This window comes from Lysinibacillus sp. NPDC093688, assembly GCF_050280145.1.
GTDB lineage: Bacteria > Bacillota > Bacilli > Bacillales_A > Planococcaceae > Lysinibacillus > Lysinibacillus xylanilyticus_B.
Window position 1 is genome coordinate 1 of record NZ_JBNNUX010000015.1, and the last position, 57,671, is coordinate 57,671.

Below are 57,671 nucleotides of genomic sequence, written 5' to 3' on the forward strand. Positions count from 1 at the left end.
CAGAGAACACAACTTTAAGTGCTTTTGTTCCTAGAGATTTTACTTCTTTAACAGCTGGAATTTCGTTGTCAACTGCTTTAAATTCTACATTTTTCGCTGTGATAGTTAAAGTACCAGCTTTTACATTAGAAACGCTAACTGCATCAACTTTATTGTTGTCTAATTTATGTTCTAATGTAAGAACAACTGTTTTTTCATCATCTAAAAGTTTTACAGATTTAATTACTTTACCTGATTTTAAAGAGTAGTTTGCTTTATCAGTTGCTGTTTCTTTATCAACTTTACCGTCAAACGCTACTACTACTTCTTTAAGGTTAGTTGCAGATACAGATTTAACTGCTGTAGCTGTAGTTACAACGTAAGTAACTTTTGCTTTGTATTCTACATCTTTGATTTTGAAAGTAACTTCTGTTTCTTTGTTAGCTTCTAAAGCTTTTTCTAAAGTAACAGTTTCTTTAGTACCATCAGTTAAAGTTACGTTTAAAGTTTTAGCGTCAACTACTTCGATTTTGTCGATTTTTACAGTTGTATCTGCAAGCTCAAGAGCGCGAGAGAATACTACTGCAAATTCTTGACGAGTGATTGAAGCATTTGGGTTTAGGTTTGTTTTACCATTTACTTCAGTACCTTTGATAATGCCGTTTGAAACAGCGATTTCAAGGTAAGATTTAGCCCATGGTTTAACAGTTGAAGCGTCAGCGAAATCTTTAAGATCTGCTTCACCTTCTAATTCGAAAGCTTCTACAAGAATTTTAGCTGCTTCTGAACGAGTTAAGTTTTTGTTTGGTGCGAATTCAGTTGCACTTACACCTTCAAAAATTCCGTATTCTACAGTAGCTGCGATTGCATCATAGTACCAAGCGTCTTTTTTAACGTCTTTGAAATCTACAGTGCCTTCAGCTTCTAATTCTAAAGCACCTGTGAAGATTTTAGCTGCTTCTGCACGAGTGATTGAGTTAGTTGGGTTGAAGTTTCCTTTTTCATCACCAGAGATTACTCCAGCGTCCACTAAAGCTTGAACTGCTTCTTTAGCGTAAGGTGCTACTTTATCGAAATCCTTGATTGTTGCTGCAGATGCTGCAGGAACGATTGCTGCTGCAACAAGTGCTGCTGTTGCTGATGCCGCGAAAAACTTACGGCCTTTGTTTTGCTTTGCCATTATTGTATTCCTCCCTAACATTTCCTTTAAATTGGTATTATTCTCACGAAAACTATAGTACTGCTTAGCCTAAATGTATGTATTATAGCTTCCTTGAATAATAAAAAAACCTACAAGCAAATTTTCTTAGTAATTTCACTAGAAAAAGAGTATTAGAATACCATTCTAGTAAATTTATTCACTTTCCACAATAATATAACACTATCTTTCTCTAAATTCAAGCATTATGGCATAAATTTAGATATAGAAGATTTTTTTACCGGTTATATTATGGTATCCACTATAACCCAATATTATTGCCTTATTTAGGTTGGTAACATATAGAACCATTTCCTATTATACCTGACTCTCAACATTATCCAAGCATTTTCTGGAATAGATACGAAATTGTCAAATATTAAAGACTTCCGTAAATAATTAGTCATAATTGTAAAGAAACAGAAATATATAACGCGATTTCCAAAGGAGGAATGTAATTTCCTTCATTATTATTACTATAAAAATTCATCTGTTCCCATGTTGTAACAATAGATTCCCTTTTTTTATGCTACACTTTTGATAGTTTGATAGGATCTTATCAACTATTGAAAGGAGCTTAAAAAATGAAAGGCAAACTCTCTATTTTCGGGGCCATGCTTATCGCGATGTTCTATTTAGCACCTACAAATGTAGCTGCAGAAGATATTTCTAAGCACTGGGCCTACTATGAAATGAACTATCTTATTACACATAACTTAATGAAGGGTGATGATTCAGGCAATTATCGCCCGAATGATTCCGTCACTCGTGCTGAATTCACAGCATTTCTTGTAAGAGCACTTGACTTACCAGAAGTAGCTACGAAACCTAACTTCTCGGATGTACGTGAAGGAGATTGGTATTACGATGTCATAAAGCAGGCGAGTCACTATCAATTAGTCAAAGGCAATGCAAATGGAAAGTTTAATCCAAATGATAAAATTGATCGTCAGCAAATGGCTGCCATGCTAAAAAGAGCACTCGATTACCAAAACATCAAGACGACTGCCTCCCCTCTTAAGTTTAATGACAATGCTAGTATCGCAAAATGGGCATATGCCGATGTTCAAGAAGTCGTGTCGTTAGGGCTGATTGTTGGTAAGCCGAACAATACATTTGCGCCACTAGCCCGAGCAACACGTGCTGAGTCAGCTACTGTACTTTATCGATTGATACATTTAGATGCACCTGAAGTTGGTGGGAAGCAATATACTACTACCAACTACTCACAGGACTACAAGGCGGTAGTAGATAAACAGGCGAAAAACAATCCAAAAGTAGATGGTTCTGGCATTTTCACAGCTAGCGAGGCACTAGTGTCATACTATGTACACCCTAAAAGTTTTATTCAAGATACCCCGTCCTATTATCAATTTTTAAAATTATCGACGGCTGTTACGAATCTAAATGCAAAAACGATCAACGAAAAAGTTCTTTATAATAAAGGAAATTTAATCGGTACAGCAGACGCCTTTATTCAGGCAGGTGTTGATCATAATATTAATGCCATCTATTTGTTATCACATGCATTGCATGAAACAGGCAATGGCGCTTCAGCACTGGCAAACGGTATTGAAGTTGGTCTCGATAAGGACGGTAAAGCAGTAATGGTCACGACTGAAAATCGAAACAGCTTGACTGATATTAAGAAAACATACAATGTTTATGGCATTGGCGCTATTGATGCAAACGCCAATAAATATGGAGCTGAACGAGCTTATACAAATGGATGGTTCACAATCAAGGATGCGATTATTGGTGGGGCACAATTTGTGAAAGATCAATATATTAGTAAAGGGCAGGACACATTGTATAAAATGCGTTGGAATCCTGAAAACCCAACGGTCCATCAGTATGCAACACATGTTATGTGGGCAGTGCTCCAAGCGCAAAAGATTTATGACATGTATGAATTAACTGGGGCCAATACTACGACTAACTTAGTATTTGACGTTCCTGTCTATCAAAATCAGTCTTCCCCTGCTTCGTTACCTACTCCTGCAAAGCAATATGCGGTCGATACAGCTTTAGCTGGGGCCACTGGACAGGCTACGGTTGACGACCTAAATATGAGAACTTATCCGAATACAGCGGATGCTTCTTCCATCATCACGAAATTACCTAAGGATACATCGTTCACTGTGATAGGTGAAAATGGCGGTTGGTACAAAGTCAAAGTGAATGGACAAGAAGGATGGCTATTTAAAGATTATGTAAGTCTGAAAAATGGATTACAGATTGTCGATATGAACATCACTCTAAATGTAAGAAGCGAGCCATCTACTACGTCTTCTATTTTAGGCACCGTAAAACCAAAGAGCTTTATCATTGGTGTTGTAGATGCTAATGGTGAGTTTGTAAAAAACGGCAACTGGTATAAGGTGATCTTTAATGGTAAAACAGGATGGGTTTATGGTGATTATATTGTAAATAATAAGTCACTGGATTCAGAATAGCTTTATAAAGAAGGAGAGTGCGAATCATTTAATTCGCACTCTTTCTTTATGTACATCAATTATTCAAATCCAGGAAAAGTTTAAATTCCCCCATGATGATACGCTTATTTTTCTATAATATTTATATGCTACATATATAATAGAAGAAACTCAAATAGTAAGGATTATATTACCATTTTATCATATTATTTTTACTGTCTTTTGAAAGGTACTTTAGTAGATTCATCACTGTAAAATTGAAAATGTGTTTTGGTAATATGTGATATCGTGCAAAAAGTTGATTGGAGTGGAGACTGGGTGACTCCTCGGGGATTAGCGTTTCAGATGAGACCCTGCAGCGAAGCGAAGCGGCTCATCGAACGCCCCCAGGAAAGCGCCCAGCCGGAACGGAAATCAACCCTCAGTTATGGTGGTGAACCTACTATAAGACAAATATGCTGTAGCAATTCCAGTCCGCTGCCCTTCCCCTTTTTCTTCACAATCCTCCCCATATCATTCCACCGAAAATTTCCTGTCAATATTGCTTTTATGGTATGATATATTGCAGATCAATTATGCCTTGGCATAATTGCGTCCGGAATCGGCTTTGTACTTAGGCCTGCACGATGCAGGTCAGTTAGCCGTTATCGCATGGATGCGATGATTTTAGGCTAACATCCCCTAAGAACTCCTTTCCGATTCCGTGACATCCGCCGGAGGCTTTAGGCCAACACAATGTTGGTCACTCAGTCGTTGCCACAGGACGGGGCGTTCTTAGACTGAGTTCCTCTATTTCAGCGGGTGTCCAAACACCCGCTGAAAGAAGTGAAAAAGGAAATAAAGAAAGGTTTGAACACTATATGAAGCATGTAACGATTATGGGCGTACCCTTTTTACATAGTAATCAGCAAGAGTTTGTTGATATACTCGTCAATCGTATTGAACATGAAGAAAAGACATTCGTCATTACAGCAAATCCCGAAGTCGTGATGCAGGCAAATGAAAACCCTACTGTCATGAATTATCTGAAGCAAGCTACTTACATTTGTGCAGATGGTATTGGTGTTGTGAAAGCTGCACAAATACTTGGTGATCCGCTTCCGGAGCGTGTCACTGGTTACGATACGATGGTACGACTTTTAGAAGTGGGCAATACAAAGCGCTTTAAAATCTATCTGTTAGGCGCGCAAAATGAAACGCTTGAAAAGACTATGCAAAATATTAATCAAACATATCCAAATGTGGACATAGTAGGCTATCATGATGGATTTTTTGATTGGAACAAGAATGATATTACAAATGAAATTGCTGCATTAAAGCCTGATCTTGTATTTGTTGCCTTAGGTGTGCCAAGACAAGAAAAATGGATTTCCGAAAATCTGGATCAATTTAGCAAAGGTGTATTTATAGGTGTTGGTGGTTCCTTTGATGTCATTGCAGGAACAGTCAAACGAGCTCCTATGATCTGGCAAAAATTAAATCTCGAATGGCTCTACCGACTGCTTCGTCAGCCAAGTCGTTTTGGAAGAATGCTTGTCCTTCCTCGATTTGCTTTAAAGGTTTTCGCATTAAAATTTAAAGGTCAGGGAGCACCAAAATGAGCCAGTCCACATTTGTCAAAAGCACTCTTGTCCTAACAGTTGCTATGTTGCTTTCTAAAGTCATCGGTAGTATTTTCAGAATTCCGCTACAAAATATAGCGGGCGATGAGGTACTAGGTATATTCAGTTTAGTGTATCCAGTCTATATGGTGGCACTCTATTTATCGGTTGCTGGAATTCCTATTGCCATTTCGAAGCTAATTGCGGAGGCCAATGCAAAAAAAGATACAGATAAAGTGAAGAAAATTTATGTCACAGCAAGCATCCTAGCGATATGCTTTGGCGTCTTAAGTTTTGCAATCATTTTTGGCTTTTCAACTGAAATCGCAAATGCTTTAGGGGGCCCGTCAACAAAAATCGCGTTAATTGTTGTTGCTCTTACATTGCTCGTTGCTCCTTATATGGCTGTCTATCGAGGATTTTTCCAAGGCTATGGGGATATGCGTCCGACTGCGATTTCTCAGGTAATTGAACAGTTAGTGCGTGTTGCTCTAATTTTAATTGTTGCCTATTTCCTAGTTGCAATGGATTATTCCAATGATATTGTTGCTGGGGGTATTATGGCAGGCTCTGTACTTGGGGCTGTTGCATCCCTCTTCTATTTACGCGTTAAATATTTCCGTTCATCTGTAAAAGTAACCAGCAAGGAGAAATATAAATATAACGATTTCTCATTCTATGGTAAGACAATTTTAAAAATATCGATTCCGATTGCCATCGGTTCTGTCACAATGGCACTCTTTAACTTTGTTGACTCCTTTACAGTAACGTACGGCTTAAGAAGTGCTGGAGCTGACTCAAGTGAAATTAGTTTCCTTTATGGGATTTATGGTCGAGGATTAACGCTTGTTCAAATTACAACTGTTTTTGCGTCCTCTATCATATTACCACTTGTTCCACTGATTACGACAAAAATAGCCGAACGTAAATTAGATGAAACACGTGGGATTATTGAGCAAACACACCGTATTACTCATCTTATTTCCTGGCCGGCTGCTTTAGGGTTACTAGCATTAACCTTACCTTTAAACCTCGCTCTTTTTACAGACTTAGAGGGAAGCTTAATGTTAGCGATTATTAACCTTAGCTCTGTATTTACATCCCTTACACTACTTGGTACAGGTATTTTACAAGGGATGAATGCTGCCAAAACAGGCGCCATCATCATTATTAGTGGCGTTGTACTAAAGATATTTTCAAACATCTTCTTTATCCAAGCCTTCGGATTAGATGGGGCTGCCTATGCAACATTATTTGTTTACTTTGTTTTATTTATTGTAAATTCTATTTTTATTTATCGTGCAATCCGTTTCACTGTATTTGGGAAAGATACGATCAAAATCATCCTATCTTCTATCCTAATGGGAGCTGCTGTCGGATTGCCTACACTATGGTTTGATATTGAAAAGTGGTCAAGACTATGGGCAATGGGTTATCTAGCTGTTGCAATTGGTATTGGATGTGTTATTTATTTCCTATTGTTATGGCTAATGAAGGCCATTGATAAACAAGATTTAAAGAAAATCCCGATTATCGGAAAAAAGTTTTCATAAATAAGAGAGGTAGAAAATTTATGTCGAAACAGAAATGGCTTTGGGGAATTGTCATCCTATTGCTCGTCGTGTCTTCACCTGGAATCATGATGAGATGGAATGCTGAGCAATCGAATGATGCCTATGAAATAGTGATTCCTTATGATGAAATTCAAGTAGTAAACAAGGAAAGCGATTTAACAATGGATAAAATCCTTTCCTCTTTAAAAGATGCAGGGCTTACAACGGTTAGCCTTGAGCCGTTAACATTAAAGGAAATGGAACATCAAAGCCTGGTTTCCATTTACAATGAAAATGAATTAGCGGCACAACTACGTTTCACGCCTTATAAAGATGCTATTGATAGCAGTAAGAGTGGATACTATATTAGCGTTCCTGAAAACGCGAGCTATCAACAGCTCATTAAAGACAGCATTAAGCCAGAAGAAGTACAAATAGGAGATGAGTCTTTCTATTTTCTTCCGAGCTCAAACCATCGTTATGATTTAAAAACACCAATTGGTTACGATAAGCCTGCAATAGAGATGATCAACAAGCATGATCTGTCCCTCATTTTTAAAGTAGAAAATGCAGACAATAAAGCGGCCAACGAAAAAATCGTTAAGCAATTGCTTGAATTAAAAGATTCATCAGCTGGCCGTTTACTTGGTTCAGGGACTGAAGCAATCGGATTTGGACAAAAATCAGGCAATGTATTCGTTGAAAAGCTAAGTGAGGCAGGCTACTATTTCTACACAATTGAAAGCAATCCCCTTAAGGGTGAAGACAAAATTGCCAAAAGTACAGATTATAATATGATTCGCTTGCACAGCATCAATGTCAACAGAGAGACAAAGCTAAAGCCTGCTGTAAGCATTGATCGTACAACACGCGCGGTGAAAGAGCGAAATATTCGATCTATCTTCTATCATATTAAAATAAGAGGTAATGCTGAGAAAAATTTGGCTGAAACAATTGATTATTTAACGGGTGTTCAAAAACAGATGCCAAATCATTTCAAGTCTGGCACGCCACAACTATTTGATGTTGTTGCAGTCCCAACATGGGTAACGGCACTTGTCTTATTAGCAGGTATCGTATTTACTTTCCTTATCTCAGAACTAGTGAAATGGATGCCACTTCGTATAGCAGCAGTTTTATTTATGAGTGCTTTAGCTATCGCGTACTTCCTTCTGAAAAGTACCCTTTTCTTACAAGCATTCGCGTTAATTATTGCAGTTATGGCCCCAACGTATGCAGTCATTAAAGCAGCTAAGGGCTCTAAGAATATTGCTTCGATCTTACTACAATATTTGAAAGCAGTTGGTATTAGCATCATCGGCATCGTTATTGTCATCGGGTTATTAAATGGCAATGCATTTATGACAGGCTTTGAAGCATTTAAAGGCGTTAAGCTCGTTTATGTTGTTCCAATCGCAGGTGTATTAGTATTTGTGCTACTAGAACTCAACCGTCTAGTTGATCAAAATCTAAAGAAAACACTTTCAAATACCGTTACTTTATTAAATAAAGATTTAAAATATTGGCATGTTTTACTGCTAATCGTCGTTGCAGGTATAGGTTTATTCTATATTAGTCGAACAGGTAACGCTGGTTCCGTTAGTAATGCAGAATTGGCATTTAGACAATGGCTTGAAAATATCCTATATGTTCGACCAAGAACGAAAGAATTTTTAATTGGGTTCCCATTCTTTGTTTTAGCGCTATATGTGATGGGCATTAATCGAAAATGGGGCAGTATCCTTCTAGTACCAGGCGTTATTGGATTCTTGTCTATCGTTAATACCTTTACACATTTACACATCCCTGTTGCTGTGTCGGCATTACGTACACTTTATAGCGTTTCACTTGGTTTTGTCGTAGGACTAGTATTTATCTTTATCTTCAAGATAGGTTACCGACTTATTTCTAAAGCAGTCGCGAGGTGGTCATAATGCATGTTGTATTGTCTGGCTACTACGGATTCGATAATGTTGGCGATGATGCGATCCTGCTTTCCATTATCCAAGCTCTAAAAAAATGTCAACATGATATAGACATTACGGTATTATCGAATAATCCAGCGGCCACTGAAAAAACATATGGTGTGAAGGCCGTGAATCGTTGGAAAATGAACGAAATCAGACAAGTACTAAAATCAGCAGATGGGCTCATCAGTGGTGGCGGTAGCCTCATGCAAGACCAAACAGGAATGAAGACGATTCCTTACTATGCGGGCGTTATTCAAATAGCAAAGTGGTTAAAAAAACCTGTATTTGTTTACGCTCAAGGCATGGGTCCAATCAATCATCCTGTAAGTAAATTTATTGTTCGCAAAGCCTTTAATAAGGTAGAAATAACAGTGCGAGATAAAGCCTCACAATCTCTTTTAACAGAGATTGGTGTCAAAAACGAGGCTTTAGTGGTGCCCGATCCGGTAATTGGACTTAACGGCAGCACCTTCCATACTGAATGGTTAGCAGATGCGTCCTTATCAGCAAACACTTATATTGCTATAAGTGTTCGTGATTGGCCATCAACAGTAGATTACAAGCAAAAAATAGCGAACAGCCTCGATCAATTAGTACGTCATGGAGAACAGATTGTCTTCTTGCCAATGCATGGTGAGCATGATGCAAAGTCTTCACAAGAAGTAGCAGCACTTATGCAAGAAAAAAGTATCATTGCCCCTGCTGATTTATCGATTGAAGAAAAAATTGCAGTAATTGGTCAATCTAAATTGCTAATTGGGATGAGATTGCACTCACTAATTTTCTCAGCCATCTACTCTACCCCATTTATTGCGATTTCTTACGATCCAAAAATCGATGCATTTGCTGAAATCATGGATCAACCCATTATTGGACATGTTGAAGTAGATAATTGGAACGGGACATTATTGTTCGAACAAACAATAAACGTAATTGAACAATTACCGACCATCCAAGAAAACATGCACCAAAAAGTCCAAGCGTTCCAAGTTGCCGCAGAGACGACAGCAAAATTAGCATTAGAGGCTTTCACAAAAGCATAGAAGTTACGAAAAATGATGAATTTCAATAAAAATTGAAATTCATCATTTTTTTTGGAACTCTAACAATTTTAAAATGGATTGTGCCTGCTGCATATGCATCGCTAGTACATACTGACTTGCCTGCATTAGAATTTGGGCCTTCACCATATTCATCATTTCTTTGGCGATATCTGCATCACGAATGCGAGACTCCGCATCTTGTAAGTTTTCTGCTGTGTTTACGGTCGCGTTATAAGCATGCTCTAGACGATTTTGGTAAGCACCTAGTCTTGAGCGCTCGCTTGATACACACTTTAAAGCCTCGTCCATTGTAGAGATGGCTTTATCGGCATCCTCACGAGTTGCAATAGATGTCTTATCGTCCAAGCCAAGTGCTTCAGCACCCATATTGTTCATCAACAGCTCGATGCTTTGACCCGAGTTGGCACCTGCTTGAATTTTAATACCGTTCGTAGCATATTCCCCATTTAGCAATGTCTTAGTATTGAACTCCGTGTCCTTCGAGATGCGCTGAATTTCTTTTTTTAATTCCTGAAATTCCAAATCGAGTTTCTCCCGATCACTATCCGTTAATGTATCGTTGGCTGCCTCGACTGCGAGCTCGCGCATGCGCTGAATCATACCATGTGTTTCATTCAATGCTCCCTCAGCTGTTTGAACAAGTGAAATACCATCCTGGATATTCTTTGCGGCCATGTTCAAACCGCGAATTTGCGCACGCATTTTTTCAGAAATCGCAAGTCCCGCTGGATCATCAGCGGCACTATTAATGCGGTAGCCAGAAGAAATTCGAAGCATTGCCTTACTCATTGCCCCGTAATGTCTATTCATATTATTTAAAATTGACATCCCCGTCGCTGACCACTTTCCAAGCATCATTTCACCACCCCCTATTGTTATGTATATCGGTCTATTTTACATTCTTTTAAATTTAATTTGGTAATAGTTTCAAATTTAGTAAGCCCTATATAGTAATGATTTCTAATCCATTTTCATAATTTCTACTTTAGACTCATTTCAATTTCACCTTGGCAAAATTGTGCCCGCACTATACATTCCATTCAACATCCGTAACATTCGTCAGAGGTTTTAAGGCAACAGTACTTATGTGTAAAAGCATAGCGACAAGATGTTTTTTGTGCGAAAGCGCAGTGCTAACGTAGCGACAGCAACAGCAACAGCATGATGTTGTTCTCTAAGGCGTTCTGAAGTTCTTAGCCTGAGTTCCCCTATTTCAGTAGGAACCACATCCTCCTTTATCTCATCCCCTTCAGAAATGAAAGTATTCTGTAACTGTCGTTTCACTTTCACTACAAAACATTTGCTGAATGAAGATAAAAACACCCATTTCTCATATATGGAAAGGGTGCTTAAATAAAATACCGTGTATTCAATTTTCGAAACCTCCGAGTTGATGGTTCTTTTGTTGTAGTAGTTCAAAAAAGAGATCTTTATTATGATCTAGTAATGCCTGGTCGATTAAATAATCAATGTTTTTCTGCTCCAATTCTGTAATGAGCTGATCTACTTCGCCAACAGTCACTGAAGATACAAGTGGTAACTGAGGCTTTGGAGTAGCGCTTTCAAGAATCGGTGCTAGATGCTCATGAACATTTGTAATTAATAATAATTGATATAATGGCAGTCGGATAAAACGATTCCCTTTCTGGAAAACAAACACCTCAGATATATTTTCAATTTGCTGTGTATTCAAATTGATAATCATCTCTTTACCTTCAATGGGAATGAAATGGAAAATCTCATTTTCTTTTAATATAGAGAAATATTGATAAGCAAACACGAGACGTAGTTTGTCTCCAGTAATTTTCGTGTAAAAAGGCTTCATATATTGAACTTGCATCATCCTTCATCCCTCCCTATATATCTGATTATTCAGATTTTAACATAAATAAATTATCTTGTTAACTATCTTTTCCTTGATTTTTTTCTTTCAAATCATTCGGCTTATCATGGACGCAATTTAATCGTATAATGGAAGGACAGTCTTTTTTTCTTTATACTTACATGCTCACTAGCTATACATTTTGAAAGGAGTGAGGTTATGGCATTGTCTATTGCCCAATTAGCTAAGGAACACCAAGAATTTATCCTTGCCAAATTACAGGAAGCTGAACAGGCGTTACATCCTTCCTCTACTGAAGACGAAGAGCTAGTGCGTCGTGCTGTTTTCTCAGTGCGGAACAAATCAGTTGTCTTTGAACGTTTTAATGGAGCAAGTTCTATATTATATGCAAGCGTACAGGATGTCAGACCTGCTTCTGTAGAAATTGATTTTGCCAAAGAGGAGATGAGCTGTAACTGTCCTCAGCTAAAATGGTGTAGACATCAAGTTGGCGCATTGCTTGCCCTCTATCAGTATTTTGATTCTGTGCAAAATTGGTCAAGCGCTTGGCGTGCGCAAAAATCAGTGCAATTAAAATCATTAGCAGATGAACGCAGTCCAGAAAGCTGGCAATTGATGGTCAATGAAGTTATGAAACGTTTATTACCACCTGGGCGTATTTTAGAAGGGTATGGCCTTTCTGCTATACGGACAGATGCAATGGAGCGACTTCAACGGCATATGCCCTTCGAGCGTGAGTGGCAGCCATTGTATAAGCTTTTTATGGAGCTATCGATCTTTAATACAATATGGCGTCATTTAAATGAGACAAAAGGACATTCGTTGGATTCTCCTTATATGAAATATTTTATTGATCAAAGTGTCCAATCATTCGAAAGTATTTTGACAGAGCTAACGGGCCGATCACGACTTTTTGCCACTGACCCATTCTATGATGCAATTCAGGAATTAGTTAGGGAGTTTTTATTGGAACGACAAGGATTGTTTGCTGATCGACTACAAATTTATATGTTGCTTTGGGCAGTGCTTTTTTATGAAAAGCCGCGACGCGAACAGGAATTAGCACTTATAAATAACCTTGAGAATCCTTCATCTGAGATTTCCTTGCAGTCATTACAACTGCTATTTTATGTACTGCTACAAAAAGAAAGTTTATTACAGGAAAGAATTGCCCATATTGATGTACAACATATGCAGGACCTTTTTGAGCTGGCTACCTTTGCAAAACGTGCTAGCGAATCACTTGCACAGACCATTATTTTACGTGCGATGCTACCATTTACCGAAGTCTTTTTACAGCAAACTGTGCCAGTTGTAAAGCGAGCTCAATACGTACGGCAATTCCAGCTTTTATACGAAGACATACAGCTTACAGAGGAAGAGGAAGCTACATTATATAGTGCATTTGGTGTTTACGGGCTTCAACCGTTTTCGTTCTTTCTTATTAAAAAAGGACGTTATCGTGATTGGGCAGCCCTTCATCAACTAAACCTTTCTTCCCTTTCCTATTTAGAAATGTGTGGACTAAAGGATGTGCTTCAGGTTGCTCCTGCAACAGTATTGCCCTTATATCATCTATATGCCATGACTGAAATTACACAAAAATCACGTATGAACTATAAGCAGGCTGTACGAATTTGGAAAAGTATGCGCAGTGCAGCAAAGCGTGCTGGTAAAACGGCTTATTTCGAAACATATATGCAAACCATTCGTGCAGAGTATAAACGACTCCGTGCATTACAGGAAGAAATTGAGAAAGGAAACTTAGTATGATGACTATAAATGCTCCTTCCCCGTTTTCAAAAAAACTACAGCTTCGTATTCATGCAGCACAGGAAGGATATTTTACGTTACAGGGATTTACTGCTGACGGTGCAGCAATGGACGCAGACTCACTCATTTCTTCATTATTTTTCAACTATGAAGCGAATGTCTATGGTATATTAACCAATCGATCAGAGCTTACGATTGAGGTTTCAACCTCTGAGCTCCTTGATATTTTTTCACAGCGTTATCTACATCCTTTTATTAAATGGCAAGGTGTAAACGCAGAAAGTCAGGTGTTACTAGAAAAAGCGTCGGCTTTACAAACGTATTGGCAGGAGCCATCGCTCTGGTCACACGCAGTTATTGCAGATGATTTTTCCTCGCTAACATTTCCTCTAGACGATGTAGAAACAGCTTTATTAGAAACGGCCGTGCAGCAAAAACTGACACAAGCAGGTCTTATGCTGTCTGATTTACCAAAGCTAGTGCCATTTTTCTTGCGTGGTGGCTGGCCATTAGAGCAGGAACGACAAGCAGGTGCAGTGACTGTCTCCCTACGCTTAAGTGAACCTGAGGAAGATTCAGATGTTTGGCTTTTAGAAACAGTACTTAGCACGGCTACAGCCAAGAACTACTGGACGCCTGCTATGCGAAAGCAGTCACTACCAATCGCTGACGCTCTACCAGCAAAATGGCAAATGTATGCTGAAGCTATTGAACAACAACAAGGACAAATTGTAGATCTTCTTTCTAATGAAGATGTAAGTAACGATATTTTCATCCGTATTATGCTTGAGGATTTACAAGTTCGAACATTTTTACGTGAAGATTTAGCAAGATTACAGGCACTTGGCTTTGACGTTGTATTACCAGCTTGGCTTAAGGATCTAAAACAGTCAAAAATGCGTGTTCGTGTAAGTACTGGCAATGTATCGACGAAGAAGGTTGCTGGACTAGATGATATTTTAACGTTCAAATGGCAATTTTCTATGAATGGACAGTCCATTTCACCTGAGCAATTTAAAAAGCTTGTGGAGGAGAAACGCGAATTCATTCGTATAGGTACTGAATGGTTTCGAGTCGATGCAAACTGGATGCAAGAAATGCGTACATTGATGCAGCAAGCAGAAGATGAAAGCTGGACTGTTCGTGAATTGCTATTTCGTGAGCTACCAGAGGATTTATCCTTACCTCTTGAAGAAGAGGATGCCGATGATGAAATGCGAGATGACCCGATTTTTGCATTTGAATTGCAACAATCGCTTAAATCCTATATGGAGCAGCTTCAAGAGAAAAAGGGACTTCCGACAGTACCAGTTTCTACATCTTTGCAGGCTGAATTACGACCTTATCAGCATGAGGGCTTCGAATGGCTTGTCTTCATGCGCGAACAAGGCTTTGGTGCGTGTCTAGCGGATGATATGGGTCTTGGTAAAACGGTTCAGCTTATTTCATATTTGCTTTATCTTTATGAAACAATTGAGGACACAAAGCCAGCCATCATTATTTGTCCTACTTCAGTGTTAGGCAACTGGCAAAAGGAACTTGCGCGTTTTGCTCCTTCCTTGATTGTGCATACGCATTATCAGGCGAATCGAGCAAAAGAGGATGCTTTTAAACAGCTAGTAGAAAGAGAAAAACCACATGTGATTTTATCTACCTACGGCACCGTATCTCAGGATGCTGAGTTTTTACAGGAAGTAGAATGGGCAACTGTTGTACTTGATGAAGCTCAAAATATTAAAAATATGCAAACGCTCCAATCAAGAGCTATCCGTAAATTAAATGGTATGCATCATATTGCTTTAACAGGTACACCGGTGGAAAACCGTTTATCGGAGCTTTGGGCAATTTTTGACTTTATCCATAAAGGCTATTTAGGTAGCTTCGGTCGCTTTAACGAAGAATTTATTTTACCGGTAGAACGAGATGAGTCTGAGTCACATAAACAGAAGCTACGTACAAAAATTCAACCGTTTTTACTTCGTCGTACAAAACGAGACCCACACTTACAACTTAACTTACCAGATAAGCAAGAGTCTCATGATTATTGCCCATTAACAACTGAGCAAGCCTCTCTATATGAAGGATATATATTAGAGACACTCGATCAGCTAGAGCAATTAACAGGCTTTCAAAAAAAGGGACGCGTCTTAAAAATGCTCAGTAAGTTAAAGCAATTATGTAATCATCCTGCCTTGTATTTAAAAGAACCTTTCGAGGATGCAGAATCAATGCTGACTCGTTCTACGAAATTAGAACGTATCGTGCAAATGGCTACAGAAATTGTGGACAACGGCGAGCAATGCCTCATTTTCACACAATATATCGGAATGGGACAATTACTACAGCATTGTTTTAGTGAACTATATAATATTGATGCACCGTTCTTAACAGGTGCAATGCCTAAGCAGCAGCGTGACCGCTTAGTAGAGGCTTTTCAGGCAGGAGATTTCCCAATATTTATCCTTTCCTTAAAAGCAGGTGGAACAGGGCTAAATTTAACAGCTGCAAATCATGTATTACACGCAGATCGCTGGTGGAATCCAGCCGTTGAAAATCAAGCGACAGACCGTGCATATCGAATTGGTCAAACACAATTTGTGCAAGTGCATAAGTTTGTTACTATTGGTACCATCGAAGAGAAAATCGATAAAATGCTAGCTCAGAAATCTGCATTATCAGAAGAACTAATTCAATCAAGCAAGTGGTTAACTGAGTTAGAAGATGATGAACTTCGTGATTTAATGAAGCTCGATTTTTAAAGATATATATATGCGCCAAGAGCAAAACGTTCTTGGCGCTCTTTTTTTCAGCGGATATTGCCTGTTACTTCTTCCCTACTTACTTCATATTCATATTTAGTTGTGTTTAAAAGGCTCACTGCTGTGCGGTCTTCAGCAATGAACTACGTTATGGAAGGTATACATCATTCCTCTCTAAATTGATTACGGTGCAAGTATAGAAGGAAAATGGCGGATCAGACAACTTGCACTTGCCCCGTATGTACCATTTAGGACTGCGATACTACTGGTAATTGTACTTCTACCTCAGGTAGTACAAAATCCGTTAAGCCGTCCTGCTCATCAGGTGGCTTTGGTAACACAATAGCCCCATCACGATCCCTTGGCTTTAGTTGATAAAATCGGACATCTTCTACGACTACTTCTGTTATAAAAACCTTTGTGCTGTTTTCATTTAAAAATGATCTTGATTGAATACGACCATTTGCCCCAATTAATGAGCCTTTTCCGCAATATTTGACGATATGCTCTGCAAGCCTTCCCCAAACTGAACAAAGAATAAAGTCAGCATCCACTTCCCCACGACTGTTTTTGTAATTGCGATTAATGGCTAGAGAAAAATGTGTTTGCACGCGATTTTCAGATAAGTGTCGTAACACTGGATCCTTTGTTAACCTTCCGACCAGTCCGACTTGGTTCATTGATTCACCTCCTTTGTTTTTGATTGCTCTCATCATACAAAAATTAATTCAGCATTGGCAAAAGTCGATTTTTATCATTTCCTTCAGTTTTTAATCATAAATTGGGTATATTGAGACTTTTACTTTTCAATTATTGAATGTTTTTTCGGGCTGAATGCTTTTCACTGTAGTAGCAAATGCTAATTGTTGAAATATGCAATTTCGCTGTTTTTATTGATTGTGCAAACAACAGCATGGCCCCTTCCATAAACAGGGCTAATTGAATATGTTATACTAAAAAGGATGACCGACTTAGGAGGATATTACATAATGAAAACATTTAAGATGCTTTCCTTTGACCTTGTTACAAAAGACGGCATGCAACCTTTCCCTTTAGTCGATGGTATTATTATTAACCAGGAAAATAGCCATCAATCTTGGATTCTTGAACTGTTTATGGACCGACAATATCGTTCAACTTTTGATGAACTTCTAGCGAATGCTACTGTCTTTAATGTACGTGCAGTTATTTCATTTCCAGATAATGAGCCTGCTCCTTTCCAGGTTGCCGTACATACAGTTCAAGAAATTGGCGAGCACGTCTCTGTCCTGTTAAAAGGAAAGCTCAAGATAAAACGCTCGAAATATGCCGAACAATTGCTTGCCGAGTTGCTAGCTGAGGGTGTTACTTTAGATAAGTTATTGGACCGCTTCTCACACGATATGAAAGAACGACCAAAACTAAAAAATGATTGAACTAGATTTAACGATGCAAACATCTGCATCGTTATTTTTTATTGGACAGGTATAGATTTTAAGGTACAATACGATGTAAAAATTATAGGAGGTAACTATACTTGTCTATTGCTATTAGGAAAAAGCCTGTAAAATTACTGTGGCTTGAGGCTTTAAAGAGGCGATTGTTCGATGAGGACCTAGATTTTGGCTATTATCATGAGCAATTTCGACGATTTGATGCCGGCTTTGCTGGTGAAAGGAGAGTTGACCGTGAATGGCTTGAATTAATATGTCCCAATACTTTTTTAGTATTACATAATTTAATTCTGATGAATTCGGCGCAGCATTCACATCAACTCGATACTCTCTTCATGTGCCGTCATTTTATGCTAGTGGTTGAAATAAAAAATATTAACGGACGTCTTGATTTTGACGAAATTACTCATCAGTGTATTCGAACGAAGCCAGATGGAACTGTTGAAGGTTTTCCGAATGCCATTACTCAGACCCAACGACATATGCAATTTCTTAAAGTTATTTGCCAAAACTATTCTCTCCCCATAGAGGGCGCAGTTGTTATTTCTAACCCCTCCGCTATCATTGCAAGTCATCCAAACTCAATTCCGATTTTCCATGTTTCAGGACTTCAAAAACATCTTCATTCCCTTTTTCAAAAATATACACAAACTATTTTAAGCGATGAACAGCTAACTCAAATTGCTCAACAACTCCTTAGTCGACATCAGCCATCGAAACTTCCGGCTTCTCTTGATTCCTCAAGATTTCGCCAAGGCGTACTTTGCCCGAAATGCCAATACAAATCTCAAATGCATTATGCTCGAGGGATTTGGAAATGTTCATACTGTCACAATGTGAGCGAAGAAATTTTTGCTGAAGCCCTACAAGATTATCGATACTTAGTTAGACCAACCATTACCAATAAGCAGTTACGTGAATTTTTCTATATCCATTCCAGTGATGCTGCCAATCGTTTACTTAGAAAATTTCAATTTCCTTATACAGGTTCTTATAAAAATCGCGTTTACCAATTACCTGAAGATTTAGTGGAATATATGAAGCCATTTTTCTGTTCTTCTTAAGGGTGCTTGTGCGCGGGAGATTTATCTCCTTTGTGCGCGAGGGCTTACTTCTCCTCCGCTTTGTGGGATTTGCTTCCCTTTTGCGGGTATTCGCTCCTCTTCCGCGGGTATTCGCTCTCCTTCCGCGGGTATTCACTCCTCTTCCGCGGGTATTTCTCCTTCCGCGGGTATTCACTCCTCTTCCGCGGGTATTCACTCCCCTTCCGCGGGTATTCACTCCCCTTCCGCGGGTATTCGCTCTCCTTCCGCGGGTATTTCCACCTTTCGCGGGTATTCACTCCTCTTCCGCGGGTATTTCCCCCTTCCGCGGGTATTCACTCCCCTTCCGCGGGTATTCACTCCTCTTCCGCGGGTATTCGCTCTCCTTCCGCGGGTATTCACTCCTCTTCCGCGGGTATTCGCTCCTCTTCCGCGGGTATTCGCTCTCCTTCCGCGGGTATTCACTCCTCTTCCGCGGGTATTCGCTCTCCTTCCGCGGGTATTCGCTCTCCTTCCGCGGGTATTTCCACCTTCCGCGGGTATTCGCTCTCCTTCCGCGGGTATTCACTCCCCTTCCGCGGGTATTTGATCCTCTTCCGCGGGTATTCACTCCTCTTCCTCGGGTATTCGCTCTCCTTCCGCGGGTATTTCCACCTTCCGCGGGTATTCACTCCTCTTCCTCGGGTATTCACTCCTCTTCCGCGGGTATTCGCTCCTCTTCCGCGGGTATTCTCTCCTCTTCCGCGGGTATTCGCTCTCCTTCCGCGGGTATTCACTCCTCTTCCGCGGGTATTTCCCCCTACCGCGGGTATTCGCTCTCCTTCCGCGGGTATTCACTCCTCTTCCGCGGGTATTCGCTCTCCTTCCGCGGGTATTTCCACCTTCCGCGGGTATTCACTCTCCTTCCGCGGGTATTTCCTCCTTCCGCGGGTATTCGCTCACCTTCCGCGGGTATTCACTCCTCTTCCGCGGGTATTCGCTCACCTTCCGCGGGTATTCACTCCTCTTCCGCGGGTATTCGCTCTCCTTCCGCGGGTATTCGCTCTCCTTCCGCGGGTATTTCCACCTTCCGCGGGTATTCACTCCTCTTCCGCGGGTATTCACTCCTCTTCCGCGGGTATTCTCTCCTCTTCCGCGGGTATTCGCTCTCCTTCCGCGGGTATTCGCTCTCCTTCCGCGGGTATTCACTCCTCTTCCGCGGATATTCGCTTACCTTCCGCGGGTATTAAAAAAAGAGTGTTCCATTAGCTGGAAACACTCTTTTTTAAATTATCGTGTAACTTTCTCTTCAACGATCTTTTCTTTAACTACGCCATTAGCATTTGGAACAGTGTTTGTACCATTTAAATCAGCATTTGTTCCTGGTGTTGTTCTAGTTCCTGGTACTGTAGTTGTTCCTGGTACTGTCGTTGTACCTGGTGTTGTAGTACCTGGTGTTGTAGCTTCTGGAAGCATAGTGTTACGGTTAACACCATTAACGTCACGATTGTAAACGTCATTTCTTTCTTCCACTTTTTCAACACCTCGGCGAACGTCGTGTTTAACGTTCTCCACTGGTCTTGTTTCAACCGCTTTGTTTCCCCAGTTACAACCTCCAAGGAATAAAGCAGCAAGAATAATTGCCAAAAATGACATTCTCCACATATGAAAAAACCTCCTTCCCTCGGTGCTATGTCATCAAATACAATGTCTGCATTTGTGATCCTACATAGATTGCCCGGGAAAGGAGGGAACTATCCGATTTTTTTACAAACTATTTTTGTTTTTCTTTTAACAATTGTTCAATGTATGCTGCTTCTGCTTTACAGTCGTAGCTATAACTTGTACCTAGCTCTTTTTGCAAAGCCTCAATTGCTTCAATTTGCTTATCTGTTGGTTCTTCATTTAAAATTTTTGCAATTACATCGTCGATTTTCTGCGCCATCTCTTCATGGAATTCAGTACTCATCAAAACATCTGCTGGGATTTTTTCGATCCATGCGGCATTTTCTTGAAAATAAGCTTGCCAGCTAGTCATGAAGTCTTCCATAGAAAAACGCTCCTCTTTCCAATCAATACTTGCTAAGTATGATTCAAAAGATGTTGAAATCGAACGCGTAATGCTAATTTTAACACCTGAAGACAATTCCTTATACATCTATATAATCCTCCTACGTTTTAAAAACAAAACTACATGTATTCATTCACAATCACATATAGCGCCATTACATTTTTATAAAATACCGTGATTTCTTTATCTGCATTCCCTATAGAACTATTAAAAGATTAACAGTAAAGACAATTTTCGATATAATTATTTTAAATCTTTTAGCTTATAATTGCAAATTACACCTGTTTTGGTTGTGCAGGTCCAATAGCGAATAGAATATCCGCTTCACATACTAGTTCCCCATCGACTGTCGCCACAGCGTGACCTTTGCCCATTACTCCACGTAGCTTCACGAACTCTACTTCTAATCGAAGTTGATCTCCCGGTACTACTTGGCGCTTGAAACGGCAATTATCAATACCTGTCAAAAAAGCTAGACGACCTTTGAATTCATCTGCGTTTAATAATGCTACGCCACCAACTTGTGCTAGCGCCTCTACAATTAAAACCCCAGGCATTACTGGATAGCCAGGGAAATGCCCATTAAAAAAGTCCTCGTTCATAGAGACATTTTTTAAACCGACTGCTCGCTTGCCTTCTTCTAATTCAACAATACGATCAACGAATAAAAAAGGATAACGATGTGGTAAAATTGCTTGAATTTGCTCCGCTGTTAACATTTCTTTTCCCCCTTAGATGAACATAAATAATTATGTAAAACAAAGTATGGTAAAGAATAATATTATTCTTTACCATTCATAATATCAAATATATGCTGCCATGTTTCTGGTTTGAAAACGTCCATGGCTTTACCTTGTCCAATTACACTATAGCCAATCATTGCACCTAAAACTGCGGCAACAACAACTAAGATGATAATAAGTACAACGCGTAGCCAAATCGGAATCAGCCGTATTTGCACCCATCGAACCTCTCGTTGCTCTCCATTTGAGCCGTGTTCCATCTCTTCTGGTGGCGTATCGGTTTCTTTTGTTTGCATAGAACCTCGACTTGAATCGTTTGTCATAGATTGTACTCCTCTTCATTCCTTACTAAACAGTAATAACGGATTTACTATCGAATACCATTAATGAGCCCAAGCATTTGGTCTGCTAAAGTGACAGCTCTTGCATTGAATTGATAAGAACGCTGTGTCTGAATTAAATCCGTCATTTCCTTTGAAAGATTTACATTCGACATTTCTAAAGCACCGCTCTGCATACCAATTTGCTGACGATTTGCTCCTCGTAATTCAGTGACAACTTCAGCTTGCGTATATCCTAGCTGAGCCAGGTTATTCGGCAATCCAACATAAGAGCCAGAAATTTCCTCCATGAGCTGTGGCTTTTGGAACTCTGTCACCGCTACTTCAGTACGTCTAATATCTCCATTTGGATATGATGCCTCTAATACGCCCCCATCACTGATCCCGAAGCTTGTTACATTTTCCGGTAATGTAATAGCTTGTCCTGCTGCGTTTGCCAATGGATATCCATCTGCAGTTACAACCATTGCTGTTCCATTATTTAATGGTGATAAATAAAAGTCACCTTGACGAGTATACACTGTTTTTGTGCCATTTTCACCATCTGGCATTAAAATATTGAAATATTGTTTTGGTTTTGTAAAAGCTAAATCAAGGTCTCGATTTGTTGTTTGTAGAGAGCCTTGCTTTTGATTAGATTGGATTTGTCCAAGCATTGCACCTGAACCATAGCGGATGCCAACAGGTGATTGTCGAACAGCACGATCTTGTTTGTCATTGTTAAATTGCTGATAAAGCAATTCATTAAATGTAGTTTCTTTTGATTTAAAGCCCTGTGTATTGCTATTGGCAATGTTATTACTAATTGTATCTAGTTTATTTTGTAATTGCCCCATTGTGTTTGTTGCAGTCATCATGGTACGTAACATGATCAAACGCCTCCTGTTCGCCTATTATACTTTCCCGATTTCATTAGCAGCCTTTTCCATACTGCGATCATAAGCTTGTAACACTTTTTGGTTAGCCTCGAAAGCGCGATATGCTGTCATTAAATCAGTCATTGTGCGACTAGAATCTACGTTTGAGCCCTCTAGATAATTTTGACGCAGTGTAAAGGATACGCCATTGGCACCGTAAGCTGTCGGTAAATTCTCACCGTTTTCTGTTCGAATTAAACCATTATCCTGTTTACGTAGCATGTTCGGATTCGTTGCATATGATACGCCAACACGAGCTACTTGCTGATCATTAACATAAACTGCTCCGTTCTCATCTAGGCGGAAATCATCATTCGGTAGCTGTATGCGTTGGCCTCTGTCTGATAACACATACAGTCCTTGTGGATTTACTAAATAGCCTTGACCATCTAATGTGAAATTCCCGTTGCGTGTATATGCTTCTCCGCCTTCTGGATGTGCTAAACGGAAGAAAATAGATCCCGTAGTACCATCTGCATTTTGCGGTAAGTTTCCATCGATTAAAGCCATATCTGTTGTGAAATCAGTGCTATAGATTTGGCCTTGTATGTAATTTGGCAATGTTTCTTGCATATAAATCCCTGTATTTAATGCGCCAACTTGGCTCATATATTGAGAGCCTGCTTGCTGATTAGCAGGTGCATTCGTTTTTCCTACACTTGACATAAGCATGTCGGGAAATGACCGAATTGTTGATTGGTCTGCTTTAAATCCTGGTGTATTCGCATTTGATAAATTATTGGTTAGTAATTCTGTTCGTCTTTGTTGTGCAATCATACCAGTTGCAACTGTATAAAACCCTTTAAACAAAGGACTCACCTCATTATATTTTTATAAGGATGCGGGCACTCGATCGATATTTTCAAGCATAATCCCTGTACCAATTGCTACACAATCCATAGGTTGTTCTGCAATGAAAACAGGTACCTTTAGTTCTTCGATCAATAGCTGGTCCATACCGTGTAGTAAAGCACCACCGCCAGTAATAATGACCCCACGATCAATTATATCAGCTGATAACTCTGGTGGCGTTTTTTCTAAAACATTTTTTGCAGATTGGACAATCATAGCAACCGATTCATGTAAGGCACGTTCAATCTCTTCAGAGTTAATCGTTATTGTACGTGGTAAACCTGTCACCATGTCTCGACCACGAATATCCATAGAATCGTTTCGGCTACCTTTAAAGACTGTACCGATTGTAATTTTAATGGCTTCTGCAGTACGTTCACCAATTAGTAATTTGTATTCTTTTTTAATATATTGCAAAATATCATTATCAAAAATGTCTCCTGCTACCTTAATGGACTCACTCGTTACAATATCACCCATTGATAGGACTGCAACATCTGTTGTACCGCCGCCAATATCGACTACCATATTGCCGCTAGGTTGGAATATATCCATGCCTGCACCAATTGCAGCCACTTTTGGTTCTTCTTCTAAGTATACTTTTTTTCCACCTGATTTTTCTGCGGCTTCACGGATAGCTTTTTGCTCAACACTAGTAATATTCGTTGGACAGCAAATTAAAATACGCGGCTTAGCTAAAAATCCTTTTACATTTAACTTGTTGATGAAATGTTTTAGCATGGCTTCTGTAACGTCAAAATCCGCAATGACACCATCTCGTAGTGGACGAATTGCAGTAATGTTACCAGGCGTACGCCCTACCATTTGGCGAGCCTCTTCCCCCACAGCTAATACTTTATTTGTCTTTTTATCAATCGCCACAACAGATGGTTCATTTAAGACGATTCCTTTACCTTTAACGTGTATTAATACGTTCGCAGTTCCTAAGTCAATGCCAATATCTTTCGAAAACATTTTATAATTTCTCCTTCCCGCCATTTCCAACTACATAACGTTCATTTTTATCTGTTTATCTAGAATATTTTATCATACACTTCTGGTAATTTCACCTAATTTTAGTGAATAGAACTTCATTCCTTTCAATTATATGAACACTTAATGAAAAGAAGAAATTGCTTAAACATTTTTTTAATTCTTCACCTAACGTGAGTTGATTTCCGTTCCACTGGGCGCTTTCCTGGGGGCGTCGGGCCAACAGATGTTTTTTGCGTGCAAGCGCACCGAGGTTGATCCCAAAGGCGTTATCACAGGATGGGATGCTTTTAGCCTTCGTTCCTGTGACGTTGATCCCCAAGGAGTCGCCCAGTCAGAACAAAGATCAACTATTTAAACACGCATTAACAAAAGTCATCCCACATCTTTGGTGAAGAGCCTCTGTGTTTGAAATTTATGTAAGGAGATTAAAAATAAGCATCTAACTTGTCCTTTGCCTAATAAAAAAAGAACGAATCATTCTTGACTCGCTCTTTCTTTCCACTTGTTTTTCGTTGCTTCTCCTCCACGAATATGACGTACGGCCTTATGGTAGGCGAGTATTTCCTTCACTTGCTCAGCTAATCCTTCATGAATTGTTGGCAGTCGCTCTGTTAAATCTTTATGCACCGTACTTTTTGAATAACCTGTCATTTTCGCGAGGACACGCACAGTCTCACGCGTCTCAATCAATAATTCACCGAGGCGTATACAGCGCTTCCGAATGTGCTCGTGCACGTTCTTCGTCCTTTCCACACAAATTCACAAATGGCTTTGGCATCAGATGCACGTCTGCGCATTTCTTCAAATTATGTAAGGACAAAGCTATTCAGAACACATTTTACATTTTCACGATAAAATACTGATTTTTTATGCATTTTTAAGTATTCTTTTCTCCCATTGAAAGTGATCATTTTCATTGTTTGGGAGAAAAGAAAGTGCCTATTATCAATTATGTCTCAACATAATTGATAATAGGCACGATGTTGGGCTTGAGTTCCTCTATTTCAGCAACCGCTGAAATAAGTTAAAAGCCTAGTAATTTTTTCGGATTAATATATTTTCCGTTTTCAAGTACTTCAAAATGCACATGAACGCCAGCTGCTTGGTTCCACTCATTGTCAGTCGCTTTTCCTAATAACTGACCTTGTGTTACCTCATCGCCTTCCTTGACAGCAATATCTTTTACAGAGCTATAATGTGTTTCTTTACCATTTGCATGCTCGATAACAATTTTATTGCCTGTAAATGCATCAAGTTTTACTTGTTTTACTTTCCCACTTAAAGCAGCAAGTACTTCGAATTCTTCACCATTCATAGAAAGAGAAATGCCGGAAGATGTCGTAAATGTTTGATTAAATACCATTAGTGCTTTTTCACGTGACTCTGCATTAGCCTCTACATCATAAAACTCTTGTGAAACTTGAATTTTATTAAGATTTGCTTCCTTGAATGGGTATTTCATATTTTCTGTTCGTGCATTGGTTTCAACTACAGGACCTGAGTCTACTTCTGCTACTTCTGGTAATGGAGCCTCTTCTACTTTTGATACGAGACTATTGTAACCAAGTAACAAACCTGCTAGCATTAGAGCACCACCAGCGTAAACAGCTGGCCAAAACCATGGTTTCTTCTGTAATTGAACTTTTCCATCTTGATTTTGAGAAGTTTTACTATTTTTATCCTCTCTCATTTTCATCACCTCTAGTTGCAGTGTGAACAACTAGAAGTTATTTTAAACATGCATCTATCTTTTTTATCTCAATATCTTGATAATAGTAGTGTAAAATTTCGGCAGCAGTTTTCCCATCACTTGCCATAGCCTCTGCTCCATATTGACTCATTCCTACTCCATGCCCGTATCCTTTCGTGCTCACCTGCACTTTTCCAGTAGTGGAGTTATATGCGATTTTAAAGTCTGTTGATGGTATTTCCAAAAGTGTTCGAACTTCTCGTCCTGACCACACATTCTTTCCTAACTGCATGCGCTCAACACGTCCTGAATCATTTAAAAAGAACTGTACACGGTTGAAATCATTTGCCTGCCATTTAACAGGCCACAGCGCATTCCATTCAGCCAATGTCCATTCTTTCATCGCTGCAAACTTTGGTGATGATAGATCAGAATTACTCGCAACGCTTTGTAAATATGGTACATCATTGCCACTATAACCGTAGGCACTTTCTGTTTTCCCATTACTAGTAGAGTAAAACATTGCCGTAATTAATTCATTATTATATAGAAGAACTTGTCCTTTCGTTTCGTTAATAGCCTCGACAATTTTCTTTTCATTCCCCGGGAAATTGCTAGTCCAATTCTCTTTTCTTTGCTCCTTATTGTAAAAAACTTGTCTAGCAACAGTAGGAGCGATTGCTATTTTACCGTAATTTGTCGATTTCAACGCGTAAGTCCTTGCAGCAATAGCCTGTGCCTTTAAAGCTTCTTTTTTAAATGAAACAGGCATTTCTGCAGCTATCACACCAGTCACATACGTTTCTAAAGGGATTTTCTCCGGTTGTCCCTCCACTTCTATGAATATTTCACAAGCTTGCTCTGTCGTTGCAGGCGAATCTTCAACCGTACGTCTCTCACCAAATGCCACAGGAAGCATATATAATGCTCCAATCAAACAAATTATGCCTATACTCATTATCCATTTTTTCATAAGGAATAATATGCTAAAACTCTTCAAAATATGTGAACGCTTGATGGTTGCCTAAAAATCGCCTATCACCATAACGTGAGGTTGATTTCCGTTCCGGCTGGGCGCTTTCCTGGGGGCGTCCGATGAGCCGCTTCACTCGCTACGCTCGCTCCAGGGTCTCATCTGTGACGCTGATCCCCAAGGAGTCGCCCAGCCTCCACTCCAATCAACTTATAACAAGGCATACGTTTTAAAAACGCTAAATAGGAACTCACATCCTCTTAAATGGTGGAAATACGTTTGGTTCCGGATACATTGTCACTGATGAGACGGTTTTAGTCCTCTTTCCATCTAATGATTACTAATAAATCTTCCTATTGCTGCGTCACTGTCACCAGCATGGATATAAATATAAAGAAAAAACCCTTTGCTCGTAAGCAAAGGGTTTGGAAATCTATTAGTTTGTTGGTAATTCGACAGTTGATTTCTCTTTAACGATAACATCTTCAACTGGTACACGTTCAATTTGTGCGCCAAGTGAAGCCAACTTGCCATGGAAATCGACATAACCACGATCTAAGTGATACAGTTTTGTAACTCTAGTTATACCTTCAGATACAAGTCCTGCTAAAATTAGTGCAGCCGCAGCTCGTAAATCAGTCGCCATTACTTCAGCACCCTGAAGGTTTATTGGCCCTTCGATAAACACAGAACGTCCTTCTATTTTAGCACCGGCATTCATACGACGGAACTCCTCAACATGCATAAAACGATTTTCAAAAACCGTTTCCGTAATAATACTCGTACCTTCAGCAGTTAACATCAAGGCCATCATTTGAGATTGCATATCTGTCGGGAAGCCTGGATGTGGCATAGTTTTAATATCAACAGCTTTTAATGGTTTAGGAGCGCATACGCGGATTCCTTCATCTAGCTCAGTAATTTCTACACCCATTTCACGCATCTTTGCAATTAATGCTGTCATATGTTCAGGAACCGCATTTTCAATCGTTACATCACCTTTTGTAATTGCTGCTGCTACCATAAATGTGCCAGCTTCAATACGGTCAGGAATAATATGATGCTCTGTTCCATATAATGTATCGACTCCTTCGATACGAATCGTATTCGTACCTGCACCGATGACACGACCACCCATATTATTAATGAAGTTTGCAAGATCTACAATTTCAGGCTCTTTCGCTGCATTTTCAATGACAGTCGTTCCTTGCGCTAACGCTGCAGCTGTCATAATATTTTCTGTTGCCCCTACACTAGGGAAGTCCAAATACACATTTGCGCCTTTTAAACGTCCGTCTGCCTTCGCCTCTACAAAACCATGACCAAAAGAAATTTTTGCGCCCATAGCCTCAAAGCCCTTTAAATGTAACTCAATTGGACGGGAACCGATTGCACAGCCCCCCGGTAAAGCAACACGAGCATAACCATTTCGAGCAAGTAATGAACCCATCACTAAAATCGATGCACGCATTTTACTAACATATTCAAATTGAGCTTCACTAGAAAGTTCTTTTGTTGTATCTATATATACTGTATTATCCTCAGGTATATATGTAACAGCCGCATTTAGACTTTTTAGTACTTCATTTATAGTAAAGACGTCTGCTAAGTTAGGGACTTCCTTAATTACATTTTCTCCTTTAGAAGCAAGTAAAGCTGCTGCTAGGATTGGTAACACCGCATTTTTTGCGCCCTCTACGCGTACTTTCCCCTGTAGCTGTTGGCCGCCAGTCACTATTATTTTTTCCACCCTATGTCCCTCCGAATTCAATCTATTAACCTATCAAAATTTTATTTTAAAAAGAAGTATAATGTCATAATCAGTAAACAAACAACTCTATAGTACAACTTTTTTTACGCTCGTTCAAGCATCCAAATCACTATTTTACGTCATTTTTTAATATTTTGCTATTTATTTATTGTACGCATGATTTTTTTTTTTGTGAATGACCAATAACACGGGAGATAAGCGTTAATTTTTTATATATACCCAAAGATATGTGAACAAAAAACAAAATCTCACAAATTTCTTTTACATATTTCAAAGGACCACATAAATGATGTTATAAAGTCCTGTGAAATATGTAGATTCAACATCTAACATATAGATAGTAATAAGGGTCTCTTAAAATAAATACGGAAGCTTCCCAGACCAATTTGAAATTTGAAGAAAGAAATTTGAAACGGATGATCCTATTGCAATGCTTAATAAAATATAAATTAATTGGACTTGAAATACTTTATTCTTCTTAAAGAGCTTTTCTAACATAAACGCTTGTAGCGCATAAAAGGTAATAGCGATAAAAAATATATGCGATAAAATACCTATTAAAGCTTCCTGCCCTATTGCCTCATATAATTCCATGCTTGTTCCTCCATATTCATTCCTCTAGCTATCTTTAAATGGTACATATAGCATAATGATAAAAAACGGACAGATGTTGAATCTGCCCGTTAAAATTTGAATTAGATATTACCCTCATGAACGTTGATACGATTCAACGCACGTTTTAATGCTAGGTCAGCACGTTTGAAGTCAATGTTATCTTGTTTACCTTGAAGACGACCTTCAGCACGTTTAACGGCTTCTTTAGCACGTTTAACGTCGATGCTTTCAGCAATTTCAGCAGATGGCGCTAAAATTGAGATTTTTTCAGGGCGAACTTCAATAAAACCACCGCTTAAAGCAATAAGTTCAGTAGAACCGTCTTCTTTTTTAAGCTTCACTGCACCAATTGCAAGTGGAGCAACCATAGGAATATGGCCTGCAAGAACACCGATTTCACCTGAAGTTGTTTTAGCGATTACCATTGATACTTCAGAATCGTATACTGGGCCGTCGGGAGTGACAATATTGACTAGAACTGTCTTCATATTTTTTCCTCCTCGTCCCTAGTATTAAACCTCTACGCCCATGCTTTTCGCTTTTTCAACTACTTCATCAATAGAACCAACTAGACGGAAAGCATCTTCTGGTAGGTGATCCCATTTGCCATCAAGGATTTCCTTGAATGAGCGAACAGTTTCTTTAACAGGTACATAAGAACCTTTTTGACCAGTAAATTGTTCCGCAACGTGGAAGTTTTGAGATAAGAAGAATTGAATACGACGAGCACGTTCTACTGTTTGTTTATCTTCATCAGATAATTCATCCATACCTAAGATAGCAATGATATCTTGTAATTCACGGTAACGTTGGATTGTACGTTGTACGCCAGTAGCGATTGCGTAGTGCTCAGCGCCTACGATTTCTGGTGATAAAGCACGAGAAGTCGAAGCTAATGGGTCAACCGCAGGGTAGATACCCATTTCTGATAATTTACGCTCAAGGTTAGTAGTTGCATCTAAGTGGGCGAAAGTTGTAGCCGGAGCCGGGTCAGTATAGTCATCGGCTGGTACATAGATCGCTTGAATAGAAGTTACAGAACCTTTGTTAGTAGATGTGATACGTTCTTGTAATTTACCCATTTCAGTTGCAAGTGTTGGTTGGTAACCTACCGCAGAAGGCATACGACCTAATAGGGCAGAAACCTCAGAACCTGCTTGTGTGAAACGGAAGATATTGTCGATGAATAAAAGTACGTCAGCACCTTGCTCATCACGGAAGTATTCTGCCATTGTAAGACCAGTTAAAGCTACACGCATACGTGCACCTGGTGGCTCGTTCATTTGACCGAATACCATCGCTGTTTGCTTGATAACGCCTGAATCGCTCATCTCGAAGAATAAGTCGTTCCCTTCACGAGTACGCTCACCTACACCAGCGAATACAGAGATACCTGAGTGCTCTTGTGCGATGTTATTGATTAATTCTTGGATTAATACTGTTTTACCTACACCGGCACCACCGAATAGACCGATTTTACCACCTTTGATATATGGTGCTAATAAGTCTACTACTTTGATACCTGTTTCAAGAATTTCAACTGTAGTTGAAAGTTCATCGAAAGATGGTGCTTCGCGGTGAATTGAATCACGACGAACGTCAGCTGGAATCTCTTCACCTAAGTCGATTACTTCTCCTAGTACGTTGAATACACGACCTAGAGTAACTTCACCAACTGGCACTGAGATAGCTTTTCCTGAGTCTGTTACTTCTGCTCCACGTTGTAAGCCATCAGTAGATGACATTGCAATTGTACGAACAGAATCATCACCTAAATGAAGAGCAACTTCTAAAGCAAGAATTGTTGGTTCTTCATTAGGACGTTCAATCTTAACTGTTAATGAGTTATAGATTGCTGGTAATTGGCCATTGTTAAATTTTACGTCAACAACTGGACCCATTACTTGAATAACATGTCCTTTATTCATTACTGTGTACCCTCCTATCGTATTCTTATACGACATTGGGAAGCTGGGCCTATTCTAAGGCTGCAGCTCCACCAACGATTTCTGTAATTTCTTGTGTAATTGCTGCTTGACGTGCACGGTTATATTGCAATGAAAGGTCTGAAATAAGATCAGATGCATTATCAGTTGCATTTTTCATAGCAGTCATACGAGAAGCATGTTCACTTGCTTTTCCATCTAATAATGCGCCATAAACTAAGCTTTCCGCGTATTGTGGAAGTAATACTTCTAGAATTGCTTCACCAGATGGTTCAAATTCGTAAGAAGCATTACTGCTAGCAGGTGCAAGATCCGTTAATGGAAGAAGTTTTTTCTCTGTCACTTCGTTAGCAATTGCGCTGACAAAGTGATTGTAGTACATATAAAGTTCATCAAATGTACCATCAGTGAACATACCAACAGCTTTACGAGCGATTTCTTTAATATCAGCAAATGATGGTTGGTCCGGAAGACCGACAACATCGCTGATGACATTATGATCACGTTTCACAAAGTAGTCACGAACAACACGACCTACCGCTAAAATAACGTATTCGTCTTTTGATTTATGACGCTCGTCAATTGTACGTTGTACTTGACGTAGGATACTTGAGTTGTAAGCACCTGCAAGACCACGGTCAGAACCAATGACTAAGTAAGCTGTTTTCTTAACAGGACGAGCAGTTAACATTGGATGTCCACTGTCTTTTGTTCCTGAAGCGATCGCGCCTACTACGTCCTGGATTTTTTCCATGTAAGGAACGTACGCTTTAGCGTTTTGCTCTGCACGACGTAACTTTGAAGAAGAAACCATCTGCATCGCTTTCGTAATTTGTTTCGTACTCTTTGTAGAATTAATACGACCTTTAATTTCGCGTAAGTTTACCACTGGTATTTCACCACCTTTTGTTTTTTAATCAAGTGACTAGCTCGAACTTATTCTGATTTAGCGAAAGTTTTTTTGAAAGCATTTAGTGCTTCTACATAATCCGCATCAGGAGCAAGCTCTTTTGTAGTACGAACGTGATCTAAAACGTTTGTGTGGTTTGTATCTAACCAGCTTAAGAATTCACCTTCAAAGCGAACGATATCTTGTACTGGAATATCATCTAAGTGACCTTTAGTTAATGCATAAAGGATGGCAACTTGTTTTTCAACTTTAAGTGGTTTGTTTAGGTCTTGTTTAAGAACTTCAACCGTACGTTTACCACGCTCAAGTTTAGCAAGTGTGATTTTATCTAAATCTGAACCGAATTGAGCAAATGATTCAAGTTCACGGAATGCAGCTAAGTCAAGACGTAGTGTACCCGCAACTTTTTTCATCGCTTTAATTTGAGCAGATCCACCTACACGTGATACAGAAAGACCGGCGTTAATCGCTGGACGTACACCTGAGTTGAATAAGTCAGATTGTAAGAAAATTTGTCCATCAGTAATTGAGATTACGTTAGTTGGGATGTATGCAGAGATATCCCCAGCTTGTGTCTCAACGAATGGAAGAGCTGTAATAGAACCATTTTGATATGTTTCATTTAACTTCGCAGCACGTTCAAGTAAGCGGCTGTGTAAGTAGAAAACATCACCAGGGTATGCTTCACGACCTGGAGGACGGCGTAGAAGAAGTGAAAGTTCACGGTAAGCTGATGCTTGTTTAGAAAGATCATCATACACGATTAATACGTGCTTACCTTGTAACATGAATTCTTCTGCCATAGAAACACCAGCAAATGGTGCTAAGTAAAGTAATGGAGCTGGTTGAGACGCAGCAGCAGTTACAACGATTGTATAATCTAATGCACCGTGCTTACGTAACGTTTCAACTACACCACGTACAGTTGATTCTTTTTGACCGATAGCAACATAGATACAAATCATATTTTCGCCATCTTGGTTTAAGATTGTATCGATTGCTACAGATGTTTTACCTACTTGACGGTCACCGATGATTAACTCACGTTGACCACGACCGATTGGTACTAAAGCGTCAATCGCTTTGATACCAGTTTGTAGTGGTTCGTGTACTGATTTACGAGCCATTACACCGAAAGCTGGACTTTCGATTGGACGAGATTTTGTTGTGTTGATTGGACCTTGTCCATCCACTGGTTGACCAAGTGGGTTTACAACACGGCCAATTAGTTCTTCACCAACTGGTACTTCCATGATACGACCTGTACGACGAACTTCATCGCCTTCTTTGATGTCAGCATATGGACCTAAGATAACGATACCTACGTTACCTTCTTCTAGGTTTTGAGCCATACCCATAACACCGTTAGAGAACTCTAGAAGCTCTCCAGCCATGGCGTTGTCGAGGCCATGAGCAAGTGCGATACCGTCACCAATACGGATAACTGTACCAACTTCGCTTACTTTAAGTTCAGATTCATAATTCTCAATCTGTTGTTTAATCAGACTGCTGATTTCTTCAGCCTTGATGCCCATGTATGTCACCTCTCACATTTCTAAATTATTAACCGATTAATTCACGTTTTAGGCGCTCAAGCTTGTTCGCCACTGAGCTATCATAAATATGATTACCGATTTGAACACGAATACCACCAAGAAGTGATGGATCAATTTCGTTTGTAATGTTTAATTTTTGTTTCCCTACAAGTTTCGCAAATGTTGTAGAAATATTAGCGCTTTCTTCAGCAGAAAGTGCACGAGTAGAGAATACTGTTGCATCTGCAGAACCTTGTGCCTGTGCAGCAAGCTCAGCATATGCGTTCGCAATAAGCTTCACTTCGTTTACACGTTTTTTCTCAACAAGTAGTTGAACTGTGTGTAAAACCTCTGGAGTTGCACTTGCAAAGATTTCAGCTACCATTTGTTTCTTACGTTCGATAGAGAACTTAGGAGCATTTAAAAGCGTTAAAAAATCAGGAGATTCTTTGACTACTTTTGTTAGCTCGTTTAAGTCTGCTCCAACTTCAGCAAGAAGGTTTTTTTGTTGCGCTAATTCAAAAAGCGCTTGTGCGTAACGTTTTGCTACAGTTGAATTACTCATCGAGCTTCCCCTGCCTTCGCAATCGTCTCTTCAATTAGAGCACGGTTGTCTGCCTCAGAAATCTCTTTGCTAAGGACTTTAGATGCTGCAAGTACAGATAATGAAACGACTTCATCACGTACAGCTGCAATAGCTTTTTCTTTTTCAGACTCAATTTCACGTAAAGCCGATTCTTTTAAGCGGTTTGCTTCATTGCGAGCTGCAGTAAGAATTTCTTCTTTTTGCACTTCGCCTTGCTTCTTAGCGCCCTCAACAATCGATTGTGCTTCCGTACGAGCTTCTTTAAGAAGGCTCTTTTGTTCTTCTAAATATTGGTGCGAATCTTTGCGAGCTTTTTCAGCTGCTTCGATTTCACTAGCTACTAATTCTTCACGTTGTTGCATGATGCCCATAAGTGGACCCCAAGCGAACTTTTTAAGTAACAACATTAACACTAAGAAAATGATTAATGTTGCTGCGATGTCACCACCGTTGAAACCGGCACTAGCGCTGCCTAGTACAAGATTATCTAAAAACACGATTGTTTCACTCCCTTCAAGAGCTTTGACTTCAACATAATAATTTAGTTACTTGAAAAACTACCTATTTTAAAAAGCTATATTTACACATAGCTTTTATCCGTTACAAAATGAAGGGCGAAGTTTCATCTGGAGATTTCTGCTTCGCCACTAGAATTCAGTGTACAACTGAATTATTTGTTCATTACGATGAATGCGATTACTACTGCGATGATTGGTAGGGCTTCAACTAATGCTACCCCGATGAACATTGTAGTTTGAAGAACGCCACGAGCTTCTGGTTGACGAGCGATACCTTCTACTGTTTTTGAAACGATAAGACCGTTACCGATACCTGCGCCAAGTGCACCTAGACCGATTGCGATTGCTGCTGCTAATAAACCCATTTGAAAATTTCCTCCTTGGAATTGTTTGTTTTTTTTTGTTTAAGCATAAGATATATGCTTTATATTAATGGTCATCGCTCACTTTATGAGCCATGTAAACCATTGTTAACATTGTGAAGATAAAGGCTTGGATAAAGCCGATGAAAATAGAGAAACCTTGCCATGCCATCATTGGAACAATTGCTCCGATGAATCCGATTGGACCCGTAACAGCTAAACTTGCGATTAAGCCAAGTAAAATCTCACCTGCATAAATGTTACCGTAAAGACGAAGACCTAATGTTAACGTGTTTGCAAATTCTTCAACGATTTTTAGCGGGAACATAAATGACATTGGTTTGAAGAATGTACCAACATAATGGCCTGTCCCCTTCATTTTAATACCATAGAAATGTGTTAATGCTAAAATCATTGCTGCAAGAGTCATTGTAACAGTTGGGTCAGCTGTAGGAGATTTCCACCAAAGCTCGCCGTTATAGATGATAGAGAACGGAAGACCTAATAAGTTAGATACCGCGATAAACATAATTAGCGTGATACCTAAAATATGGAATCGCCCACCAGTTTTCCAGTCCATATTGCTTTTGATGATGTTCTTTACGAAATCCATAATCCATTCCATAAAGTTTTGCATACCTGTAGGTTTTAACTTTAGGCTTCTAGTTGAGATAAATGCGATTAAGAAAACGACTAGAGCCGCAACTAGTAACATCATTACAGTTGAAAGGTTGAATGTTAGTTTAAAAAGACCAAAATCAACCACTTGCAATGGAGCTTCATGATTCATTGTTATTTTTCACCTCTCTTTCTAATTTAAAGCACATTAGCGGTTCCTTAGATGTGACACAATTCTCTCGACAAAGAGAAAAACGTACGGAATCATTAGCCCTATGACCGTGCTAATTAAGTGAAAATAGTTTGGCAACGAAATGGCTAGAGCGACTGCCGCTACACCTGATCCAAAGCGGAGCATTGTACCAAGTGAGCCTATTTTCTTCCCTTCACTAATGGATCGATCAAACTTCTCCATACGGCGAACTAAAACCCAAAAATTATACGTACCAAAGAATGCACCGATTGCGATGCCCGCAAAAAACGTCTGATAGGGCGTAAATCCCCAGCCTAATGCACAGAGTGCGAGCAAAAAAAATAACGCTCTCTTCTGCATAGCAAAAATGTGATGCAAATCTAGCATTGGTTTATAATCTCCTGAATCATTTTTTCGAGTAAAGAAACATTTGCTGACCACTATGTGAAATCAGAAAAGAGCAGTGAAAAACACTACTCACAGCGGAATAGTAACGGGAGAGCGTCATTTTGAAATTACAGGTGTAAATCCCAAAAAATATCTTACACCCCGAAACGCACAAAACGTTGCAAATCGACAGATTTTGGTTTGAACTGTCAATTTAGTAGAAACTTGATGTAACAAGTGTTTCAACCACTATTTACGAATAGAAACCCTTATCATTCTTACCCTTTGTAAGCATACAATAGGAGATATTTGAAGTCAATTAGTAAAGGAGAAAAACTTCACAGCCACTATACTCTTGTCAAATTGTTGACAAATTTGTGTATGGAAATTCATAGTTTCAAAATCTCGATTCACGTTTGTGCAAAAAAAAGCTAATTTACGACACATATATGCTCGTAAATTAGCCCGCTCATCGCGATTAGTACATTAGACTCATTTTTTATTTTCATAAAGGGATATTACTTGCTTTTTTGTAAAAACCCTAGAAGAGCCTTCACAATATGCTCTGAAGCATGTCCATCACCATAAGGGTTTGACGCTTTCGCCATTGCTTCATAAGCATTTTTATCTTCTATTAATTGCTTAGCTAGAGAGTAGATTGTTTCTTCTTCCGTTCCTGCTAGCTTTAGAGTCCCTGCTGCAATACCTTCTGGGCGCTCTGTTGTATCTCTAAGTACTAAAACTGGTTTACCTAATGACGGTGCTTCTTCTTGGACGCCACCAGAATCCGTTAAAATCATATACGAATTAGCTGCAAAGTTATGGAAATCGAAAACCTCAAGAGGTTCAATTAAATGAACACGCTTATGATCTCCTAAAATTTCATTCGCTATTTCTCGTACAGCTGGGTTCATATGAACTGGATAAACAACTTGTACATCCTCATGCTCTGCTAAAATTCTAGTAATCGCTCTGAACATATGGCGCATAGGTTCACCTAGATTTTCTCGACGATGTGCTGTTAATAAAATCATACGATCTGTGCCTATTTTGTCTAAGACAGGATGTGTGTATTGTTCACTTACTGTCGTAGCTAATGCGTCGATAGCTGTGTTACCAGTGACAAAAATAGTGTCAGGGTTTTTATTTTCATCTAAAAGGTTTTTCTTTGACACTTCTGTCGGTGCGAAATGAAGGTCAGCCATAACACCTGTTAACTGGCGATTCATTTCCTCTGGGTATGGTGAATACTTATTCCAAGTTCGAAGACCTGCTTCCACATGTCCGATAGCAATTTGGTTATAAAACGCAGCCAGACTTGCAATGAACGTTGTTGCTGTATCGCCATGTACTAAAACAATATCTGGTTTTGCTTCTTTCATGACTTTGTCTAAGCCTTGTAATGCATTCGTCGTCACGTCAATTAATGTTTGACGATCCTTCATAATATTCAAATCGTAGTCAGGTGTAATTTTAAATGTTTCTAAAACTTGATCGAGCATTTGGCGATGTTGGGCTGTTACCGTCACAATCGATTCTATTTGCTCAGGATGCTTTTGTAATTCCAATACTAGTGGGGCCATTTTAATAGCCTCTGGTCTCGTACCGAAAATCGTCATTACTTTCCATTTTTTCGTCAAAACGATTTGCACCGTCCTTTGTTATATTTGTATGAAAAGTGCTTTACTTCCATTGATTTGCGTCATATGAGGCAAGTGTCGAAACTTTAAGAGAAGTAATTCGCCTAACATATTATGAAACGTCCTTCTAATTGAAGGACGCTCTCAAAAGTTATAGGTTTCCTAAAAATTACATACTAAACGAATTCAACCAAAAAAATGTTCAGTATTATTTTGTACCGAATAAGCGGTCGCCTGCATCACCTAAACCAGGGACAATGTAGCCATGGTCATTTAATTTTTCATCAAGTGCAGCAATATAAATATCTACATCTGGATGATGTTCTTGAATTTCTTTTACACCCTCTGGCGCAGCGATTAAGCACATGAATTTAATGCTTTTCGCACCACGTTTTTTCAGTGAGTTGATCGCTTCCACTGCTGATCCACCAGTTGCAAGCATTGGGTCTACAATGATGAAATCGCGCTCTTCTACATCTGCAGGAAGTTTTGCATAGTATTCTACAGGTTTTAACGTTTCTGGATCACGATAAAGACCGATATGACCAACTTTAGCAGCTGGAATTAGTTTTAATACGCCATCTACCATGCCAATACCTGCACGTAAAATCGGTACAATCGCAATTTTCTTACCAGAAAGTACTTTTGTCTTAGCAACAGTAACTGGTGTCTCAATTTCAATTTCTTCTACTGGCATATCTCGTGTAATTTCGAATGCCATTAATGTTGCCACTTCGTCTACTAGCTCACGAAATTCTTTTGTTCCTGTATTCTTATCACGAATATAAGTTAACTTGTGTTGGATTAGTGGATGATCAAATACGTATACTTTGCTCAAAGGGATTCTCTCCTAACCGTTCGGATTCATTTTTATCTCACCTAGTATAACAGAAAAAAGGAGTCGTCTCAAAAATAAATTTGGGACAATTCCTTTTCAAGAATGTTTCCTACATATACTAGCAATTATTCATCTAGTATTGCATCTACATGTTCTATTGTCATTGGTTTGTAATAGAAATATCCTTGGCCTACTGTACAGCCGAGTGCACGTAAAATCTCAACTTGCTCTTTATTTTCAATACCTTCTGCGACCGAAGTCATTCCTAGGTTTAATGCTAATTGAATAATGGATCGGACAATAGCGAGTGTCGCAGCATCATCAATAGCATTAATAAAGCTTCGATCTATTTTTAATTCAGTAAACGGCAGTCTTTGTAAATAACTTAGAGATGAAAAGCCTGTGCCAAAGTCGTCCACCGAAGTTTTAAAGCCGTAGCCCTTTAATTCCTGGATAATAGTAAAAGCAGTCTGAAAATCAACTAGTCCAATATTTTCCGTCACCTCTAAAATGATATCTTTCGGATCAATATCATATTTCCGAACGAGCCCCAATGTATCCTGTACAAAATTAGCATAGTAAAAATGATCAGGCGAAATATTAACTGCCACCTTCACTAATTTTTTCCCTAACTTCTTGCGCTCTGCTAACCACGAAAGCGCAAGCTCTAATATTTGACTATCGATTTCTCGTACCTTTCCCGCACTTTCTGCCACAGGAATAAAGATTGCCGGTGACACGAAACCTAATTTTGGAGAAATCCAGCGAGCAAGTGCTTCAATACTATGAATTTCACCTGTCCGTAAATCAACCTTTGGCTGCAGATTCACCGAGATTTCTTTATTTTTTAATGCCTGTGCCAAATGGTTTAACACGGTCATTTGTTGCTCAAGCACATCATTTCTTTCTTGTGTAAATATTTCCGTATGAGTCCCCGGTTTATTGGCAGCAAAGGATACAGCATTATCTGCAAAGCGAATCGCATCAGCCATTTTGATCTCATCGTTATATAAAGCAACACCCGTTTTTAGCGTAATATAAATGTTCTTTCCACCTATAATAAAAGGCTGACGAATAATCTCTTTTATACGCCTTTCATAATAGAAGAAATCTTCATCAGATGTCGCATTTGAAATGATTAAACTAGAGCTTGTAAATCTAGCAATATATTCGTTACACTCATACTTCTCTTCATTTAAACGTTTGGCAATTTGTCTTAACAGCTCATCTCCCGCTTCACGACCATATAACTCAACAATTTGATGAAATTCGCTTGGCTTTAAGATTTTGATATTGCCATTTTGGCTGTACTCTTTTTCTACCTTATTTAAAAAACCATGTCGATTCGGTAGCCCCGTTGTGATATCGATATAGGCTAAATCCCATATCTTTTTTTGTGTTTTTGCATACGAGTATGCCAATGCAACAAGAGCACCGATTTTTCGAAACATGCATTCAAAAACCTTCTGGTCACTACCATGTTGCTCTAACAGTATCGCAAACAGTCCAATTGCTTGCTGTTGTTGATTGTATATTGGCATAAACCATCCAAACGGCTTTTTAGATGAGTTGGCAAACATTTTATGTTCTATTGGAAGATCAACATCATCCAAATTCTTCACTAGAATGGATGTCTCCCCTTGCATAACTCTCTTAAAAAAATCATTGTTTTCACAACAATCGGGTAAACCTTTTGTTTTATCGTTCCCTCGAAAAATTTGTAATTGGTCTGCCTCCGTTTTGACAAGTACCATGCTTGATATATTCGGCATAATAAATTCATCTAAACCACGGCAAATAATGCTCATCTTTTTATCAAAGGAATTGTCCTTTTCAATCGCTTCGTACATAGCTTTCTCAAGGCGCATTAAAAACTCCTCAGTGTGATAGTACGTAACATCCTTCACAAGTACTAAAACAAATAATGTTTCATCTTTATTATTTTGAAACGGGAGTGCCTGTATCTCCGCCCAAAAAAGAGGTTTATCGAAGCAACTATGGTGCAATTTTGCTTGTACCAAAACTCCGCTATGTATTTTTTGTTTAATCTTTTCAATAGTTGTCTGTTCTTCGTTTGACAACCATGCAAAATAATCGCTATTTATTATTTGCGAACGTGTAGTATTTGTCAGCGTACAAAAAGAATCATTACATTCCAATACGCCATGATTTTTTGTCGCATCAAAAATAATGTAGCTTTCTTTAGAATTATCTCCTAACCTACGAATTGTATTAAATAGTATTTCATTTTCTTTGGACATCGTTTTAGTAACCATACAGCTCCTCCTCCCTCTATAACTAGCATTTATGCCTCGGTATAATTGCGTCCGGAATCGGCTTTGTGAAAGCACAAAGAACTCCTTTCCGATTCCACGACATCCGCTGGAGGCTGTAGGCCAACAAATGTCTTTTGTGCGAAAGCGAAGCGACAGCAACACGATTTTAACTGTGCGAAAGCGAAGCGTCAGCAACAACAACAGGACGATGTTGGTCACTCAAGCGTTTTCACATGATGTAAGTTCTTAGCCTGAGTTCCTCTTTTTCAGCGGGTGATTTGGACACCTGCTGAAAGAAGTTAAATCCCTCTTACATTGTACATAAAAATTCAATAAATTGTCACTTTTATAAAAACTTTTTCCTTCACAAGGACATTATTTGTCTCACTCTTTTATGATATATCCTTTGCTACTAAGTTTATGTAAAAAAATCCAAAAATAAAAGAATTTTATTTCCATAAAAAAAATAACTTATCATCGAAACGTGTGATTGATTTCCATTCCACTTAGCGCTGTCCTAGGAGCGGCAGTGAGCTGCTTGAGGTAGCAGTTATTTTTGCGCGAAAGTGGAGCGGCAAAGCCACAAAAAAAAGCTGCGGTTCAAGTGCAATCTACCACTTTAACCACAGCCTTATCTATTCTATTAAATTATGCGTATAATGGATGTTTGTCAGTTAAAGCTATTACGCGAGCTTTTGCTTCAGTTTTAACCGCTTCATCTTCTGGGTTTTTAAGAACCGTAGCAATAATTGCCCCAACTTCTTTCATGTCCTCTTCTGTGAAACCACGAGATGTCACAGCCGGTGTACCGATGCGGATACCAGAAGTTACGAATGGAGATTCTGTATCGTAAGGGATTGTATTTTTATTTGTTGTAATCCCTACTTCATCAAGTGCGTGCTCTGCTACTTTCCCTGTTAAGCCAAGAGATTTCACATTAAGAAGTAACAAGTGGTTATCCGTACCACCAGATACAATTTCAACACCTTCTGCCATTAATACTTCTGCTAAAGCTTTAGCATTCGCTTTAATTTGTTTTGCATACTCTTTGAATTCTGGCTGTAATGTTTCACCAAATGCTACAGCTTTTGCAGCGATCACGTGCATTAATGGTCCACCTTGGATACCTGGGAATACCGATTTATTAAGCTTTTGCTCCCATTCTTTCGAAGCAAGGATTAAACCACCGCGTGGGCCACGTAATGTTTTATGTGTTGTAGATGTCACAAAATCAGCGTATGGCACTGGTGATTGGTGTTCACCAGCAGCTACAAGACCAGCGATATGTGCCATATCTACCATGAAATAAGCTCCTACTTCATCAGCGATTTCACGGAATTTAGCGAAATCGATTTCACGTGGGTATGCAGATGCACCTGCAACAATTAGTTTTGGTTTATGCTCTAATGCTTTTTGGCGTACATCTTCATAATCGATTACTTGAGTATCTTTTGTTACGCCGTATTCAACGAAATTATATAGAATACCTGAGAAGTTTACAGGAGATCCATGTGTTAAGTGACCGCCATGAGAAAGATTCATCCCAAGTACTGTATCTCCTGGTTCTAAAATTGTGTGGTATACAGCCATGTTTGCTTGTGCACCAGAGTGTGGTTGTACGTTTGCATATTCTGCACCAAAAATTTCTTTCACACGATCACGTGCAATATCTTCCACAACATCTACGTGTTCACAACCGCCATAGTAGCGTTTACCTGGATAACCTTCAGCATATTTATTTGTTAGAACAGAACCTTGTGCTTCCATTACTGCTTCAGATACAAAGTTTTCTGATGCGATTAACTCAATGTTTGCTTGCTGACGTTTTTTTTCCGCAAGAATTCCGTCTAATACTGCTTTGTCTTGTACTGCTAATTTTTCGTATGCCATGTTTAAAAAAGCCTCCTAAGTATAATCGTTATTTGTATACCACTGATTTCAGAGGTAATTTTATTTATATACTGCACGCTCTCCGCCAATCAGCTTCGGACGTGTTGTTGCAATTGTCACAACCGCTTCCCCTACCATTCGCACAGAAGTACGAACTGGAACAGCTACTGCCTTTAAATGCATACCTATTAGTGTTTGACCAATGTCAATACCTGCACTTGCTTGCACAGCTTCCACAACAACTGGATTTGTAAATTGTGTAAACGCATAAGCGGACATCGAGCCACCTGCTGTACGAACTGGTACAACTGTTACCGGTTCATAACCAAATCGTTCTGCTGTTGTTGCTTCCATTGTAATAGCACGATTAATATGCTCACATCCTTGGAACACAAGATGTAGTTGATGTTTCTTTGCAAATGCCTGCAACGGCTCAAAAATCGCTTCTCCAATTTCAAGCGCGCCTGCTGTGCCAATTTTCTGACCAATCACTTCAGATGTCGAGCAACCTACGACAAAAATAGTATTTGGTCGTAGGTTTACCTGCTCTTCAAATTCACTGAGTAACTGAGTCAAATGTGTTCGTATTTGTTGTACAACCACTATGCTCAGCCCCTTATTTCTAAATTATTTATGTCACAGCTAAAAAGCTCTTTGAAGAAACTTTCTAGCGTAGGACATATGTTAACAAACTTAATTGCTTTTTATTGCTCAAGCTCAGCGATTTTTTCAATGCGTCGCGTATGACGACCACCTTCAAAATCTGTTTCAAGCCATACTTTAGCGATTTCGCGTGCAAGGCCTGGCCCAATAACACGCTCACCCATTGCTAAAATATTTGAATCGTTGTGGCAACGCGTTGCTTTTGCGCTAAATAAATCATGTACTAGAGCACAACGAATCCCCTTAACTTTATTTGCAGCAATGGACATACCAATGCCTGTACCACAAATTAAAATACCTTTATCAAATTCCCCGCTAGCAACACCTTCAGTAACTGGTTTTGCATAATCAGGATAGTCTACTGAATCCGCAGATTGTGGACCAAAATCTTCGTAGCTGATATTTAGCTCATCTAACAGCTGCATAATCTCACGACGTAAGTTATTGCCTCCGTGATCAGAAGAAATTGCTATTCTCACTGGGTTCCCTCTTTTCGAAATTATAGTCAACACTAGTGTACCACTTCTCTCCCAAGAATAACATGATTTTTCTTGCATTTTTATGCTGATTTCTCCTAAAAGACGAACATTTCTTGTAAATCAATATAAAATCATTCACTTTCAGACCTCTTTTCCTGTGGATATCGTGAATATCATGTTGATAAATTCGGATAACGGTCTCTTGTTGTAATATTCTATCTTCTAAAGTTTGTTTATCTTTTCAATTACAGTGGACATACTATATCGATATTTTTTCTATGTGTTAACAGTTTTTGATGATATAGAACGCTTCTATCCAAATGTGGGTGTGGGTAGAGTGAAGTCTTTTTAGGTTATGCTCTATCCGGTGTTTCTTCTATCCGGCGGGGCTTTTCTCTCTCTACCCATCATTTTGACGGTTCTATCCATCACTTTCACCATTCTATCCATCATTTCGTCAGTTCTATCCATTACTTTCGTCTTTCTATCCATCGCTTTGCGGTTTTCCGCCGCTTCGACTTTTCTTTCCGTCGCTCTCCTCTCCGCAGGCGCCATGCGCAAACCTTAATACAACAAAAAAACTGTAGCAAACTCAAACCTCATCTGAGTTTATCTACAGTCTAAAATCTTCGCATTTAAGCTTGTCTATCAAATTGTTGAATCATTTTGTGCAGCTCATCTGATTGTTTCTTTAAATCTTCTGCTAGTTTTTCTACTTGCTCAATTGCGTATGCTTGTTCTTCTGCTGCACTGCGAACTTCCTGTGCACCTGCTGACGTTTCTTCTGCAATGGCTGCTACTTCTTGGGATTGACGAGCAGTTGTTTCGATATTATGCATTTGTTGTTCGATTAGAGCAGAAATTTCTACTATTGATGTTGCCATTTCGTGTACGCTTGAAGACATGCCTTCTACTGCAGTCGTAGTTTCTGATACGCGGGCAGCTTCTTTTGTTGCAAATGCCACCTGGTGATTCATTTGTTTGACCACAACCCCAACGTTTTGTTGCATCGATTGGATAAGGGACGTAATGCCTTGTACCGCTTTCGCACTTTCATCAGCTAAACCACGAACTTCCTCAGCTACAACCGCAAAACCTTTTCCGTGTTCTCCGGCACGCGCTGCCTCAATGGAAGCATTTAAAGCTAGTAAATTTGTTTGTGCTGCAATATCGCCAACTAGGCTTATGATGCGTTCTACCTGTCCGGCATTTCCCTCTAGTAGACGAATGCTTTCTAATGCCTCATTATTGCCAGCCGCAATTTGTTGAATACTATTCACTAACGTTTCGATCGCTTTGGTTGTTGTCGTTAAATTATGTAGAATCTCTTTGGATTGTGTTGCCGATGCCTCTGCTCTACTGTTGACTTCTGTAGCGAGAGCTCGTACATCTTCAATTGCTTCAGCTGTATCTTGTACGGCTGTAGCAGACGCCTCTGCTCCTGTAGAAATGTGCTTTACCGTAGAGGCAATACCCTCTGCCTTTTTCGTTGCAACTGCGGCTTCATCAGATAGTTGAATGATTGATTGATTTGTTTGTTGGAAGTTAAGATCTATACTTTCAACCATCTGTCGTAAATTTAATACCATTTGTTGAAATGCCTCCGCAACAGATCGAATCTCATCACTTGTTTTCGGCATTTCTACATCCTGTCCAATTTTTCCTTCTGCGACACGAGAAGCTGAATTTTCGAGCTGCTGTAAAGGTTTAATTAAAATTACACTGAACACCGCGGCCAAAATGCATGACCACGTAATTCCTAACAGATAAGTAATAATTTCAAACATCTTACGATTGATCTCTGGGAAGAAGGTAGGTTGTATATATTCGATAAATATAAAACTGATACTGTAAGTGATTAGTGCAAGAATACCGACAAATAATATTAGTTTAAGTCGTAAGCCAAACTGCTTTTTCATAGCGACCCTCAATTCTCTTCAATTTTTTTTACTAATCGTTCTACTAATTTCATTAATTCTGCAAATGTTTCTCTATAAATCCCAATACTCCCACCGTAAGGATCTACAACATTTCCGCCACTAGCTTCACTTGTATATTCTTTTAAAGTAAAAACTTTTTGTTCAGCATTTGGATAATTAGCAATAATTGTATCTTTATGAGCTGTTGTCATTGTTAAAATTAAATCAGCCCAGTCCATTTCAGTTATTGATAATTGTGTTGCTAAATGCTGATGCGTCATATTTGCTTCATATAATACTTGTTGTGCATGTGCAGACATTTCTGCATTTGGCATGGCATAAATGCCCGCCGATCGGACCTCTACATTGTCCATTTGTTTATGTTTTAAAATAACCTCTGCCATGGGACTGCGACAAGTATTCCCCGTGCAAACAAATAGTATTTTCATACTTATCACCCTCCACTGATTTCCCTATTGCATGATAGCTAGGAAACCCATAATAATAAAAAAAATTCCTGTAATGATTTGAAATTTATTACCAAGTAAAATCTGACTTTTACGTGCAATGACTAATGACCCATAAGAGCAAATAAGCGCACTGACACCTGCACTTATAATAAATACCATTTTCTCTAAGTTTAGCATACCAAAAGAAACACTTACTGAAAAGGTATCTAGGCTTGCAGTCACGGCTAAAAATATTGGTGAAATTGTAACTTTTTCATTTTTTCGCGAAAATAATAGTAAGTGCAAGCCCATACAAAATAATAAAATACTTGAAATCCATTGTCCCCATTCTAAGAGGAATCGCACTAAATAGCTTCCTAGTTCGAAGCCTAATAACGGGAAGAGCATATGCAAAGCAGCTGTCCATACCGATAAAAAAAATCGATATTTAACATTTGGCATTAATACATATAAGCCAATCACATCTACAGACGTTATTATACCTGCAAGAATTCCCTGCAAGAAAGCACTCCTTCGCTCTCTAATATTTTATCATTTTATGCTCGAAAATACAGTATTATCATAATACAATTTCCTTACACTATGGTGCTAAAAGTCACTGTACTAATGAACAATCGGCTTCCTTTATGGTAAAAACTCGCTATGCTTTTCACAACTATAGCTGAAGTACGAAAGTCTAGGTGGATTTTATAGCGAAAGCGAAGCGTTAATTAACTGCCCACTATTAATTTGTGGAGGAAAGCCCCCACTGACCAATACAAAAAAATAGTATGCTAGAAGTTACCTCTAGCATACTATTTTATAGGTAGTTTATTTACGGAGTATACCATTTCCCGCCAGCTGCCTTCTCAAGTCGATTCATAATTGCAGCCCCTACCCCATCAGTCGATGTAGTAGTCGCTAGGATCATGGTAGCTGCTGTTTTATCGCAAGCTCTTAGGGCATGGTACAATGTCGCGCCCATTTCTTCCTTACTACCAGCTTCTCCTATTGAGAAATAAAAATCAGCCTTGCTGTCAACAAAGTTAGCTGGTGCAAGTAACGCTACTTGATGCCCTTGTTTTTGTAATTGATGTATTGCCTCCTGAACTTTCTCCAAGTCACAATCAATTAATAGCACAGGGGCGTTTGGAGCATAGTGTGTATATTTCATACCAGGAGCTTTTGGAGTAGTCTCTAATTTTTGCTCTGTTTTTGAAGGTTGCAGTACTGGGCCGATTTTAGCCTCTAACATTTCCTTTGTAACTCCACCTGGACGCAAAATTACTGGAGGTTCGTGTGTAACATCTAACACTGTGGATTCGAGCCCAATCCCAGTAGAACCTCCATCTAAAATATAAGGTATGTACCCTCCCAAATCATCCTGAACATGTATGGCTTCTGTAGGACTCGGCTTCCCACTACGATTAGCACTCGGCGCAGCAAGTGGCTTTTTTAATTGTTGCAGTAAGGCGAGTGCAACTGGATGATCGGGCATTCGAATGCCGACAGTCGTAAGACCAGCTGTCACACTATTTGCCAGCACATTTGGCTTTACAGGCATGACAAGTGTCAGTGGACCTGGCCAAAATAAATCCATACATTTTTTGGCTACTTCTGAAATATGCTCGATATAAAGTTCAACTTCCTCTTTCGTGCCAATGTGGACAATTAGCGGATTGTCTGAAGGACGACCTTTTGCTTCAAATATCTTTTTGACCGCTGTATCATTTGTTGCAACAGCTCCAAGTCCATAAACCGTTTCTGTTGGAAATGCCACGACCTCACCTGCATTTAAGATATCCACAGCCTGTGCATAATTTGTCTGACTATTCGCATTTTTATCCACAATCTTGCAAACGGTTTCCATAATTAAAACCTTCCTTCAATTATTCGTTTATACTGAATTATCCACATAATGTTTATAACTTATTAAAAATTGTGCATAAGTTATCTGAATTTGTAAATAATTCATTCAAAAAAACCTTTAATCCATTCCCATATAAAAAATGTAACTGGTTCCTGCTCTTCTTTTGGTTCTTCTTTTTGTTCATCTTTATCGGGCTCACAAATCGATGGGAATATGCTACACCACCAGTTATCACCACGTGCATCACCGATTTTCACGACAATCGAATGATACAAATTTTGTGGATAAAGCACAGCATTTTGTCTCTTCGGTGGAAATAAGTTATCCCCAATCACAACTTGTGTATGAAGCTGTGGATAATTTTCTTTTATTTCTGCTTCAATTTCTTGTTTTAATGAAAGTATTTGCTCGTTATCCACAGTTTTAGCTCCAGCACTAGCTACTAATTGCTTAAAATACGGCTTTAAATTTTTGACAAGCTGTTCTTTTTCAAGCTGATCCTGTGTCGTGTTGCTATTGGCAATCACGCGTATACGAAAATCATTTTCTTGCTCATAATTACTAGCTTCTTTCGCAAAACCTACTAATGATGGAATATATAAAATACATAATTGTAAAGCAATCGCAATCACTACTAATCTTGCAAAAGCTAAAAAGATATTTTGTTTAGGTAATCTAATAATCTTGTATTCGTTTAACATAAAAATCCCTCCTTGCTCAACATTGTGGGCAAGAAGTAGATACTTTATACATGAATTTCACAAAAAATCATTCGAGGCTTACCGTTTATATCTTTTTCTATCGAAACGGTAGCCTGTGGAAAACTATTTTTAAAGAATTGAGCGACCTGCTCCCCTTGTGTATAACCGATTTCTAGACCAATGAAGGCTGGTTTATTCATAAGAGGTGGAAGCTGTTCAGCCAATTTTCTATATAAAATAAGTCCATCTTCTTCTGCAAAAAGAGCACTATGTGGTTCATGCTCTAGCACGGTATTGGACATCTCTTTTGCTTCATCAAATGCAATATACGGTGGGTTCGATAAAACGATATCAAATTTCTCACCTGACAGAGGTTTCGTTAAATCCCCTAGTCGAAAATCAATATCCGCCGCTAATCTTTGTGCATTTTTTTGCGCTGTAGATAAAGCAGCTTCAGATAAATCAGTGGCTACGACTGTTAGCTCTGGACATTCTAGCTTCATAGAAAGAGCAATTGCACCACTACCTGTACCAATATCTGCAAGCTTCAAGTTTTGGTTTTTAAATATTTTGTTCATACGATTGATAGTTCCAAGCACTAATTCCTCGGTCTCAGGTCTAGGAATAAGTACTGACTCATCGACAATAAATGAACGACCATAAAATTCTTCACTACCGATGCAATACTGTACAGGTCGTCCACTCGCATGCTCTTCGATAAGTTCTTTAAATTTCTCTTGTTGTTCAGCTGTTAATTCGTCTTGAAGGTGTAGCATTACTTCTGAATAGCTAGTGCCAAGTATATGCTGCATGACAATACGTGCCGCCGTTTCCTCACGACCATTATCCACTAAAAAAGAAGAAGCCCATTGAAGGGCCCCCATTACATTATTATAGGTCATCATTTAATCGCTCTAGCTTCGATGCTTGCTCTTCTAAAATGAGCGTATCAATGATTTCGTCTAGTCTACCTTCGACGATTTGGTCTAGTTTTTGAATCGTTAAACCAATACGGTGGTCTGTTACTCGGTTTTGTGGATAATTGTATGTGCGAATACGCTCAGAGCGATCGCCTGAACCTACAGCTGATTTACGTGTAGCATCGATTTCCTTTTGTGCTTCTCGCATATACATATCAGCAACACGAGCACGCAGAATTTTCATTGCCTTTTCACGGTTTTTAATTTGTGATCGTTCATCCTGCATCGATACAACAACACCTGTCGGTAAGTGAGTCATACGCACAGCTGACATCGTTGTATTTACCGATTGACCACCGGCACCAGAAGATGCAAATGTATCCACTCGGATATCTTTCTCATGAATTTCAACATCTACTTCTTCAACTTCAGGTAAGCAAGCTACTGTCGCTGTCGATGTATGAATACGCCCTTGAGATTCTGTTGCAGGTACACGTTGTACACGGTGTGCGCCATTTTCAAATTTGAATTTTGAATATGCACCTTGACCGTTAATCATGAAAATAACTTCTTTATAGCCGCCCATAGGGTTTGGCGTCGCTTCCATTATGTCAATTTTCCAGCCTTGTGTTTCTGCATAACGAGAGTACATACGGAACAAATCACCCGCGAAAATATTCGCCTCGTCTCCACCAGCTGCCCCACGAATCTCCATAATAACGTTTTTATTATCATTAGGATCTTTTGGAATTAATAGAATACGTAAACGTTCTTCTAGCTCTTCTTGCTGTTCTTTTAGAAGGTTGAATTCTTCTTTCACCATCTCATGCATATCAGGATCTTTTTCATTATCTAACATCTCACGTGTATCAGCTAACTGCTCTTTTACACTTTTATATTCACGATAAGCATCTACAGTTTCCTGGATATCTGATTGTTCTTTGGAATATTCACGTAATTTTTTATTATCATTCACAATATCGGGATCACTTAAAAGCTCTGTTAACCTTTCGTAACGATCCTCCACTGCTTGTAATCGATCGAACATGGATTTCACCTCTATTTAGTTTTTTATGAAGTTTGCTCTGTTGTAACTGTCGCATCATTACCGAAAAAGAGAAACTCTAAATTAGAATTACGCTAAACGCGTAAGGATTTTTTATAAACATTTATTATTTCCACTACTTAGTATAAGGAAATCTTCGCATGTATGCCACTTTTTCTTCATTCTATCAACTGGCATTTTGCCTTATAGCGACGGATGCGCGTGACATTTTCGACAAACTGGATAGTAGGAATCATTCCCGCCAATTTGAATTTGATCACCTGTGTAAACAGGCTTCCCACTTTCATCAACGCGTAAATTCATTGTTGCTTTTTTATGACAGAACCAGCAAATCGTTTTCATTTCCTCAATTTTATCTGCATATGTAAGCATGTACTGACTGCCTTCAAATAACTCATTTTGGAAATCGTTTTTTAGACCGAAGCCCATAACTGGAATATCTAACTCATCTACGATATAGGCTAACTGCAAAACATGTTCTTTTTTTAGAAATTGTACTTCATCAACAAGTACACAGTATGGTTTTACAGCATTGTTTTTTACTAGCTCAAAAATATTTGTATCATCATTAACAGGGATGGCTTGTTGACGTAAGCCTACTCGACTTGAGATAAAGCCTACTTCATCTCGCGTATCTATGCCTGGTGTAAACATCATTACAGGTTTTTGTTGTTCTTCATAGTTATGCGCAACTTTTAATATTTCTATAGATTTACCACTATTCATTGCACCATGTTTAAAATATAGCTGTGCCATTTTGTCTTCTCCCTTTCTTCATGTCGATCTGGATACTGAAAAGACTCGCATCAGGTATTTCTTTAATATACTGAAAAAAATACCTGCCAAGCACATGCTTGGCAGGTATTAAACTAACATTAGTTTTTAAGACCGTATTTTTTGTTGAAACGATCCACGCGACCATCAGCAGACGCGAATTTTTGACGGCCAGTATAGAATGGGTGACAGTCGTTGCAGAACTCGACAACGATGTTTTCTTTTACTGAACCAGTTTTGAAAGTGTTACCACAAGAGCAAGTTACTGTTGCTTCTTTGTAATCTGGATGAATTCCTTGTTTCATATTCGTTTTCTCCTCTCGCCCTGAACCATCTGGAACAGAGTATTATCGAACTGTACCTTACATAGCCCGAATATGTCGGCTGCATATGTACACGTTGCATACCTATCAATACTACCATATAAAATATATATTTGACAATAGTTTTTAATTTATTTACGACGATTTTAATTTTAAGGCTCATCACTATAACGTATGGTTGATTTCCGTTCCGGCTGGGCGCTTTCCTGGGGGCGTCCGATGAGCCGCTTCACTCGCGTTGCTCGCTCCAGGGTCTCGGGCCAACACGAGGTTGGTCACGAAGGCGTTATCACAGGATGTGATGGTTTTAGTCTTCGTTCCTCTATCGCTAATCCCCAAGGAGTCACCCCAGCCTCCACTCCAATCAACTTATTTACATAGTAGACGTTTTAATAAAAGTCATCCACAACTTTCGATGAAGAACCTTTAAAATATACCAGTATTTAAAAATCATCATCAGCTAGTGATAGTCAATGATGATTTTCACCTTTATAGTAAGCCTTTACCTTTAGTAGCTTTTTTCATATCTTCATTTAACTTTTCAAAGAATTCTTCATTTGATTTTGTTGTACGTAATTTTTTCATGAAGCGCTCCGCAAAATCTGGTGCGTCCGAGAATGTTTTACGAATTGCCCACAGCTTTTCAAGTTGCTCAGGCTCAAGCAGAAGCTCTTCCTTACGTGTACCTGAACGGCGGATATCAAGCGCAGGGAAAATACGACGCTCTGCTAATTGGCGATCAAGATGAAGCTCTAGATTACCTGTTCCTTTAAATTCCTCATAAATGACCTCATCCATACGAGATCCTGTATCTACTAAAGCAGTCGCTAAAATTGTTAAACTACCGCCTTCTTCAATATTACGTGCTGAACCGAAGAATCGTTTTGGTCGATGGAACGCAGCAGGGTCAATACCACCTGAAAGCGTACGACCGCTCGGAGGAATAACTAAGTTATATGCACGTGCTAAACGTGTAATAGAATCCATTAAAATAATAACATCACGCTTATGCTCAACTAAGCGGCGTGCACGTTCTAACACGATTTCTGCAACTTTCACATGATTTTCTGGAACTTCATCGAAAGTCGAGCTCACTACATCTGCATTCACTGAACGTTCAATATCAGTTACTTCCTCAGGGCGTTCGTCAATAAGTAATACAATTAACTCTGCATCTGGATAATTAGTCGTAATAGAATTCGCGATTTCTTTTAATAATGATGTTTTCCCTGCTTTTGGTGGTGCAACGATCAATCCACGCTGCCCAAAACCTACAGGTGCCACTAAATCCATAATACGAGTCGATAGATTGCGTTGTGTTGTTTCAAGCTTAATTTGTCGATCTGGATATAAAGGCGTTAATGCAGGAAAATGCACACGTTCCTTGGCTACTTCTGGGTCTTCGCCGTTAACAGCATCTACCTGTAGTAATCCATAATAGCGTTCATTTTCTTTAGGTGGACGTACCTTACCAGATACCTTGTCCCCATTTCGTAGGTCAAAGCGACGAATCTGAGAAGCAGAAATATAAATATCCTCTTTACTTGGAGAGTAGTTAATTGGACGAAGGAAGCCAAAGCCTTCTTGCGAAACAATTTCTAGTACACCTTCCATAAAGAAATAGCCTTCTTGCTCCGAACGTGTTTTCAAAATAGCAAATATTAATTCTTTTTTCGTTAGCTTGCTATAATATGAAATTTTATATTGGCGAGCAAGGGCATAAAGCTCCTTTAACGTCATGTTTTCTAATTGAGCGATTGTCAATGCAGACATATGCACAACTCCAGTCTTTTTCAAAATATAATTTTAATTTTTGGGGTTATTATAGAAGTTTTTTGCGATAGGCTTATATCGCCTTGGCGTAAATGTTACACTTTGCTTTCACTACAATAGCATTTTGCTAAAAGAAGATAAAGTTAATCTTTTCGTACCTGTCAGCATTTTCAGTTGGTTCGTTAGAAATTAAGCATAGCGATAGATACTTCAAATTAACTAGGCAATACATTGAAGCATAACACAGCCTTATAAAACTATGGGATGGTTGAAAATTTAGAAGAAGTACCTAGTGCAAAAAGATGCACTAGGTATATTTTAGAAGAAAAATTTATTAATAGCTAGGTTTTTTATCAAGAGCGTGGCGACCTTCTACAAAACGTACTGTTCCAGACTTAGCTCGCATAACTACTGAATGTGTTAATGCGTAGGCTCCTTTATACTGAACACCTTTTAATAGCTCACAATCTGTTACAGCAGTCGCTGCAAAAATAGCATCGTCACCTTTAACAAGGTCATCTAAATAAAGAACTTTTTCTACGTCTACACCCATTTTTTCGCAGCGTGCTAACTGTTCATCGTCTTCTGGCACTAACTTCGCTTGGAAGTCTCCACCTAGACATTTTAATGCAACAGCTGAAATAACACCCTCTGGTGCACCACCTGTACCAAACATAATATCAATGCCAGTTTCATCAAAAGCAGTATTAATAGCTGCTCCAACGTCACCGTCTTGAATAAATTTAATACGTGCTCCTGCTTCTCTAATTTCATCAACAATTGCTTGGTGACGTGGTCGATCTAAAAGTGTAGCTACTACGTCCGAAATATCTTTATTTTTAGCTTTTGCTACTTGTAATAAATTATACGTAACAGAAGCGTTAATATCTACCTTACCAGCCGCTTCTGGACCTACTGCAATTTTCTCCATGTACATATCAGGCGCGTTTAAAAGATTACCTTTATCCGCAATAGCAAGAACTGTCATTGCACCATTTGTACCCTTCGCTACAATATTTGTACCTTCTAATGGGTCAACTGCGATATCTACTTGAGGACCACCATTGCGTAAGCCTAGCTCTTCACCAATATAAAGCATTGGCGCTTCATCCATCTCACCTTCACCAATCACTACTGTAGCATGCATTGGAATTGTATCGAACATTACGCGCATCGCTGTCGTTGCTGCATCATCTGCCTCAATTTTCAAACCGCGGCCCATCCATTTCCCGGATGCGATTGCTGCTGCCTCTGTTACTCGTACTACTTCCATCGATAAACTACGTTCCATTGTCTTATTTGCCTCCCGTTATCGGCATATTTCTTCGCCGAAACATTCAAATTACCTCTATTGTAACATAGTTAGTTCAAAACTTTTAGCTCTCATTATTCCTTTGTCTCTGCTACGCGTGCCATTATTGTTTCACGTCGAATATCAGCGCCTAAATCACGTAATTTCTCAATAAGTGAGCTATACCCACGCTCAATATGATAGATATCGTGAATTTCTGTTTCGCCTTCAGCTAAAAGGCCTGCTAATACTAATGCGGCACCAGCACGAAGGTCTGTAGCCGTTACAGTTGAACCTTGTAATTTACTAGGACCTGTAATCATAGCTGTATTTCCTTCAACGCGTGCATTGGCATTCATACGACGAAGTTCATCAATATGCTTAAATCGAGCTGTATAAATTGTATCTGTTACTTTTGAGGAACCAAATGCTTGAGACATTAATACAGAAAGTGGTTGCTGAATATCCGTTGGGAACCCAGGATACACTAATGTTTTTACATCAACGGCTTGCAATGTGGAAAGGTCCGTTTTTGGCACAAAAATACTTTCTTCACCGATTTCGATTTTGACGCCCATTTCACGAAGCTTTGCAGTAATCGCCTCTAAATGCAATGGAATAACATTATCAATAGTAATGCCTTCACCTAAAGCGGCAGCCATGATCATAAACGTAGCCGCTTCAATGCGATCTGGAATAATCGTATGCTCCGTACCATGAAGCTCCTCTACGCCTTCAATACGGATAACACTTGTACCCGCACCTTTAATATTAGCTCCCATGTTAGTGAGAAGAGTTGCTACATCAATAATCTCCGGTTCTTTTGCTGCATTTTCAATAACCGTACGCCCTTTTGCAAGAACAGCAGCTAACATAATGTTTATAGTTGCTCCCACACTGGCAACGTCTAAATATATTTTGGCACCAATTAATTCATCAGCACGTAAATAAATCGCTCCATGCTCATTCGTGATTTTCGCACCTAATGCCTCAAAGCCTTTAATATGTTGATCAATAGGACGCGGCCCTAAGAAACAGCCTCCCGGTAAACCAATCACAGCTTTTTTAAAGCGACCAAGCATTGCTCCCATTAAGTAATAGGAAGCACGAAGTTTTTTCACGTTGCCATTCGGTAATGGCAACGCAATCATGTCTGTTGGATCAATTGTCATTACGCCATCCTCAAATGACACTTCTCCACCGATTTCCTCTAATAATGCCTTTAACGTCCACGCATCAGAAATTTCAGGTAACCCTCCAATTGTCACTGGAGAGTTCGCCAAAATTGATGCTGGAATCAAGGCGACTGCACTATTTTTTGCACCACTAACTTTTATTGTACCTTTTAGACGATTTTCGCCTGTAATTTTATAAACATCCATTTCGCGTTCTCCCTCATGATTGGAAAGTAATATTTTCTGCAATTGGCTCACTATATAATCTTATTATTCGCCTTTTCTCTTATTCCAATCCGCTAAAAATCCTTCAATTCCTTTTTCCGTTAATGGATGATTGAAAAGTTGCTTTAATACTTTAAAAGGAGTAGTCGAAATATGTGCACCAGCAAGTGCTGCAGCTGTTACATGTTGCGGATGACGAATAGATGCAGCGATAATTTGCGTATCGATATTATGAATTGTGAAAATATCTGCAATCGTTTCAATTAGTTCTACACCGTTTTGACCCATATCATCTAAACGACCGATAAATGGTGATACATATGTAGCACCTGCACGAGCAGCCATTAATGCTTGGTTGGCACTAAAGATTAATGTTACGTTCGTTTTAATACCTTTGTCTGCAAAGAAGCGACATGCCTCTAAGCCAGCTGGAGTCATTGGCAGTTTAACTGTAATATTCGGAGCAATTGCAGCCAATTCTAAGCCTTCTTTAATCATACCTTCCGCATCTAAAGCAATTACTTCCCCGCTCACTGAGCCATCTACAAGCTCTGTGATTTCACGAAGTCGATCATGGAAAGAAACATTCTCTTCTTTAGCAACTAACGATGGGTTTGTTGTAACACCTGATAAAATCCCCCATGCGTGTGCTTCTTTAATCTCTTCAAAGTTTGCTGTATCAATGAAAAATTTCATTATTGTTCCTCCTGATCACTGTTTTGGCTCATCATCCTACTTGAGGTTG

54 protein-coding genes are annotated in these 57,671 nt (G+C 39.1%); 9 read left to right on the forward strand and 45 right to left on the reverse strand.

What is annotated here, in order from left to right:
* Positions 1-1,159: S-layer homology domain-containing protein (locus tag ACQKN2_RS13100; protein ID WP_427415334.1), on the reverse strand; the 1,159-nt coding region annotated here is incomplete at its 3' end.
* Between the two features lie 602 nt (positions 1,160-1,761).
* On the opposite strand from ACQKN2_RS13100, the gene ACQKN2_RS13105 reads away from it, so the two are divergent.
* From ACQKN2_RS13105 to csaB, 5 genes are all read left to right on the forward strand, one after another.
* Positions 1,762-3,633 (forward strand): S-layer homology domain-containing protein, encoded by a 1,872-nt coding sequence (locus ACQKN2_RS13105; protein WP_427415335.1) that lies wholly within the window; start codon positions 1,762-1,764, stop codon positions 3,631-3,633.
* An 839-nt stretch (positions 3,634-4,472) separates the two neighbouring features.
* Complete coding sequence (locus ACQKN2_RS13110) at positions 4,473-5,213, forward strand: WecB/TagA/CpsF family glycosyltransferase (protein WP_427415336.1); 741 nt, start codon at positions 4,473-4,475, stop codon at positions 5,211-5,213.
* Positions 5,210-6,766, forward strand: a complete 1,557-nt coding sequence (locus ACQKN2_RS13115) for a putative polysaccharide biosynthesis protein (protein ID WP_427415337.1) — start codon at positions 5,210-5,212, stop codon at positions 6,764-6,766. The genes ACQKN2_RS13110 and ACQKN2_RS13115 overlap by 4 nt, the downstream gene beginning before the upstream one ends.
* A gap of 20 nt (positions 6,767-6,786) precedes the next feature.
* Positions 6,787-8,700: a DUF5693 family protein gene (locus tag ACQKN2_RS13120; RefSeq protein ID WP_427415338.1), complete on the forward strand. Its 1,914-nt coding sequence runs from the start codon at positions 6,787-6,789 to the stop codon at positions 8,698-8,700.
* Entirely contained in the window at positions 8,700-9,779 is a 1,080-nt protein-coding gene (csaB, locus tag ACQKN2_RS13125) for a polysaccharide pyruvyl transferase CsaB (RefSeq protein ID WP_427415339.1), read from the forward strand. The genes ACQKN2_RS13120 and csaB overlap by 1 nt, the downstream gene beginning before the upstream one ends.
* Positions 9,780-9,821: 42 nt before the next feature.
* Here the strand turns inward: csaB and ACQKN2_RS13130 are convergent, their stop codons facing one another.
* Both ACQKN2_RS13130 and ACQKN2_RS13135 read right to left on the reverse strand, forming a co-directional pair.
* Positions 9,822-10,655, reverse strand: coding sequence for a flagellin (locus ACQKN2_RS13130; RefSeq protein ID WP_427415409.1), 834 nt, complete (start codon positions 10,653-10,655; stop codon positions 9,822-9,824).
* 514 nt (positions 10,656-11,169) lie between these two features.
* Positions 11,170-11,643, reverse strand: coding sequence for a transcriptional regulator (locus tag ACQKN2_RS13135; RefSeq protein ID WP_268636099.1), 474 nt, complete (start codon positions 11,641-11,643; stop codon positions 11,170-11,172).
* 198 nt (positions 11,644-11,841) lie between these two features.
* Here ACQKN2_RS13135 and ACQKN2_RS13140 point away from each other — a divergent pair, with 198 nt between their 5' ends.
* Positions 11,842-13,416: a hypothetical protein gene (locus ACQKN2_RS13140; RefSeq protein WP_427415340.1), complete on the forward strand. Its 1,575-nt coding sequence runs from the start codon at positions 11,842-11,844 to the stop codon at positions 13,414-13,416.
* Positions 13,413-16,175, forward strand: a complete 2,763-nt coding sequence (locus ACQKN2_RS13145; protein ID WP_427415341.1) for a DEAD/DEAH box helicase — start codon at positions 13,413-13,415, stop codon at positions 16,173-16,175. Before ACQKN2_RS13140 ends, ACQKN2_RS13145 begins: the two co-directional genes overlap by 4 nt.
* Positions 16,176-16,423: 248 nt before the next feature.
* On the opposite strand, the gene ACQKN2_RS13150 is transcribed toward ACQKN2_RS13145, so the two are convergent.
* Positions 16,424-16,855 carry a single-stranded DNA-binding protein gene (locus tag ACQKN2_RS13150; protein WP_427415342.1) on the reverse strand — a complete coding sequence of 144 codons (432 nt, stop codon included), beginning with the start codon at positions 16,853-16,855 and terminating at the stop codon, positions 16,424-16,426.
* A gap of 309 nt (positions 16,856-17,164) precedes the next feature.
* Between ACQKN2_RS13150 and ACQKN2_RS13155 the strand changes: the two genes are divergently transcribed.
* Positions 17,165-17,590 carry a YwpF family protein gene (locus ACQKN2_RS13155; protein WP_323648647.1) on the forward strand — a complete coding sequence of 142 codons (426 nt, stop codon included), beginning with the start codon at positions 17,165-17,167 and terminating at the stop codon, positions 17,588-17,590.
* A gap of 101 nt (positions 17,591-17,691) precedes the next feature.
* Positions 17,692-18,672, forward strand: a complete 981-nt coding sequence (locus tag ACQKN2_RS13160) for a nuclease-related domain-containing protein (RefSeq protein ID WP_427415343.1) — start codon at positions 17,692-17,694, stop codon at positions 18,670-18,672.
* Positions 18,673-19,920: 1,248 nt separating this feature from the next.
* Here ACQKN2_RS13160 and ACQKN2_RS13165 read toward each other — a convergent pair.
* The 41 genes from ACQKN2_RS13165 to fsa form a co-directional block, all read right to left on the reverse strand.
* Positions 19,921-20,295 (reverse strand): hypothetical protein, encoded by a 375-nt coding sequence (locus ACQKN2_RS13165; RefSeq protein WP_427415344.1) that lies wholly within the window; start codon positions 20,293-20,295, stop codon positions 19,921-19,923.
* 109 nt (positions 20,296-20,404) lie between these two features.
* A complete protein-coding gene (locus tag ACQKN2_RS13170; RefSeq protein WP_427415345.1) occupies positions 20,405-20,788 on the reverse strand; it encodes a hypothetical protein in 384 nt (127 codons plus the stop codon).
* A 188-nt stretch (positions 20,789-20,976) separates the two neighbouring features.
* Positions 20,977-21,420, reverse strand: coding sequence for a 3-hydroxyacyl-ACP dehydratase FabZ (gene fabZ, locus ACQKN2_RS13175; RefSeq protein WP_427415346.1), 444 nt, complete (start codon positions 21,418-21,420; stop codon positions 20,977-20,979).
* 62 nt (positions 21,421-21,482) lie between these two features.
* Positions 21,483-21,767 carry a DNA-directed RNA polymerase subunit beta gene (locus tag ACQKN2_RS13180; protein WP_427415347.1) on the reverse strand — a complete coding sequence of 95 codons (285 nt, stop codon included), beginning with the start codon at positions 21,765-21,767 and terminating at the stop codon, positions 21,483-21,485.
* 47 nt (positions 21,768-21,814) lie between these two features.
* Positions 21,815-22,654: a flagellar hook-basal body protein gene (locus tag ACQKN2_RS13185; RefSeq protein WP_427415348.1), complete on the reverse strand. Its 840-nt coding sequence runs from the start codon at positions 22,652-22,654 to the stop codon at positions 21,815-21,817.
* Between the two features lie 24 nt (positions 22,655-22,678).
* On the reverse strand, positions 22,679-23,512 hold the full coding sequence (locus ACQKN2_RS13190; RefSeq protein ID WP_427415349.1) for a flagellar hook-basal body protein: 834 nt from the start codon (positions 23,510-23,512) through the stop codon (positions 22,679-22,681).
* A 21-nt stretch (positions 23,513-23,533) separates the two neighbouring features.
* On the reverse strand, positions 23,534-24,529 hold the full coding sequence (locus ACQKN2_RS13195) for a rod shape-determining protein (RefSeq protein WP_427415350.1): 996 nt from the start codon (positions 24,527-24,529) through the stop codon (positions 23,534-23,536).
* 495 nt (positions 24,530-25,024) lie between these two features.
* Positions 25,025-25,285 (reverse strand): sporulation transcriptional regulator SpoIIID, encoded by a 261-nt coding sequence (locus ACQKN2_RS13200; protein WP_010858004.1) that lies wholly within the window; start codon positions 25,283-25,285, stop codon positions 25,025-25,027.
* Positions 25,286-25,574: 289 nt separating this feature from the next.
* Positions 25,575-26,240, reverse strand: a complete 666-nt coding sequence (locus ACQKN2_RS13205) for a peptidoglycan DD-metalloendopeptidase family protein (protein ID WP_427415351.1) — start codon at positions 26,238-26,240, stop codon at positions 25,575-25,577.
* A gap of 37 nt (positions 26,241-26,277) precedes the next feature.
* Positions 26,278-27,213 (reverse strand): stage II sporulation protein D, encoded by a 936-nt coding sequence (gene spoIID / locus ACQKN2_RS13210; RefSeq protein ID WP_427415352.1) that lies wholly within the window; start codon positions 27,211-27,213, stop codon positions 26,278-26,280.
* Between the two features lie 436 nt (positions 27,214-27,649).
* A complete protein-coding gene (gene murA, locus ACQKN2_RS13215; protein ID WP_323648672.1) occupies positions 27,650-28,963 on the reverse strand; it encodes a UDP-N-acetylglucosamine 1-carboxyvinyltransferase in 1,314 nt (437 codons plus the stop codon).
* 375 nt (positions 28,964-29,338) lie between these two features.
* The gene (locus ACQKN2_RS13220; RefSeq protein WP_427415353.1) at positions 29,339-29,578 is read right to left on the reverse strand and encodes a DUF1146 family protein; all 240 of its coding nucleotides are present in this window, start codon (positions 29,576-29,578) and stop codon (positions 29,339-29,341) included.
* A gap of 101 nt (positions 29,579-29,679) precedes the next feature.
* Positions 29,680-30,087, reverse strand: a complete 408-nt coding sequence (locus tag ACQKN2_RS13225) for a F0F1 ATP synthase subunit epsilon (RefSeq protein ID WP_323648674.1) — start codon at positions 30,085-30,087, stop codon at positions 29,680-29,682.
* A gap of 24 nt (positions 30,088-30,111) precedes the next feature.
* Complete coding sequence (atpD, locus tag ACQKN2_RS13230; protein ID WP_079559414.1) at positions 30,112-31,527, reverse strand: F0F1 ATP synthase subunit beta; 1,416 nt, start codon at positions 31,525-31,527, stop codon at positions 30,112-30,114.
* 49 nt (positions 31,528-31,576) lie between these two features.
* Positions 31,577-32,434: an ATP synthase F1 subunit gamma gene (gene atpG, locus ACQKN2_RS13235; protein WP_427415354.1), complete on the reverse strand. Its 858-nt coding sequence runs from the start codon at positions 32,432-32,434 to the stop codon at positions 31,577-31,579.
* Positions 32,435-32,481: 47 nt separating this feature from the next.
* A complete protein-coding gene (gene atpA, locus ACQKN2_RS13240) occupies positions 32,482-33,990 on the reverse strand; it encodes a F0F1 ATP synthase subunit alpha (protein ID WP_142509183.1) in 1,509 nt (502 codons plus the stop codon).
* Positions 33,991-34,018: 28 nt separating this feature from the next.
* Positions 34,019-34,555: a F0F1 ATP synthase subunit delta gene (locus ACQKN2_RS13245; RefSeq protein ID WP_427415355.1), complete on the reverse strand. Its 537-nt coding sequence runs from the start codon at positions 34,553-34,555 to the stop codon at positions 34,019-34,021.
* Positions 34,552-35,073 (reverse strand): F0F1 ATP synthase subunit B, encoded by a 522-nt coding sequence (atpF, locus tag ACQKN2_RS13250; RefSeq protein ID WP_427415356.1) that lies wholly within the window; start codon positions 35,071-35,073, stop codon positions 34,552-34,554. The genes ACQKN2_RS13245 and atpF overlap by 4 nt, the downstream gene beginning before the upstream one ends.
* A gap of 173 nt (positions 35,074-35,246) precedes the next feature.
* The gene (gene atpE, locus ACQKN2_RS13255; protein ID WP_049668022.1) at positions 35,247-35,459 is read right to left on the reverse strand and encodes a F0F1 ATP synthase subunit C; all 213 of its coding nucleotides are present in this window, start codon (positions 35,457-35,459) and stop codon (positions 35,247-35,249) included.
* Between the two features lie 64 nt (positions 35,460-35,523).
* On the reverse strand, positions 35,524-36,246 hold the full coding sequence (gene atpB, locus ACQKN2_RS13260; protein ID WP_427415357.1) for a F0F1 ATP synthase subunit A: 723 nt from the start codon (positions 36,244-36,246) through the stop codon (positions 35,524-35,526).
* A 36-nt stretch (positions 36,247-36,282) separates the two neighbouring features.
* On the reverse strand, positions 36,283-36,654 hold the full coding sequence (locus ACQKN2_RS13265) for an ATP synthase subunit I (protein ID WP_427415358.1): 372 nt from the start codon (positions 36,652-36,654) through the stop codon (positions 36,283-36,285).
* A gap of 518 nt (positions 36,655-37,172) precedes the next feature.
* Positions 37,173-38,294 carry a non-hydrolyzing UDP-N-acetylglucosamine 2-epimerase gene (wecB, locus tag ACQKN2_RS13270; protein ID WP_427415359.1) on the reverse strand — a complete coding sequence of 374 codons (1,122 nt, stop codon included), beginning with the start codon at positions 38,292-38,294 and terminating at the stop codon, positions 37,173-37,175.
* Positions 38,295-38,502: 208 nt separating this feature from the next.
* Positions 38,503-39,132, reverse strand: coding sequence for a uracil phosphoribosyltransferase (gene upp / locus ACQKN2_RS13275; protein WP_049668019.1), 630 nt, complete (start codon positions 39,130-39,132; stop codon positions 38,503-38,505).
* Between the two features lie 125 nt (positions 39,133-39,257).
* The gene (locus ACQKN2_RS13280) at positions 39,258-41,408 is read right to left on the reverse strand and encodes an EAL domain-containing protein (protein WP_427415360.1); all 2,151 of its coding nucleotides are present in this window, start codon (positions 41,406-41,408) and stop codon (positions 39,258-39,260) included.
* A 648-nt stretch (positions 41,409-42,056) separates the two neighbouring features.
* A complete protein-coding gene (glyA, locus tag ACQKN2_RS13285; RefSeq protein WP_427415361.1) occupies positions 42,057-43,298 on the reverse strand; it encodes a serine hydroxymethyltransferase in 1,242 nt (413 codons plus the stop codon).
* Positions 43,299-43,358: 60 nt separating this feature from the next.
* A complete protein-coding gene (locus tag ACQKN2_RS13290; protein WP_427415362.1) occupies positions 43,359-43,901 on the reverse strand; it encodes a TIGR01440 family protein in 543 nt (180 codons plus the stop codon).
* Positions 43,902-44,002: 101 nt separating this feature from the next.
* Positions 44,003-44,440, reverse strand: coding sequence for a ribose 5-phosphate isomerase B (gene rpiB, locus ACQKN2_RS13295; RefSeq protein WP_427415363.1), 438 nt, complete (start codon positions 44,438-44,440; stop codon positions 44,003-44,005).
* A 360-nt stretch (positions 44,441-44,800) separates the two neighbouring features.
* Entirely contained in the window at positions 44,801-44,995 is a 195-nt protein-coding gene (locus tag ACQKN2_RS13300; RefSeq protein WP_427415364.1) for a hypothetical protein, read from the reverse strand.
* Between the two features lie 80 nt (positions 44,996-45,075).
* On the reverse strand, positions 45,076-46,359 hold the full coding sequence (locus ACQKN2_RS13305) for a methyl-accepting chemotaxis protein (RefSeq protein WP_427415365.1): 1,284 nt from the start codon (positions 46,357-46,359) through the stop codon (positions 45,076-45,078).
* A gap of 8 nt (positions 46,360-46,367) precedes the next feature.
* Positions 46,368-46,808, reverse strand: coding sequence for a low molecular weight protein arginine phosphatase (locus ACQKN2_RS13310; RefSeq protein WP_427415366.1), 441 nt, complete (start codon positions 46,806-46,808; stop codon positions 46,368-46,370).
* A gap of 24 nt (positions 46,809-46,832) precedes the next feature.
* The gene (locus tag ACQKN2_RS13315) at positions 46,833-47,330 is read right to left on the reverse strand and encodes a manganese efflux pump MntP family protein (RefSeq protein WP_427415367.1); all 498 of its coding nucleotides are present in this window, start codon (positions 47,328-47,330) and stop codon (positions 46,833-46,835) included.
* Between the two features lie 313 nt (positions 47,331-47,643).
* Positions 47,644-48,678, reverse strand: coding sequence for an L-threonylcarbamoyladenylate synthase (locus ACQKN2_RS13320; RefSeq protein ID WP_427415368.1), 1,035 nt, complete (start codon positions 48,676-48,678; stop codon positions 47,644-47,646).
* 101 nt (positions 48,679-48,779) lie between these two features.
* A complete protein-coding gene (locus ACQKN2_RS13325; RefSeq protein WP_427415369.1) occupies positions 48,780-49,379 on the reverse strand; it encodes a stage II sporulation protein R in 600 nt (199 codons plus the stop codon).
* Positions 49,380-49,423: 44 nt separating this feature from the next.
* Positions 49,424-50,284 carry a peptide chain release factor N(5)-glutamine methyltransferase gene (prmC, locus tag ACQKN2_RS13330; RefSeq protein WP_427415370.1) on the reverse strand — a complete coding sequence of 287 codons (861 nt, stop codon included), beginning with the start codon at positions 50,282-50,284 and terminating at the stop codon, positions 49,424-49,426.
* Positions 50,271-51,347, reverse strand: a complete 1,077-nt coding sequence (gene prfA / locus ACQKN2_RS13335; protein WP_323648705.1) for a peptide chain release factor 1 — start codon at positions 51,345-51,347, stop codon at positions 50,271-50,273. Before prfA ends, prmC begins: the two co-directional genes overlap by 14 nt.
* Before the next feature lie 201 nt (positions 51,348-51,548).
* A complete protein-coding gene (locus ACQKN2_RS13340) occupies positions 51,549-52,121 on the reverse strand; it encodes a thymidine kinase (RefSeq protein ID WP_323648707.1) in 573 nt (190 codons plus the stop codon).
* A gap of 119 nt (positions 52,122-52,240) precedes the next feature.
* The gene (gene rpmE, locus ACQKN2_RS13345; protein ID WP_010857976.1) at positions 52,241-52,444 is read right to left on the reverse strand and encodes a 50S ribosomal protein L31; all 204 of its coding nucleotides are present in this window, start codon (positions 52,442-52,444) and stop codon (positions 52,241-52,243) included.
* A gap of 507 nt (positions 52,445-52,951) precedes the next feature.
* The gene (rho, locus tag ACQKN2_RS13350) at positions 52,952-54,235 is read right to left on the reverse strand and encodes a transcription termination factor Rho (RefSeq protein ID WP_049668004.1); all 1,284 of its coding nucleotides are present in this window, start codon (positions 54,233-54,235) and stop codon (positions 52,952-52,954) included.
* A gap of 334 nt (positions 54,236-54,569) precedes the next feature.
* Positions 54,570-55,526 carry a class II fructose-bisphosphatase gene (gene glpX, locus ACQKN2_RS13355; RefSeq protein WP_323648712.1) on the reverse strand — a complete coding sequence of 319 codons (957 nt, stop codon included), beginning with the start codon at positions 55,524-55,526 and terminating at the stop codon, positions 54,570-54,572.
* Positions 55,527-55,621: 95 nt separating this feature from the next.
* Positions 55,622-56,908: a UDP-N-acetylglucosamine 1-carboxyvinyltransferase gene (locus ACQKN2_RS13360; RefSeq protein WP_323648714.1), complete on the reverse strand. Its 1,287-nt coding sequence runs from the start codon at positions 56,906-56,908 to the stop codon at positions 55,622-55,624.
* A gap of 63 nt (positions 56,909-56,971) precedes the next feature.
* Positions 56,972-57,622, reverse strand: coding sequence for a fructose-6-phosphate aldolase (gene fsa / locus ACQKN2_RS13365; RefSeq protein WP_427415371.1), 651 nt, complete (start codon positions 57,620-57,622; stop codon positions 56,972-56,974).
* Between the last annotated feature and the right edge of the window lie 49 nt (positions 57,623-57,671).

Bases quoted from the DNA above. Each gene is read 5' to 3' on its own strand.
- ACQKN2_RS13105 (WP_427415335.1), top strand. From the start codon at position 1,762: ATGAAAGGCAAACTCTCTATTTTCGGGGCCATGCTTATCGCGATGTTC.
- ACQKN2_RS13110 (WP_427415336.1), top strand. From the start codon at position 4,473: ATGAAGCATGTAACGATTATGGGCGTACCCTTTTTACATAGTAATCAG.
- ACQKN2_RS13115 (WP_427415337.1), top strand. From the start codon at position 5,210: ATGAGCCAGTCCACATTTGTCAAAAGCACTCTTGTCCTAACAGTTGCT.
- ACQKN2_RS13120 (WP_427415338.1), top strand. From the start codon at position 6,787: ATGTCGAAACAGAAATGGCTTTGGGGAATTGTCATCCTATTGCTCGTC.
- csaB (WP_427415339.1), top strand. From the start codon at position 8,700: ATGCATGTTGTATTGTCTGGCTACTACGGATTCGATAATGTTGGCGAT.
- ACQKN2_RS13130 (WP_427415409.1), bottom strand. From the start codon at position 10,655: ATGCTTGGAAAGTGGTCAGCGACGGGGATGTCAATTTTAAATAATATG.
- ACQKN2_RS13135 (WP_268636099.1), bottom strand. From the start codon at position 11,643: ATGATGCAAGTTCAATATATGAAGCCTTTTTACACGAAAATTACTGGA.
- ACQKN2_RS13140 (WP_427415340.1), top strand. From the start codon at position 11,842: ATGGCATTGTCTATTGCCCAATTAGCTAAGGAACACCAAGAATTTATC.
- ACQKN2_RS13145 (WP_427415341.1), top strand. From the start codon at position 13,413: ATGATGACTATAAATGCTCCTTCCCCGTTTTCAAAAAAACTACAGCTT.
- ACQKN2_RS13150 (WP_427415342.1), bottom strand. From the start codon at position 16,855: ATGAACCAAGTCGGACTGGTCGGAAGGTTAACAAAGGATCCAGTGTTA.
- ACQKN2_RS13155 (WP_323648647.1), top strand. From the start codon at position 17,165: ATGAAAACATTTAAGATGCTTTCCTTTGACCTTGTTACAAAAGACGGC.
- ACQKN2_RS13165 (WP_427415344.1), bottom strand. From the start codon at position 20,295: ATGTGGAGAATGTCATTTTTGGCAATTATTCTTGCTGCTTTATTCCTT.
- ACQKN2_RS13170 (WP_427415345.1), bottom strand. From the start codon at position 20,788: ATGTATAAGGAATTGTCTTCAGGTGTTAAAATTAGCATTACGCGTTCG.
- fabZ (WP_427415346.1), bottom strand. From the start codon at position 21,420: ATGTTAACAGCGGAGCAAATTCAAGCAATTTTACCACATCGTTATCCT.
- ACQKN2_RS13180 (WP_427415347.1), bottom strand. From the start codon at position 21,767: ATGACAAACGATTCAAGTCGAGGTTCTATGCAAACAAAAGAAACCGAT.
- ACQKN2_RS13185 (WP_427415348.1), bottom strand. From the start codon at position 22,654: ATGTTACGTACCATGATGACTGCAACAAACACAATGGGGCAATTACAA.
- ACQKN2_RS13195 (WP_427415350.1), bottom strand. From the start codon at position 24,529: ATGTTTTCGAAAGATATTGGCATTGACTTAGGAACTGCGAACGTATTA.
- ACQKN2_RS13205 (WP_427415351.1), bottom strand. From the start codon at position 26,240: ATGAGAGAGGATAAAAATAGTAAAACTTCTCAAAATCAAGATGGAAAA.
- spoIID (WP_427415352.1), bottom strand. From the start codon at position 27,213: ATGAAAAAATGGATAATGAGTATAGGCATAATTTGTTTGATTGGAGCA.
- ACQKN2_RS13220 (WP_427415353.1), bottom strand. From the start codon at position 29,578: ATGGAATTATATGAGGCAATAGGGCAGGAAGCTTTAATAGGTATTTTA.
- ACQKN2_RS13225 (WP_323648674.1), bottom strand. From the start codon at position 30,087: ATGAAGACAGTTCTAGTCAATATTGTCACTCCCGACGGCCCAGTATAC.
- atpD (WP_079559414.1), bottom strand. From the start codon at position 31,527: ATGAATAAAGGACATGTTATTCAAGTAATGGGTCCAGTTGTTGACGTA.
- atpA (WP_142509183.1), bottom strand. From the start codon at position 33,990: ATGGGCATCAAGGCTGAAGAAATCAGCAGTCTGATTAAACAACAGATT.
- ACQKN2_RS13245 (WP_427415355.1), bottom strand. From the start codon at position 34,555: ATGAGTAATTCAACTGTAGCAAAACGTTACGCACAAGCGCTTTTTGAA.
- atpE (WP_049668022.1), bottom strand. From the start codon at position 35,459: ATGGGTTTATTAGCAGCAGCAATCGCAATCGGTCTAGGTGCACTTGGC.
- atpB (WP_427415357.1), bottom strand. From the start codon at position 36,246: ATGAATCATGAAGCTCCATTGCAAGTGGTTGATTTTGGTCTTTTTAAA.
- ACQKN2_RS13265 (WP_427415358.1), bottom strand. From the start codon at position 36,654: ATGCTAGATTTGCATCACATTTTTGCTATGCAGAAGAGAGCGTTATTT.
- ACQKN2_RS13280 (WP_427415360.1), bottom strand. From the start codon at position 41,408: ATGGTTACTAAAACGATGTCCAAAGAAAATGAAATACTATTTAATACA.
- glyA (WP_427415361.1), bottom strand. From the start codon at position 43,298: ATGGCATACGAAAAATTAGCAGTACAAGACAAAGCAGTATTAGACGGA.
- ACQKN2_RS13300 (WP_427415364.1), bottom strand. From the start codon at position 44,995: ATGGCGCCTGCGGAGAGGAGAGCGACGGAAAGAAAAGTCGAAGCGGCG.
- ACQKN2_RS13305 (WP_427415365.1), bottom strand. From the start codon at position 46,359: ATGAAAAAGCAGTTTGGCTTACGACTTAAACTAATATTATTTGTCGGT.
- ACQKN2_RS13310 (WP_427415366.1), bottom strand. From the start codon at position 46,808: ATGAAAATACTATTTGTTTGCACGGGGAATACTTGTCGCAGTCCCATG.
- ACQKN2_RS13320 (WP_427415368.1), bottom strand. From the start codon at position 48,678: ATGGAAACCGTTTGCAAGATTGTGGATAAAAATGCGAATAGTCAGACA.
- ACQKN2_RS13325 (WP_427415369.1), bottom strand. From the start codon at position 49,379: ATGTTAAACGAATACAAGATTATTAGATTACCTAAACAAAATATCTTT.
- prmC (WP_427415370.1), bottom strand. From the start codon at position 50,284: ATGATGACCTATAATAATGTAATGGGGGCCCTTCAATGGGCTTCTTCT.
- prfA (WP_323648705.1), bottom strand. From the start codon at position 51,347: ATGTTCGATCGATTACAAGCAGTGGAGGATCGTTACGAAAGGTTAACA.
- ACQKN2_RS13340 (WP_323648707.1), bottom strand. From the start codon at position 52,121: ATGGCACAGCTATATTTTAAACATGGTGCAATGAATAGTGGTAAATCT.
- rpmE (WP_010857976.1), bottom strand. From the start codon at position 52,444: ATGAAACAAGGAATTCATCCAGATTACAAAGAAGCAACAGTAACTTGC.
- rho (WP_049668004.1), bottom strand. From the start codon at position 54,235: ATGTCTGCATTGACAATCGCTCAATTAGAAAACATGACGTTAAAGGAG.
- glpX (WP_323648712.1), bottom strand. From the start codon at position 55,526: ATGGAACGTAGTTTATCGATGGAAGTAGTACGAGTAACAGAGGCAGCA.
- ACQKN2_RS13360 (WP_323648714.1), bottom strand. From the start codon at position 56,908: ATGGATGTTTATAAAATTACAGGCGAAAATCGTCTAAAAGGTACAATA.
- fsa (WP_427415371.1), bottom strand. From the start codon at position 57,622: ATGAAATTTTTCATTGATACAGCAAACTTTGAAGAGATTAAAGAAGCA.